This window comes from Cohnella cholangitidis (assembly GCF_014107495.1).
GTDB classification, from domain to species: domain Bacteria; phylum Bacillota; class Bacilli; order Paenibacillales; family Paenibacillaceae; genus Cohnella; species Cohnella cholangitidis.
The window spans coordinates 3,664,215-3,721,885 of sequence record NZ_CP041969.1; the positions used below are offsets into that span (position 1 = coordinate 3,664,215).

At 51.8% G+C, this 57,671-nt stretch carries 49 protein-coding genes, 8 tRNA genes and 1 pseudogene (1 of these 58 only partly in view); 49 read left to right on the forward strand and 9 right to left on the reverse strand.

Going from position 1 to position 57,671, the window contains the following annotated elements; genetic code table 11:
• Positions 1-259 precede the first annotated feature (259 nt).
• From FPL14_RS17030 to FPL14_RS17150, 26 genes and pseudogenes are all read left to right on the forward strand, one after another.
• Positions 260-2,080, forward strand: a complete 1,821-nt coding sequence (locus tag FPL14_RS17030; RefSeq protein ID WP_182298919.1) for a sensor histidine kinase — start codon at positions 260-262, stop codon at positions 2,078-2,080.
• The gene (locus tag FPL14_RS17035; RefSeq protein ID WP_182298920.1) at positions 2,061-3,212 is read left to right on the forward strand and encodes a response regulator; all 1,152 of its coding nucleotides are present in this window, start codon (positions 2,061-2,063) and stop codon (positions 3,210-3,212) included. The genes FPL14_RS17030 and FPL14_RS17035 overlap by 20 nt, the downstream gene beginning before the upstream one ends.
• Before the next feature lie 53 nt (positions 3,213-3,265).
• Positions 3,266-3,868, forward strand: a complete 603-nt coding sequence (gene msrA, locus FPL14_RS17040) for a peptide-methionine (S)-S-oxide reductase MsrA (protein ID WP_267875440.1) — start codon at positions 3,266-3,268, stop codon at positions 3,866-3,868.
• A 225-nt stretch (positions 3,869-4,093) separates the two neighbouring features.
• Positions 4,094-7,105 (forward strand): FG-GAP-like repeat-containing protein, encoded by a 3,012-nt coding sequence (locus tag FPL14_RS17045; protein WP_182298922.1) that lies wholly within the window; start codon positions 4,094-4,096, stop codon positions 7,103-7,105.
• A gap of 213 nt (positions 7,106-7,318) precedes the next feature.
• Positions 7,319-8,935, forward strand: coding sequence for an ABC transporter substrate-binding protein (locus FPL14_RS17050; RefSeq protein WP_182298923.1), 1,617 nt, complete (start codon positions 7,319-7,321; stop codon positions 8,933-8,935).
• A 107-nt stretch (positions 8,936-9,042) separates the two neighbouring features.
• Positions 9,043-9,992: pseudogene (locus FPL14_RS17055) on the forward strand (ABC transporter permease).
• A 14-nt stretch (positions 9,993-10,006) separates the two neighbouring features.
• A complete protein-coding gene (locus tag FPL14_RS17060) occupies positions 10,007-10,912 on the forward strand; it encodes an ABC transporter permease (protein ID WP_182298924.1) in 906 nt (301 codons plus the stop codon).
• A gap of 28 nt (positions 10,913-10,940) precedes the next feature.
• On the forward strand, positions 10,941-11,963 hold the full coding sequence (locus FPL14_RS17065; protein WP_182298925.1) for an ABC transporter ATP-binding protein: 1,023 nt from the start codon (positions 10,941-10,943) through the stop codon (positions 11,961-11,963).
• Positions 11,944-12,930 carry an ABC transporter ATP-binding protein gene (locus tag FPL14_RS17070; RefSeq protein WP_182298926.1) on the forward strand — a complete coding sequence of 329 codons (987 nt, stop codon included), beginning with the start codon at positions 11,944-11,946 and terminating at the stop codon, positions 12,928-12,930. Before FPL14_RS17065 ends, FPL14_RS17070 begins: the two co-directional genes overlap by 20 nt.
• A gap of 17 nt (positions 12,931-12,947) precedes the next feature.
• Positions 12,948-13,334 (forward strand): OsmC family protein, encoded by a 387-nt coding sequence (locus tag FPL14_RS17075; RefSeq protein WP_182298927.1) that lies wholly within the window; start codon positions 12,948-12,950, stop codon positions 13,332-13,334.
• A gap of 268 nt (positions 13,335-13,602) precedes the next feature.
• Positions 13,603-13,803, forward strand: coding sequence for a cold-shock protein (locus tag FPL14_RS17080; RefSeq protein ID WP_120978656.1), 201 nt, complete (start codon positions 13,603-13,605; stop codon positions 13,801-13,803).
• Positions 13,804-13,897: 94 nt separating this feature from the next.
• Positions 13,898-14,110 carry a cold-shock protein gene (locus FPL14_RS17085; RefSeq protein WP_182298928.1) on the forward strand — a complete coding sequence of 71 codons (213 nt, stop codon included), beginning with the start codon at positions 13,898-13,900 and terminating at the stop codon, positions 14,108-14,110.
• Between the two features lie 509 nt (positions 14,111-14,619).
• Positions 14,620-15,330 (forward strand): hypothetical protein, encoded by a 711-nt coding sequence (locus FPL14_RS17090; RefSeq protein ID WP_182298929.1) that lies wholly within the window; start codon positions 14,620-14,622, stop codon positions 15,328-15,330.
• A gap of 87 nt (positions 15,331-15,417) precedes the next feature.
• The gene (locus FPL14_RS30350) at positions 15,418-15,549 is read left to right on the forward strand and encodes a hypothetical protein (protein WP_267875378.1); all 132 of its coding nucleotides are present in this window, start codon (positions 15,418-15,420) and stop codon (positions 15,547-15,549) included.
• 246 nt (positions 15,550-15,795) lie between these two features.
• On the forward strand, positions 15,796-15,966 hold the full coding sequence (locus FPL14_RS17095) for a hypothetical protein (protein WP_182298930.1): 171 nt from the start codon (positions 15,796-15,798) through the stop codon (positions 15,964-15,966).
• A 434-nt stretch (positions 15,967-16,400) separates the two neighbouring features.
• Positions 16,401-16,475: transfer RNA gene (locus FPL14_RS17100), tRNA-His, on the forward strand.
• Between the two features lie 6 nt (positions 16,476-16,481).
• Positions 16,482-16,555 (forward strand) — tRNA-Gln (locus FPL14_RS17105).
• A gap of 85 nt (positions 16,556-16,640) precedes the next feature.
• Positions 16,641-16,718, forward strand: a tRNA-Pro gene (locus FPL14_RS17110).
• Positions 16,719-16,721: 3 nt separating this feature from the next.
• A tRNA-Asn gene (locus FPL14_RS17115) sits at positions 16,722-16,797 on the forward strand.
• A 4-nt stretch (positions 16,798-16,801) separates the two neighbouring features.
• Positions 16,802-16,878: transfer RNA gene (locus FPL14_RS17120), tRNA-Ile, on the forward strand.
• Positions 16,879-16,882: 4 nt separating this feature from the next.
• Positions 16,883-16,958 (forward strand) — tRNA-Asp (locus FPL14_RS17125).
• Positions 16,959-16,963: 5 nt separating this feature from the next.
• Positions 16,964-17,050 (forward strand) — tRNA-Tyr (locus tag FPL14_RS17130).
• A 6-nt stretch (positions 17,051-17,056) separates the two neighbouring features.
• Positions 17,057-17,134, forward strand: a tRNA-Glu gene (locus tag FPL14_RS17135).
• Between the two features lie 28 nt (positions 17,135-17,162).
• Positions 17,163-17,762: a ribonuclease H-like YkuK family protein gene (locus FPL14_RS17140; RefSeq protein ID WP_182298931.1), complete on the forward strand. Its 600-nt coding sequence runs from the start codon at positions 17,163-17,165 to the stop codon at positions 17,760-17,762.
• 478 nt (positions 17,763-18,240) lie between these two features.
• Positions 18,241-19,353: a slipin family protein gene (locus FPL14_RS17145; RefSeq protein WP_407644675.1), complete on the forward strand. Its 1,113-nt coding sequence runs from the start codon at positions 18,241-18,243 to the stop codon at positions 19,351-19,353.
• Positions 19,354-19,506: 153 nt separating this feature from the next.
• Positions 19,507-20,526, forward strand: a complete 1,020-nt coding sequence (locus FPL14_RS17150) for a DUF2804 domain-containing protein (protein WP_182298933.1) — start codon at positions 19,507-19,509, stop codon at positions 20,524-20,526.
• A gap of 60 nt (positions 20,527-20,586) precedes the next feature.
• On the opposite strand, the gene FPL14_RS17155 is transcribed toward FPL14_RS17150, so the two are convergent.
• The 4 genes from FPL14_RS17155 to FPL14_RS17170 form a co-directional block, all read right to left on the reverse strand.
• Positions 20,587-21,420 carry a carbohydrate ABC transporter permease gene (locus tag FPL14_RS17155; RefSeq protein WP_182298934.1) on the reverse strand — a complete coding sequence of 278 codons (834 nt, stop codon included), beginning with the start codon at positions 21,418-21,420 and terminating at the stop codon, positions 20,587-20,589.
• On the reverse strand, positions 21,413-22,300 hold the full coding sequence (locus FPL14_RS17160; protein ID WP_182298935.1) for a carbohydrate ABC transporter permease: 888 nt from the start codon (positions 22,298-22,300) through the stop codon (positions 21,413-21,415). Before FPL14_RS17160 ends, FPL14_RS17155 begins: the two co-directional genes overlap by 8 nt.
• Positions 22,301-22,399: 99 nt before the next feature.
• Positions 22,400-23,785, reverse strand: coding sequence for an ABC transporter substrate-binding protein (locus tag FPL14_RS17165; RefSeq protein ID WP_182298936.1), 1,386 nt, complete (start codon positions 23,783-23,785; stop codon positions 22,400-22,402).
• 84 nt (positions 23,786-23,869) lie between these two features.
• Positions 23,870-24,889 carry a substrate-binding domain-containing protein gene (locus FPL14_RS17170; protein ID WP_182298937.1) on the reverse strand — a complete coding sequence of 340 codons (1,020 nt, stop codon included), beginning with the start codon at positions 24,887-24,889 and terminating at the stop codon, positions 23,870-23,872.
• Positions 24,890-25,163: 274 nt separating this feature from the next.
• Here FPL14_RS17170 and ku point away from each other — a divergent pair, with 274 nt between their 5' ends.
• The 3 genes from ku to FPL14_RS17185 all read left to right on the forward strand — a co-directional run bounded on the left by ku (position 25,164) and on the right by FPL14_RS17185 (position 28,322).
• Positions 25,164-25,997 carry a non-homologous end joining protein Ku gene (gene ku / locus FPL14_RS17175; protein ID WP_182298938.1) on the forward strand — a complete coding sequence of 278 codons (834 nt, stop codon included), beginning with the start codon at positions 25,164-25,166 and terminating at the stop codon, positions 25,995-25,997.
• Between the two features lie 123 nt (positions 25,998-26,120).
• A complete protein-coding gene (locus FPL14_RS17180; RefSeq protein ID WP_182298939.1) occupies positions 26,121-26,636 on the forward strand; it encodes an acyl-CoA thioesterase in 516 nt (171 codons plus the stop codon).
• A gap of 144 nt (positions 26,637-26,780) precedes the next feature.
• Entirely contained in the window at positions 26,781-28,322 is a 1,542-nt protein-coding gene (locus tag FPL14_RS17185; RefSeq protein ID WP_182298940.1) for a copper amine oxidase N-terminal domain-containing protein, read from the forward strand.
• Between the two features lie 11 nt (positions 28,323-28,333).
• Here FPL14_RS17185 and FPL14_RS17190 read toward each other — a convergent pair whose 3' ends face one another.
• Positions 28,334-29,461 (reverse strand): transglutaminase domain-containing protein, encoded by a 1,128-nt coding sequence (locus FPL14_RS17190; protein ID WP_182298942.1) that lies wholly within the window; start codon positions 29,459-29,461, stop codon positions 28,334-28,336.
• A gap of 142 nt (positions 29,462-29,603) precedes the next feature.
• Positions 29,604-30,485 carry an AraC family transcriptional regulator gene (locus FPL14_RS17195; protein WP_182298943.1) on the reverse strand — a complete coding sequence of 294 codons (882 nt, stop codon included), beginning with the start codon at positions 30,483-30,485 and terminating at the stop codon, positions 29,604-29,606.
• Positions 30,486-30,602: 117 nt separating this feature from the next.
• On the opposite strand from FPL14_RS17195, the gene FPL14_RS17200 reads away from it, so the two are divergent.
• The 20 genes from FPL14_RS17200 to FPL14_RS17295 all read left to right on the forward strand — a co-directional run bounded on the left by FPL14_RS17200 (position 30,603) and on the right by FPL14_RS17295 (position 55,198).
• Positions 30,603-32,105: an L-fucose/L-arabinose isomerase family protein gene (locus tag FPL14_RS17200; protein WP_182298944.1), complete on the forward strand. Its 1,503-nt coding sequence runs from the start codon at positions 30,603-30,605 to the stop codon at positions 32,103-32,105.
• A gap of 171 nt (positions 32,106-32,276) precedes the next feature.
• Positions 32,277-33,326 (forward strand): autoinducer 2 ABC transporter substrate-binding protein, encoded by a 1,050-nt coding sequence (locus FPL14_RS17205; RefSeq protein WP_182298945.1) that lies wholly within the window; start codon positions 32,277-32,279, stop codon positions 33,324-33,326.
• A complete protein-coding gene (locus FPL14_RS17210) occupies positions 33,316-35,148 on the forward strand; it encodes a cache domain-containing sensor histidine kinase (protein ID WP_182298946.1) in 1,833 nt (610 codons plus the stop codon). The genes FPL14_RS17205 and FPL14_RS17210 overlap by 11 nt, the downstream gene beginning before the upstream one ends.
• Positions 35,135-36,796 carry a response regulator transcription factor gene (locus tag FPL14_RS17215; RefSeq protein ID WP_182298947.1) on the forward strand — a complete coding sequence of 554 codons (1,662 nt, stop codon included), beginning with the start codon at positions 35,135-35,137 and terminating at the stop codon, positions 36,794-36,796. Before FPL14_RS17210 ends, FPL14_RS17215 begins: the two co-directional genes overlap by 14 nt.
• Complete coding sequence (locus FPL14_RS17220; protein WP_182298948.1) at positions 36,780-37,106, forward strand: L-rhamnose mutarotase; 327 nt, start codon at positions 36,780-36,782, stop codon at positions 37,104-37,106. The genes FPL14_RS17215 and FPL14_RS17220 overlap by 17 nt, the downstream gene beginning before the upstream one ends.
• 170 nt (positions 37,107-37,276) lie before the next feature.
• A complete protein-coding gene (locus tag FPL14_RS17225; RefSeq protein ID WP_182298949.1) occupies positions 37,277-38,812 on the forward strand; it encodes a sugar ABC transporter ATP-binding protein in 1,536 nt (511 codons plus the stop codon).
• A complete protein-coding gene (locus FPL14_RS17230; RefSeq protein WP_182298950.1) occupies positions 38,809-39,858 on the forward strand; it encodes an ABC transporter permease in 1,050 nt (349 codons plus the stop codon). Before FPL14_RS17225 ends, FPL14_RS17230 begins: the two co-directional genes overlap by 4 nt.
• Positions 39,859-39,861: 3 nt before the next feature.
• The gene (locus FPL14_RS17235; RefSeq protein WP_182298951.1) at positions 39,862-40,851 is read left to right on the forward strand and encodes an ABC transporter permease; all 990 of its coding nucleotides are present in this window, start codon (positions 39,862-39,864) and stop codon (positions 40,849-40,851) included.
• Between the two features lie 79 nt (positions 40,852-40,930).
• Complete coding sequence (gene rhaS, locus FPL14_RS17240) at positions 40,931-42,019, forward strand: rhamnose ABC transporter substrate-binding protein (protein ID WP_407644621.1); 1,089 nt, start codon at positions 40,931-40,933, stop codon at positions 42,017-42,019.
• A 290-nt stretch (positions 42,020-42,309) separates the two neighbouring features.
• Positions 42,310-43,332: a zinc-dependent alcohol dehydrogenase family protein gene (locus tag FPL14_RS17245; RefSeq protein ID WP_182298953.1), complete on the forward strand. Its 1,023-nt coding sequence runs from the start codon at positions 42,310-42,312 to the stop codon at positions 43,330-43,332.
• A 173-nt stretch (positions 43,333-43,505) separates the two neighbouring features.
• Positions 43,506-45,077: an extracellular solute-binding protein gene (locus tag FPL14_RS17250; RefSeq protein ID WP_182298954.1), complete on the forward strand. Its 1,572-nt coding sequence runs from the start codon at positions 43,506-43,508 to the stop codon at positions 45,075-45,077.
• A 100-nt stretch (positions 45,078-45,177) separates the two neighbouring features.
• On the forward strand, positions 45,178-46,068 hold the full coding sequence (locus FPL14_RS17255) for a carbohydrate ABC transporter permease (protein ID WP_182298955.1): 891 nt from the start codon (positions 45,178-45,180) through the stop codon (positions 46,066-46,068).
• A 1-nt stretch (position 46,069) separates the two neighbouring features.
• Complete coding sequence (locus FPL14_RS17260) at positions 46,070-46,897, forward strand: carbohydrate ABC transporter permease (RefSeq protein WP_182298956.1); 828 nt, start codon at positions 46,070-46,072, stop codon at positions 46,895-46,897.
• Positions 46,898-46,919: 22 nt separating this feature from the next.
• On the forward strand, positions 46,920-47,963 hold the full coding sequence (locus tag FPL14_RS17265; protein WP_324617806.1) for an NAD(P)-dependent alcohol dehydrogenase: 1,044 nt from the start codon (positions 46,920-46,922) through the stop codon (positions 47,961-47,963).
• 132 nt (positions 47,964-48,095) lie between these two features.
• A complete protein-coding gene (locus FPL14_RS17270; RefSeq protein WP_182298957.1) occupies positions 48,096-49,571 on the forward strand; it encodes a PTS transporter subunit EIIC in 1,476 nt (491 codons plus the stop codon).
• Between the two features lie 17 nt (positions 49,572-49,588).
• The gene (locus FPL14_RS17275; protein WP_182298958.1) at positions 49,589-50,533 is read left to right on the forward strand and encodes a sugar phosphate isomerase/epimerase family protein; all 945 of its coding nucleotides are present in this window, start codon (positions 49,589-49,591) and stop codon (positions 50,531-50,533) included.
• A complete protein-coding gene (gene hxlB, locus FPL14_RS17280) occupies positions 50,533-51,099 on the forward strand; it encodes a 6-phospho-3-hexuloisomerase (RefSeq protein ID WP_182298959.1) in 567 nt (188 codons plus the stop codon). The genes FPL14_RS17275 and hxlB overlap by 1 nt, the downstream gene beginning before the upstream one ends.
• Positions 51,100-51,142: 43 nt before the next feature.
• Complete coding sequence (locus FPL14_RS17285) at positions 51,143-53,269, forward strand: BglG family transcription antiterminator (protein WP_229263551.1); 2,127 nt, start codon at positions 51,143-51,145, stop codon at positions 53,267-53,269.
• A gap of 27 nt (positions 53,270-53,296) precedes the next feature.
• Positions 53,297-54,298 carry a zinc-dependent alcohol dehydrogenase family protein gene (locus tag FPL14_RS17290; protein WP_182298960.1) on the forward strand — a complete coding sequence of 334 codons (1,002 nt, stop codon included), beginning with the start codon at positions 53,297-53,299 and terminating at the stop codon, positions 54,296-54,298.
• 12 nt (positions 54,299-54,310) lie between these two features.
• A complete protein-coding gene (locus FPL14_RS17295) occupies positions 54,311-55,198 on the forward strand; it encodes an ROK family protein (RefSeq protein WP_324617807.1) in 888 nt (295 codons plus the stop codon).
• 134 nt (positions 55,199-55,332) lie between these two features.
• Here the strand turns inward: FPL14_RS17295 and FPL14_RS17300 are convergent, their stop codons facing one another.
• The 3 genes in view from FPL14_RS17300 to FPL14_RS17310 are tightly spaced (at most 18 nt apart) and all read right to left on the reverse strand, a layout consistent with a single transcriptional unit that may run on beyond the window.
• Entirely contained in the window at positions 55,333-56,088 is a 756-nt protein-coding gene (locus FPL14_RS17300; protein WP_182298961.1) for a DeoR/GlpR family DNA-binding transcription regulator, read from the reverse strand.
• Between the two features lie 18 nt (positions 56,089-56,106).
• On the reverse strand, positions 56,107-57,300 hold the full coding sequence (locus FPL14_RS17305) for a carbohydrate kinase family protein (RefSeq protein WP_182298962.1): 1,194 nt from the start codon (positions 57,298-57,300) through the stop codon (positions 56,107-56,109).
• A 2-nt stretch (positions 57,301-57,302) separates the two neighbouring features.
• Positions 57,303-57,671, reverse strand: the 3' end of a protein-coding gene (locus FPL14_RS17310; RefSeq protein ID WP_182298963.1) for a Gfo/Idh/MocA family protein. 786 nt of this gene lie beyond the right edge of the window; 369 of the gene's 1,155 nt are visible here — the last part of the coding sequence; the start codon falls outside the window, past its right edge; the stop codon is at positions 57,303-57,305.

A 57,671-nucleotide genomic window follows, 5' to 3' on the forward strand; every position in this document is an offset into this window, starting at 1 on the left:
AATAACGGCACGGCGTGCCGCTAAAATGGAAGAATCGCACACATGTTGCCTTATAACGGCATGGCGTGCCGTTATCCCCGAAAACGCCCAATCGCCCAACCGCAAAATCGCCCAACCGCCGAAATCGAAATCTCGTCAACCGATATACCCCATTAAACTCCCATGGTTTCTATGCTTAATGTTATAATATCTTACGATAACCTTAATCCGATCCGGGAGGATCGGTTGCACGGAAATTCGAGCGCTGGAGGCCTTGATCGTGGACGCGAGACAATGGATGTCGATATTGCTTTTTGCCGCGACGGCGCTTATGTTGCTCGTTGCCGTGCTATCGTACAGGAAAAGGCAACTTCCCGTGGCGCGTACGATGATTCTGGTGATGCTGGCGGCGGCATTTTATGCGATTGGTTACGCGTTCGAGATTCTGAGCCCGAGCTTGCGGGGCGTGAAGCTGTCGCTTCAGCTGCAATATTTGGGTATCCCGTTCGTTACCGCGTTGTGGCTTCTTCTGATCGTTCAATTTACCGGCGTATCGGCGCGCTTGCGCAGTCGCCTTACTTTTTTCCTGTTCATCATCCCCGTCTTAACCTTCATTCTCCATCTCACGAACGATTGGCATCATCTCGTCTATTCGGACTACATTCAGAGTACGGACGCATCGGCTTCCGCGTATACGACCGTCAAGGGTCCTTGGTATATCGTGCATTCGATCTACAACTACTCCATTCTGGCATGCGGCATGTGGGCGATTATCCCGATGTACTGGAGGATGCTGCCCCAAGTACGGAAACAAGTCGTCGTGCTGATCCTGGGAGCGGCCGCTCCGGCATTGTTCAACATCGTCTATATTTTCGCGCAAAATATCGATTTCACTCCGTTCGGCTTCGCCGTATCGGGCGTTGTTTACTTATGGGGCATATTCCGGTTTAATTTGCTGCGGTTAACGCCGCTTGCGCTGGCCAAAGTGTTCGATACGATCCGGGACGGAGTCGTCTTGCTCGATCACGAGGACCAAATCGTAAGCTACAACGTCGCGGCGGGGGAAGTATTTCCGAAGTTGTCCGCCATTCGAAGCTACCCTGCCCCGGGCGGCGCTTTCTTGTCGGAAATCCCGGATTTGCCGGAACGGATCGCCTCCGCGGAAGGACGGGATGAGCGCTTCTCCCTTCAACTCTACCGAGAGGGCCGGACCAAGCATTACGTTTGCAGCTTTTCTTATGTTCATGATACGGGTAAAAACTCGATCGGCAAAATGCTGATGTTCAACGACATTACGGAGCTAATGGAGAACGAAGCGCGTTTGCGGGAAACCGCCCGGCAGTTGTCCGAGCTTAACGCGTTCAAGGACAAGCTCTTCACCGTCGTGGCTCACGATATCCGCGATCCGATCGCGCATCTCGTCAGCTTGACCGACCTGCTGGGCGAAGAACCTGCAGACTCCGATATCCTCCATGCGGAAGTGTTTCGGGAGATCCAAGGGCAAGTACGAAGCACGTTCCACCTCGTCGATAATTTGTTGGACTGGTACCGGAGCCAGAACGGGGAAGTTGCTTTTCGCCCGATGGCTTGGAACCTGCAGCAGGTTGTCCGGCAGGCGCTGTCCTTGGCCGGAGCCAGAGCAGGAATGAAAAAAATTCGGATGGAGGAGCAAGTCGATGAGACGTTAACGGTGATTGCCGATAAGGAAATGCTCGATTTGATCTTCCGTAACCTATTGTCGAACGCTATCAAATTCACCGGAATCGGCGGTCGAATCGATGTCGGAGCTTCTTTGGACGGAGACAGGGTTAAGGTTTGCGTGAGGGACAACGGAGCGGGCATCGACGAGGAGACCTCCAAGTTGCTGCGACAAGAAGAGCTGTTTTTCAAGGAGCCGGGGCTGGCTAACGAGGGAGGCGAGATGCGATTCGGTCTCGTGCTGACCCGCGAATTCCTTCGCATACATGGAGGCATTCTTCAGTTCGATAGCGTGCCGGGGACAGGAACGACGTTCGCGTTCACGTTACCCGGCTCCGAGAGTAGCGAGAGATTGATGAAACAGGAAGCGGCGGTGAGCGCGCATGAAAGTGATCTTGGTTGACGATGAACCCGTGATGCATCTGATCATGAGGAAAATGCTAGTCAAGTTTCCCGAGGTGCAGGTTGCGGGAGCCTTCACGGATACGCGCTCCGCAGCGGCGTTCCTGAGCGAGAACGCCGACGTCGGGCTGGCTTTCGTCGATATTTCCTTGTCGGGCGAGAGCGGACTCGCGTTCGCCGCCGAGTTGGAGGAGACGGGCTGCAAGGCGCAGATCGTATTCGTTACTTCGCACAAGCAATACGCTTTAGAAGCTTTTGAGCTGTCCGTGGTGGATTACTTGGTCAAGCCGGTGTCCCAAGAGCGATTGGAACGGACGGTGAATCGCGTGCTGGCAGGCAGAGACTCCTTGCACGGGCATCCGCGGAAGGACTCCGTTGCCACGGCTTCAAGCGAAATGGTCATTACGGCTCTAGGGGATTTCTCCATTCAGAACGAGTCGGGGCGGGTGAAATGGATCTCGAGCAAAAGCGCCGAGCTGTTCGCCTATCTGCTGCTGTATCGGGGCAAACGGGTTGCCCGTTCCCGCTTGATTACCGATATTTTCGGCGGGATGACCAAGGACAACGCGGAGAAATACTTGAACACGACCGTCTATCAATTACGGAAGTCGCTGGAACCGTTCGGTTTGCGGGAAGCCGTACGTTCCGAGAATTACGGATACGTCTTGGAGCTCAGCCGCGCCGCCATTGATTTCGAGACGTTCGAACGGCAAGCAGGCGAAGCAATCGGCATGGAAGCCGGAGATATAGAGAATCTGTTGCAAGTCGAAAGGTTGTACACGGGGGATCTGTTCGGCAGCAAAGCTTATGTGTGGGCGATACACGAGACGGAGCGATTGGCCGAGCTGTACGCTTCTTTCGTAACGAAGTTGGCCGAGGCGCTCGCAGCTCGGAACAACACGGCCGCCGCCCACAAGCTGCTCGTTAAGCTGCATGCCCGCAATCCGCTGGACGAATCGATCGTCCGTCTGCTGATGAAGATTCACGCGCAGGAAGGGAATAAAAAAGGCCTGACCGCGCAGTATACCGATTATGTTAAGCTGCTAAGCAGGGAACTTGGCATTCGTCCGTCGAAAGAGCTGCTTATGCTGTACGATTTTCTGGTGAGCGGCCTTCCCGACGTCAAAAAATAACTTCACCGTTAAGGGGGGCGCGCGAAATCAAGGATAATATCCGATCCGCAACGCTGGGGATGGGATGTTTCTGGAGTCCGGAAGCTTTGTTCGGCTCTCTGCCTGGCGTCATTAGAACCCGCACCGGGTATGCGGGAGGCACCACGGAACATCCTGCTTACCGCGAGATGGGCGATCATTCCGAGGCGGTCGAGATCGACTTCGACCCTGAACTCATTACCCACGACGCACTGGTCGAAGTGTTCTGGAACAACCATAACCCCGTTAATATTAATGGCTATAAAGGACGGCAATATCAATCCCTGTTGTTCTACCGCGATGCGGAGCAGGAAGAGACGATTCATCGGGTCAAGCAACGGATGGAGTCGGAGAAAGGGACGCTAGACACGGAAATCTTGCCCTTCAAGGAATTCCATATGGCTGAGCCTAGACATCAGAAGTATTATCTCAAGAGGTTCCCGAACGCGATCGAAAAGCTAAGCGCTCTATATCCATCCGAGGACGACCTAACGGATTCCACTTTGGCGGCCCGGCTGAACGGGTTGGCGAAAGGCTTCTCGAATTTGGAGCGCATTCGGCGAGAAATCTCTCAATGGCCTATCGGCGCTGGCGATCAAGAAGCGCTAATCGCGTTGATCAGGCAAATCCGGTGGTAACGTTTTCGGCGTAACGAATGCCCCTTTCACTCCGCAAGAAGGGGACGCGGTGCTGCAACGGAATTTGATTAAAATCAAGTGAGCAAGGGCGTCCCATTCGGGGCGCCCTTTTTGGTGCGGTCTGCAAGCGGACGATAATAATGCGGGAGGTCATGCAGGAAAACCGCGAATAACCTCGAAATTTTAGGGTAAAAGTTGTAGCTTCATGAGGAGAGGAAGAATGCGATGCTTCGAAAGAAATGGGTTCAAGCGTTAAGGGTACTGCCGATAGCCGCGGGAGTCTCTTTATTGGCGGCTCCGATGCAGAGTTTCGCGGCGACGCCGTTGTTTCAGAATGCGGTGTCCGTCCATAACGGGATTTTGTTTTTTGATGCCTTTAACGGGGACGTCAATGGAGACGGCAAAATGGATTTGATCGTAGCGGATATAGGAGCCAGTCAGATCACGGTTCTGTTGGGCAATGGGGATGGCACATTCCGGCCTGGGTTGAATACCGCCGTAGGGAGTAATCCCCGCGATATCGCTATCGGCGACTTTGACGGTGACGGGAAGGTCGATTTAGCGGTCGCCAATACTCGTGCCGCAACGGTCAGCATCCTGATTGGACAAGGTAACGGGACTTTCGAAGCCGATGATTCACCAGAATCGGTTGGCATCGAGCCTTATGGCATAGTGGCGGCGGATTTGAACGGGGATGGCCATGACGATGTTGCTGTATCCAATAACGGTTCGAATTCGTTATCAATACTGCTCGGCAACGGTGACGGGACGTTCGGTTCGGCGATATCTATCCCAGTCGGGATTAACCCTCGCAGTCTCGTGGCATCGGACTTCAACGGGGACGGCAAAGCGGATCTTGCAGTTGCCAATACTACCTCCAATACCGTAACTGTCCTGCTTGGCGATGGAAGCGGAACTCATTATAATCCGACCAATTACTTCACCGGCAGCTCGCCAATAGGTCTCCATGCCGTCGATCTGGACTTGGACGGCAAGATGGATTTGGCTTTGGCGGCGAATATGAGCGATGCCATGAACGTGCTGATCGGGGACGGTAACGGAACTTTCTCGGCGCCGGTAGTCTACTCGGCCGGAGCCGGATCGTACCCTCTTGACTTGACTGTAGGAGATTTCGATGGAGACGGGAACCCGGATCTCGTCGGAGGTTCTCAAATCGGCGATTTGACCTTGCTGTTAGGCAACGGCAACGGAACTTTTCAAGCGGCAATGAACTTTCCGAGTTACGGAAGATTCTTGACCTCGGGGGATTATAACGGCGACGGAAAGTCCGATCTCGTTATGATTAATGACAGGGGCGTCTATGTGATGAACAGCGCTGCGGAAGGGGCTCTATCTTTCCAATCGGCTCTCTACGGGGCGGATGAGAACGAGGGATCCGTGATCGTTGCGGTCTATCGGACCGGCGGCACTTACGGACAGGCGAAGGTCCGAATTCAGACCGCCGACGGAACCGCGACAGCGGGTACCGATTACGCGGCTGTCAACGATACGATCGTGTTCAATCAGGGAGAAACGAGTAAAACTTATTCCATTCCGATTATGAACAATGCAGGCTATCAGGGAGATAGGACATTCTCCGTCCATTTAAGCTCTCCGGCTAACGGGGCGATTCTCGGGACGACAGTTACGGCTGCCGTGACCATTCGCGAGGTCGATCCGGTATCGGATACGACGGCGCCCGTCGTAGATGCATCCAAGTTTAGCGCGATCGACCATTATTCCGGAACGCCGGATCAGCTATTCGGTGCGGCTGGCGCGGTAGGGGAGCCCGGTGCGATTGTTAGGGCCTTCCGGTGGACCGATTCCGACAGCGATGGCGTCGTTGACGCCGGGGAGCTTGGATCTGCTATCTCGCTTGGGACTAGCGCGGCCGACGGTTCGATCGCCGCCGCGAATATCGGCGATCTTGCACCGGGTACTTACGCGTTCGTCATCGCTGCCGAAGATGCCGCGAGCAACGAGTCCGCCCGCAGCGCAGCGACGGCGGTAAACGTAACATTGGCGAAAGGGGCCGCGCCGGATACGACGGCGCCTGCTTGGCCTGGAGGGGCGGGGGTTGTTTTCTCCGGCGTTTCGACAAGCGGGGTAAGCTTGGGGTGGCCGGAAGCAAGCGACAACGTCGGAATCCAGGCGTATGAGATTTATAAAGCCGGTCTTCTCGTGACGTCGGTGCCCGCGACCTCGAGAAGCTACGCGATTACCGGATTGTCGGCGGGGACGGCTTACGCCTTCTCCATTAAGGCCGTAGATGGCGCCGGCAATAAGAGTTCCGAGCTGGCGGGAACGGTCACGACAACCGCTTCTTCGACTAGTTCCGGATCAGGATCCGGCTCGTCTGCGCCTAGCTACTCTTCGGAGAAAAGGTTAAAAGAGCTAAGCCTATCGATCGGAGGCAAGCCGCTGGCGCTTACGCCGAGTTTTCGACCGGAGGTCAACGATTATTCCGCAACGACTACGGAGGAGCAAATCGCGCTTAGCTTTGGCGCGATGCACACTGCCGCCCGAGTCGAGATCAATGGACAATCCGTTACCGGAAGCTATACGAAGTCCTTGGACAAAGGGGATAATCTTTTCAACATCCTTATTCGCGCCGAAGACGGGACGACATTGTCTTATCGTCTGACGGTCAAGCGCGAATCGTCGGGCGATGAGACAGGCCCGGGTACGGAAGTTAAATCATCGTTTAACGATATTAAAGGGCATTGGGCGGAAGCCGACATTCAAGCCGCCTTCGCTCTCGGCATTGTCAAGGGTGATCAAGCGGGCGCTTTCAGACCGAACGCTGCTATTAATCGGGCGGAATTCATCGTCATGTTGAACAGAGTGCGGAAAGGAAGTTCCGACTCCTCTAACGTTTTCTCCGACGGACCCGCGATCTCCGCATGGGCTCGGGACGCGGTGAACGCCGCAGCCGCGCAGGGGATCATAACCGGCTATGGGGATGGAACGTTCCGGCCGGATCAATCGGTTACCCGCGCCGAAATGGCTGCTATGTTGGTAAGGGCCATGAAATGGCAGACCGAATCCGGCTCGGCCGCCACCGCTTTCGCGGACGATGCCGGCATTCCGGCATGGGCTAAGCGATACGTCCTTGCGGCGGCGAAGAACGGCATCCTGCAAGGGCAAGGGGACAATCGCTTTGCTCCTAACGAATCGCTCACGCGCGCCGAAGCAGCCGCTCTGCTCGTTCGATTGTCGAAGATATCATCAACGTAAATCCCATAGTCGGAATGATTAAGAGCAGCGAGGAGTTAGCCTGAGATCGAAGGGCGAACTCCTCGCTCTCTTTTTTTGCGTTCGGAAGCCCATTATTTAATTATGTTGACAATTCGCATCGGTATAGATTAATATTGCTTTAATTTATTAAACCGATCAATTAACTAGGTTTTATAAACGAAATCATGAATCATTTACAACAGGGGGATTACTATGAAGCTCAAGAAGATCAATGTTCTCGTATCCGCATTATTGCTCTCGATATTGCTAGTCGCATGCAGCAAGGACAATACGAACGAGAAGGGCGCGGGAGCAAGCGCCGATGCCGGCGCCAACCCGAGCGCCAGCGCTACTGCGTCCGCAGAACAGAAGGAATATAAGAACGAATTGCATATCGCGCTTACCGCGCAGCCGCCTACGTTGGATTCCGCAGTGACCGTGTCGGCCGTCGCGTTAGATACGGCAGGGAATATTTTCGAGCAGCTATACACGCTTAATGCCAATTACGAGCCGGTACCCGTGCTTGCGGAATCGGTACAAACAAGCGAAGACGGCTTAACGTATACGTTCGCGCTTCGTAAAGGCGTGAAGTTCCATAACGGCAAAGAGATGACGTCCGAAGACGTCGTGGCGTCGATGAATCGCTGGTTAGCGATCTCCTCCCGAGCGAAGGTCCTGCTGACGAACGCCAAGTTCGAAGCCGTGGATGGATATACGGTGAAGCTGACGGTAGAAAAACCATCCTCCGACGTCTTGATCTTGATTGCTTCCCAAGCGCAGTTCCCTTCGATCATGCCTAAGGAGATCGTAGAATCCGCGCCGGCGGATGGAGTTACCGAGTACATCGGAACAGGCCCTTATAAGTTCAAGGAATGGAAGCAAGATCAATATATCCATCTGGTAAGGAACGAAGACTATCAATCCTCGCAAGAAAAAGCCAGCGGATTCTACGGAAGAAAGGATGCGCCTACGGAAAATCTTTACTTCCATTTCGTAACGGATCACTCGACGCGGATCGCCGGGGTAAAAACCGGCAAGTACGACATTGCCGATAGTATCCCGATCGAGAATTACGACGAGCTTGCCGCCGACAAAAACCTGGAATTGCTCTCCTTCCCGGGAGGCGCGCTGACCGCATTCTTGAATACGAGCGAAGGCTTGCTGAAGGACGTAAAAATTCGTCAAGCCATCCTAGCCGCGCTCAATAACGAAGAAATCATGCTGGCGAGCTTCGCTAAGCCGGAATTATACTCCTTGGCGCCGGGTTACTTGGGAGCGAACCAAGTACAATGGGCTACGGATGCGGGAGCCGAGTATTACAATCAAGCCGATCCGGAGAAAGCGAAAAGCTTGCTTAAAGAAGCAGGGTACAACGGCGAAGAGATTACGTTGCTGACGACCAAGGACTATGCGGAGATGTACGCGGCAACATTGGTTATCCAAGAGCAGCTTCGTCAGATCGGCTTCAACGTCAAAGTCGATAACTACGACTTCCCTACTTTCCTGGAAACGAAGAACGATCGCAGCAAGTGGGATTTGTTCGTGGCGAGCACGGGTTATCAATTAACTCCGCCTCAGCTGTTGGCCGTCAATCCGGATTGGGCCGGCTTGGACGATGCCAAGGTAAAAGAAGCTCTGGCGGCAATCCGTGGAGCAGCGACTCCGGAAGATGCCAAGAAGGAATGGGAGAAACTGCAGGCTTACTTATACGAGATCGGTTCTTCCACCGTTATCGGACATTACAACGGAATTGTCGCCGTATCCAAATCGATCGAAGATTTCGAGCTCTTCGAGGCGCCGGTCGTCTGGAATGCCAAAGTAGCGAAATAATCCGAATAGAGGAGGGTGTTACAAGTTACCCGGGTAACTTCGCTAACGCCCTCCTTCTCTCTCTTTTCTCTTAGGGGGATTACAAAATAGTCAAATGAGGGGTTTTAGTGTTCGCATATCTTACGAAAAGACTCTTATCGCTAATACCTGTGTTGTTCGTCGTCACCATAGCCATTTTCTCCATTATTCACATTACTCCCGGCGAGCCGCGGCCGTCATTCTGGGAATCGAAGCTTCGCAAGAGGAGATGCAAACGATCAACGAGGAGCTCGGCTTTAACCGCCCGATAATCGAACAATATTTCGCGTGGGTTTCCAATGTATTGAAGGGAGATTTAGGGGATTCCCTCTACATGCACCAGTCCGTAGGAGAAGCGATCGCAGAGCATATCGGGCCGACTCTATCTCTGGCTATTCTGGCGCAGATCATCGCGTTAATTCTAGCTATTCCATTCGGGATTATCGCCGCTTATAAGAGAGGCTCCGCGGTTGATTATTCCCTAATGGGAGTTTCCTTGTTCGGAATGGCGGTGCCAAGCTTCCTGCTAGGTTTATTCCTTATGCTCCTTATAGGCGTAAAGCTTCAATGGTTGCCCGTGGCCGGTTACGAGCCGCTGAGCAACGGGCTGTGGGCGCATATTCAATATTTGATTCTCCCGGGAATATCCTTAGGGACGATCCAAGCTGCCCTAATTACGCGGATGACCCGTTCGTCCATGCTGGAAGTGATGAACTTGAATTATATTAAAACGGCGCGTTCCAGAGGTTTAAACGAGATAAGGGTGCTGCTTAAACACGCGTTTCGCAATGCGTTCTTACCCGTGCTTACGGTCATAGGCCAGACGTTCGGCGTGCTTGTCACGGGAGCGGTCGTCGTGGAGTCGATTTTTAACATTCCGGGATTAGGGCAGTTAATTTTGAACTCGATTGCCAGAAGAGACTTCGCGGTTATACAAGGCGTCGTTCTTATCGTTACGGTCATCTATGTAGCATTGAATTTAATCATCGATCTCTTATACGGTTTCGTCGATCCGCGCGTTCGTCTGGACCGCAAATAGAGAGGGGGTTCAACATGAGTGCGCTTCAGGGGAAAGAAAATTTAGCTCGACTGAGCGAGCGGTTAAAAAAAGAGCAGCGAGTCGTGCGGTATCATCGTCTGAAATCCAACTACGGACTGTTAATCGGCGCGATCGTTATGATTTTGTTGATCGTCATCGCGATTGCGGGGCCGTTATTCACGCCGTACGGTCCTTACGCAATGAAGGTGGTCGATCGGCTGTTGCCGCCTAGCGCGGAGCATTGGCTAGGAACGGACGAATTCGGCCGGGATCTGTTCACCAGAATCGTATACGGCGCGAGAGTGTCCATGAGCGTAGGTCTCATCGTCGCATTGTTGTCCTCGGTTCTCGGTTTAGTTATCGGGCTATATGCGACTTATTATAAAATATTGGACCATATTCTGATGCGCTTATGCGACGGGTTGATCGCGATTCCCGGAATCTTGCTCGCCATTGCCTTAATGGCCGCGCTTGGAGCCTCCGCATTAAACGTTATCATCGCTTTAACGATCGTATTCACGCCGAACATCGCGCGAATCGTTCGTTCGACGGCGCTCGTCGTTCGCGAACAGACGTATATCGAAGCCATGCACGCTCAGGGCGCGAGCAACTCGCGTATTATCTGGCTGCACATCGCGCCCAATACGTTATCGCCTTTGCTCGTGCAAGCTACCTTCGTATTCGCCGAGGCGATTATTTCGGAAGCCGCGCTTAGCTTCCTCGGAGCCGGCATTCCCGCTCCGGAGGCGAGCTGGGGCAATATTTTGCAAGCCGGCAAGCTGGTTATTTATAAAGCTTGGTGGATGGTCGTGTTTCCGGGCGTGACGATTATTTTATCCGTTCTCGGTTTGAATCTATTCGGCGACGGTTTACGGGATTTCTTAGACCCTCGCGTGAAGCATAAGCAGAAGAAGACATGAGGATAGGGATCAAGTCGGAGGTGTTACCATGAGCTCAGAGCCTCTATTGGAAGTAAAAAACTTAAAGACGCATTTTCATACGGAGCGGGGCAGAGTAACGGCGGTAAACGGGGTAAGCTTCTCGGTCGACAAAGGCGAAATTATCGGAATCGTAGGGGAATCGGGTTGCGGGAAGAGCGTGATGTCTCAGTCCATTATTAGATTGCTGGAACACACGGATTCCATCGAGTACGAAGGCGAAGTCGCGTTCGATCATCGGGATTTGCTTGCTTTGCCGTTATCCGAGTTGCGAGCGGTACGCGGCAACGAGATCGCGATGGTTTTCCAGGACCCGCTGTCTTCGCTTAACCCGGTGTACACGATCGGCAATCAAATCGAAGAAGGATTACGTCTTCACCGGAAAATGTCCAAGAAAGAAGCGCGCAACAAAGCAATCGAAATGCTGAGGTCGACGGGCATTCCTTCGCCGGAAGCGCGGGTGAACGACTATCCCCATCAATTGTCGGGAGGCATGCAGCAACGGGCGATGATCGCCATGGCTCTCTCTTGCGAGCCGAAGCTCTTGATCGCGGACGAGCCGACGACCGCGCTCGACGTTACGATTCAAGCGCAAATTCTAGAGTTGATCGTTGAACTCAATCGAACGTTAGGGATGAGCGTGCTGTTTATTACCCATGATCTTGGGGTTGTCTCCGAAATCTGCACTAGCGTGAAAGTGATGTATTTGGGGCAGATCGTGGAAGACTCGAAGACGGATAGGTTGTTCGAATCTCCGCTTCACCCCTATACGCAAGGGTTGATCAAGTCTATTCCCAGAATGGAAGGGAATCGCCAAGACAAGCTTCACGTGATCGAAGGGACGGTTCCCTCTCTATCCGATATTCCGCGAGGCTGCAGCTTCTCGACAAGATGCCCCTATGCCGACGAGCGATGCTTCAACGAGGAACCCTTGATGGAAAAAGTGAATGAGGAGCATAGCGTGAAGTGTTGGCATTATGCGGCGATCAACGGTTTAGAGGGGAGGACGACAGATGGCGAGCGAACAAGCTAATTCGCCGATCCTAGAAGTGATCTCCTTGCGGAAAAGGTTCCCGGTGAATGGCGCATTCGGCAAATTATTCGGGACTAAATCCTATGTGAACGCGGTAGCGGACGTCTCTTTCCGCTTGTATGAAGGGGAAACGTACGGACTGGTCGGGGAATCGGGATCGGGTAAAAGCACGACGGGCCGTACGATATTAGGATTAACGCCAGCGAGCTCGGGACAAGTGCTCTATCAAAATCAAGACCTGGCGAAGCTGTCGGGCAAGGAATGGCGTAAGTTTCGTAAGGATATCCAGTTTGTTTTTCAAGACCCCTTCTCGTCCTTGAACCCAAGGAAGAGGATCGGACGAATTTTAGAGGAACCGCTTCTTATTCATAACATGGGGGATAGGACGGAGCGCCAAGAGCAAGTGTTTCGCATTCTGGAGATCGTCGGACTGCAGCCGGAACATTATTTCCGCTATCCGCATGAATTTTCCGGCGGTCAACGGCAACGGGTAGGCTTGGCTCGGGCTCTGATCATGAATCCGAAAATCATCATATGCGACGAGCCCGTCTCGGCTTTGGACGTGTCCATTCAGTCGCAGATTCTCAATATCCTCAAGCAATTGCAGAAGGAACTGAAGTTAACGCTCTTATTCATTACGCATGACATTAGCGTAGTTCGCTATATCTCCGATCGTATCGGCATCATGTATTTAGGCAAGATCGTCGAAGAAGCGCCGACGGACGATTTATTCAAGGAACCGCTGCACCCGTACACGAAGGCGCTCTTCTCGGCGGTACCCGACTTTACTCGCAGCCGTCTGCAAGAGCGGATCATTCTGAAAGGCGAAATTCCATCCCCGTTGTCTCCGCCGGCGGGCTGCGTGTTTCATACGCGTTGTCCGTTCGTGACGGAAATATGCAAAGAGGCAGTGCCCGAGTTAAAGGAAATCGAGCCCCGTCACCGCGTGGCTTGCCATCTCGTCTAATAAAAGGAGTTAATATTATGACAACCATCAAACTAATAGAAGGCAACAATGAAATTTATAACGAAGCGGGTTTGCAGATCATCGGCAGCACCGCGCCCAACCAGAGCGGCTTGTCCCCGAGAGAATTGCTGGAAGCGTCTCTGGGCCTGTGCGTATCGATCTCTCTCCAGAAGATAATGGATTACGATAAAGTAGAATTCGATAAATCTTCGATCAGCGTTGACGTGTCAGCCGTGAAGGCGGCAGACGGGACGAATAAATTCGAGAAATTCACCGTGCGCGTGAAGCTGCCTCCAACGCTGGATCCGACTTACAAGAAGAAGCTAATGTCCGTCGTGGAGCGCGCTTGTACGATCGGCAATACGCTCAAGAGCGAAGCGATCGTTGATACGGTTGAAATTTAACGTTGCGAAGGAACGGGTTGATCGAATCGGCCCTCATCTATGCAATAAACCCGATCTCTTTCGGTCGGGTTTATTGCGCAGATTTGCAACGATTAGGAATTGCTTCTTGAGGACAGAGGTGGTATGATTAGTTTATTAAAGCGGTGACCTAATTCACATAACGTAGAGGGTTATTCTTTTGAGATTAATAACCTTGTACGCTATGTGAATTTTTTATTTTTCTAAAGAATAAGAAGGTCATGTAAATAACAATAAGGTGGTTATCAGTATGGAAACAGGTACAGTGAAATGGTTTAACGCGGACAAAGGCTTTGGATTTATCGAGGTTGAAGGCGGCAACGATGTATTCGTACACTTCAGCGCAATCGTCGGCGACGGCTACAAATCTTTGGACGAGGGCCAACGCGTCGAATTCAATATCGTACAAGGCAATCGCGGTCCACAAGCCGAGAACGTCGTAAAACTGTAAATCATGCGCTTCGCATGCTGCCCCGAACATTTCGTTTGGGGCATTTTTTAGTCGCTGAATCGATCGTGGAATCCAGGGAGAAAGAGGGATGCGCATGTATTATTCTCGGAAAAAACCGCCTGAAGACGTGCCGAGTGAATTAACGGCAATATGGTCTTGCTCGGACGAGAACTGCAAGGGATGGATGAGGGATAATTTCGCGTTTTCGATGGCGCCTGTATGTCCCCTGTGTCAATCCCCTATGGTCAGAAGCGAAAGAATGCTGGCGGCGGTAGTGAACACAAGCCCTAACCAGCTCAAGAAATAAACGGAATCAAACCTATGATGGAGCATCCGCCGCGGTGCTCTTTTTTATTTCTACGAATTCGCGATAGAGATCATGGCGTCAACGGATTCGGGGCGGTTCGAGCCGCCTTCCTCTCTCCGCGCCGATGCCAATAAAGTGATCCCAAGGCGTTATCGGAAAGGAATTGGACGGGGACGGTGAAATAAAGCGATGGCATAAAGCTATTTCTTTCTAATGACGCAAATGGAGCACATAAGCTGCCAATAAGGTGATCCCGAGGCGTTATTTGGAGGGCGGCAGAGCGGATAGGGTGAAATAAGGCGATGGCGTGACGTTATTTGTTGAGGTGACTCAAGAACTGCTGTCCTAGGTCGCAGGCTGCCGCTGCCGCATCAGTGGATTTAGGTTGAAATCTGCCGAACTCCTATGATATATTTTCCCTATATTACTCACACACGGAAGCACCGTGCTTGCAGGGGTTCTTTTATCTGCATGCACGGTGCTTATTTGTGTTCAAGGAGGCCGTGAATATGTACGAAATAGTGAAATCGCCTGGTAAAAAAGTAACGCAGAAATGGTTGGATAAAGCCTTTGCTCCGCTGAGCGATTATTTGGGGCGCGAATATCCGGAAGAGAAGGACAAAATCATGAGTTATCTCATGTTCATGGGAAACGAAGAGGGCAAGTTTCATTACAAGAACAGCGTGACAAGGGCTTATATTGTGTTCGACCAAGGAGGACGGGTGGTATCCCGCTGCGACGAGGCTTTACAGTATCAATTCGACGAGTGGTTCGGACCTAGGGGGGAATATAAATCTTTGCAGGATTACCGCCTGCATCCTAATGTGACTCGATGGATAGAGCGGAACTTAAGTAAAGCGGCATTCGCCAAGTATGGATTAGAGGTCGGGGTTTTCTTGCAAGAGCTATGGGGACCGATGGTGAATTACGATTTCAGCGATCTGAAGGTCGGCTATCCTCTACGAGGCCCCCGTCTCCCTTATTGCTTATATTTATACCCGGCGGAGTATCGCTCATTGGTAGCATTTCAATTCATCGGGGATGAGATTGTAGAAAGAAAATGCACTATACAGCAATATTATGATTTCCTCAATTGCGAACGCGAAATAACGTTTGCGGGTTGGCAGAGGGTTGATATCATTCACGAAATGCTGGAGCATATTTCTCCGCTAAGGAGAGACTTGCCTCTCGTGATTCGGCATGCTTGTCATCGAATGTGAACGAGCGGATTACCAAAAAAGAGATTGACACATTTTTCTAGATGAATTATGATTGAGCACATTACTTGAGAGAGGAGACGGATGAATATGAAGAAGGCTGGATTGTATGCAAGCATCAAGTTTAATCGCCAGTGGAATCCCGAGACGGATTACCGCCTAATTCCGCATGCGGCTGAACAACTTCAATCCGTCGGCAAACCTTTCTCTAAGGAATGTTAAGCCCCTTTTTATAAGGGTCATAATGTTTGTTTTAGAGCAACGGGCTGCTGGCATAGCGGCCTTTTTTTGTTGAGTCTGGGCGATGTCCCGATCTCCGACGGAAGAAGGCGACTTGCAGGCAGCCTTTATTATTCGAATAATATAAGAGATAAATTTCCATAAATAAAAAATAATGGTTGACAGGTTAAAAATGGCGATGATATGATAAGCCTCGTAAACCAAATCGAAGCCAAGAGGTGAAGGAAAATGAATCGATTCCTCGAGACGATCGCAAGTGACGAGTTGCAGCAGGATAAGCATCTATCGATCGGTTATACGCGGCAGGAGCCTCATTTTACCGACATCGAATTTCATAATCAACAGCTTTACGGACGCAATAGACGAACGGTTCTCCATAGGGTGAATTCTACGCCCTGATCGGATGCCGATAACTCTACATAAGCGTATCTCGTAAAGACTGCTTGATGCCAAGCGGTCTTTTTCTATGGTCGAAATGCCGTAGGGAAAGGTCGAATGGGCGGAAGTGGTCTTTTTTCAACTCCATTCATGGAAAGGCAGGCAATCACGATGAGAAACAGCAAACAACCGATTAATCAACCGGTCGAGCATGAGAGCTATCGGGATTATCATCTGGATCTCTTTGGTTTCCTATTGCCTAATAACCCCCTAGGTAGTCGATATACGAAACAACGAAGCGAGTCGCGGCGTGTGCGGCGAAGCTTATCTTCGTTGACCGGGTGATGTTATCCCCTATTCTCGTATCGAGCTACCTGAGATCCGGACGATCCGTTCTCTGCCAATAGGCAGCGGCGGTTAAGCCGGAGAAGAGGTAGCTTTTTTTATACACCATGGAGGCCATGGCGAAAAGGCGAACGCGACGGATTGTGACTCCGTTAGTACCAGTTCGAGTCTGGTTGGTCTCCCCAATATATTGCCCGATAGCCAAGCGGCAAGGCAGATGGCTTTGAATCATCGAGCGCAGGTTCGATTCCTGCTCGGGCAACCAATAACATCATGGATAGGCGTCATCAAATAGGCTGCCGTTGCGGCGGTCGACAGATCAGCGGGGGTTACCCGCTACTATCCTCCATCGGGATGTAGCTCAGCTTGGCTAGAGCGCTTGCCTTGGAAGCAAGAGGCCGCAGGTTCGAGTCCTGCCGTTCCGACCATATAGGGATATAGCCAATTCGGTAAGGCAGACGGCTGTTAACCGTCCACATACAGGTTCGAGTCCTGTTATCCCTGCCAATCCGCTGTACTAGCTCATTTGGTTAGAGCACTCCGCTGATACCGGAGAGGCGCCTTGTTCGAATCAAGGGTACAGCACCAATAAGGTTCCTTAGCTCAATCGGGAGAGCGTTGGCCTGTCAAGCCAAAGGCAGCGGGATCGAAACCCGTAGGAACCGCCATATATGGGAGCATAGAGCGTAATGGTAGCGTCTTCGGCTGTAAACCGAATGTGAGGTTCACCTTGGAGGTTCGAGTCCTTCTGCTCCCACCATCCCATGACTCCGTTGACAAAATGGCTTAAGTCACCAGACTTTCAATCTGGTCAGTGCGGGTTCGAGTCCCGTCGGAGTCGCCAAATCAATTTCAAAGCATTGGTGAAAATCATGAAAAGACGAAAGTACGCGCATATTCACGAAACTCATTTCCGCAACGTATCGGAAAATCATATGACCATGGACGACGTGTTTGACCGGATCCGCAGCTTCATGAGAGGCAATCCTCGGGCGCGGTATCAGTTGATCATCGGGACGGACGCCCAAGTTCATTCCGGTCATACGAAGTTCATCACCTCCGTCGTCATCTATCGCCCCGGACACGGAGCGTGGTTCTGCTACAGGCAGGTCGTGATCCCTCGGGAAATTCTGTCTCTTCAAGAGAAGCTGACCCTGGAGACGACCTTCAGCCAAGAAATCGCGATGGGGATCGACAACGGCCGACGGGCATCCCTTGAGGACATCATTCTTCCTTATGTGTATCAGGGAGCCGAGCTGCAGCTGTTCATCGATATCGATGCGGGAGCCGACGCCAAGCGGAACAAGACGTCCTTATTCGTAGCCGATATGGTCGGTAGAGTCGAGGCGATGGGGTTGTCGGCGAGGATTAAACCCGAGGCGATCGGGGCATCCGCCGTTTCGAACCGCTATACGAAGACGCCTTATCGCGGTTTTTCGGCTGTGACCGGAACAGGAACTTCGTCCTATTAATGATTCGCCTAGTCAATAAATGGGGCTTACGAACGGCGCCGTCCTGCGATTGCAGGGATTTCGGATTAATCCCGCAGTGCCGAAGCGCTCGCTTCCGGTATGCTGCAGTGATGGGCGGCGTAAGCCTCTCCAATATGGAGGTTCGAATCCTTCTCACATTGAAGATGTGAAGCCATGGCAGGCACTCGACTTTTAATCGAGCGTAACACAACTAGGAACGCCGGAAGCGGAATTCTCCGCGGTTGCCCTCGGGCAACCGCACCCATCCTAGGCTTTGCGGTCCGCAGTTAAGACGGGCAAGCCATGATACCGAAGCCTGTACCCGAAAATGGCTAGCATCCGATAAGCAAAGGGATCGGTTGCTCCCGTTGAACGACAGCGCGCGGAACATTCTCTTCTCCCGCCTTAAGCGAGACTTCCGCCGAAGCATGGGGAGGATTCCGGGGAAGGCACCCGCATTTTAATTCGAAAAGAGGTCATCTCAATGAAAGCGATCATACGCGCCGACGAACGGGGACTCCTGTTCAAGGACGGCAATTATATGAAATTTTTGAAGCCCGGTACTTACCGTTTCTGGCCGTTGTCCGACTATCAAGTCATAACGGTGAACGTGAACAAACCGTTTGCCGTCCCGGATCGGGATTTGCAGCTGTTCTTGCAGGATGAGCAGCTGTTGGGCGAGCTGGCCGTCGTAGACGTCCAAGATTACGAATACGTGCTTCACTTCGAAGATGGCAAAATCGCGCGTCTCCTGCCTACGGGCAAATACGCGTTCTGGAAAGCGTGGAAGCGTCATGAGTTCATTCGGGTCGATGCCCGTAATCCGGAAATGCCGGCCGAGGTGGACGTGTCCGTCTTGGCTAGGCTGAATACCGCATACCTGCAAACTTATGAAGTGGCAAGCCACGAGAGAGGGCTGCTGTTCATAGACAGCACGTATCGGAAAACGCTGACGCCGGGCAAATATTACTTCTGGAAGGGACCCGTATCGGCGTTGGTGAAAACGGTGGATATGAGGCAGCTGCAGCTCGATATGACCGGACAGGAAATGATGACGGAGGACAAAGTCACGTTGCGCTTGAACTTCGTTTGCCAGTACCGCATCACGGATCCGCTGAGAGCGATGGAGATCAAATCGTTCGAAGATCAGATCTACGTTCTGTTGCAGCTAGTCCTTCGCGAATACGTGGGCACGATGAAGCTGGATGAACTCCTTCGGACGAAACAAGAGATCGGAACCTACGTGCTCGCCAAGCTAAACGGCAAAGGCGGGGAACTTGGCGTAAGCTTCCAGTCCGCAGGGGTGAAAGACATCATTCTGCCCGGCGACGTAAAGGAAATCTTGAACACGGTTCTGATCGCGGAAAAGCAAGCGCAGGCTAATCTGATCACCCGCCGCGAAGAGACGGCATCCACCCGCAGCCTGCTCAATACGGCGAAGCTGCTCGACGAGAACGAGACGCTGTATCGCCTGAAGGAGCTGGAATTCATGGAGAGGATATGCGATAAGATCGGCAGCATCTCTCTATCTAACGGAGGCAACATGCTGGAACAATTGAATGCCCTTATCTCGACAAAAGGAAAAACTTAGCTGCAATGGAGTTCATTAAAGACCACCCCGATTCGACGTCCCCGGCGTCCGTCGGGGTGTTTGTCATTGCCGCATGCGCTACTTAGAAGTAAACTTTACATAGAAGAGAAAGAGAGAGGAACAACTGAGATCCGGTATGATGGAGGCCGATTCATGCAAAATCAGATCATTAACCCCGGAGATGTGCTAGGGGCAGACGGGGCGCTTCTGCAGAAAGGTTACTCGACGCGCGCCGTATTGCGATTTAATCGCAAAGCGATCAAAGCGAGGCCATGGCGAATTAAGGAATGGGATTTCTACCAAGTATCGAATGACGATTATTGCTTACAGCTGACGATCGGCCATGCTTCGTATGTGGGAGAAATATCGTTTAAGCTGTTCGAGTTCAAAACCGGTGTCATGCATCAATTCTCGCATCTGCTCTTCCTGCCCTTCAATCGGCTAAAGCTGCCGGAATCGGCGGATCAGGGGGATATTGCCTTCAAGGCGAAAAATTTGTTTATGCAGTTTCAAGTTTATAACGGCGGACGCAGGCTAATGTGCCGAACCGGCGGAGGCAAATTTCCGACAGTGGACATAGACGTTCGGCTGTCCCAACCCGATCCGACGTCCCTCGTCATCGCAACGCCATTCGACGAGAGCGAGAAATGCTTCTACTATAATCACAAAATTAACTGCATGCCGGCAAAAGGCGTTGTTAAGATAGAGGATAAAGTTTATCGTTTCGAGCCGGAATCCGCTTTCGGATTATTGGATTGGGGAAGAGGCGTATGGCCGTTCCATAACGAATGGTATTGGGGGAGCGGCAGCGGCTGGGTCGAGGGCAAACGCTTCGGCTTCAATATCGGATACGGGTTCGGCAATACTTCCGCGGCCACGGAAAACATGCTGTTCTACGACGGCGTTGCCCATAAAATAAGCCATGTTCATTTCGATTTGGCCGGGAGCGGCGGTTATATGGCGAAGAAACGGTTTACGAGCGACGACGGCCGGTTCGAGATGGAGTTTACCCCGATCTACGACCGCTATACCGAGGCGAAGGCATTGTTCTTGGATAACCGGTGCCATCAACTATTCGGGACGTTTAACGGCAAAGCCGTCTTAGACGACGGGCAAGTCATAGAAGTCAAAGATTTGGTCGCTTTCGCGGAGCATGCGGTTAACAATTGGTAATTGCCTCATATCGATAATAGACAAGGCCGCCCCTCTTAGGGACGGCCTTTGAACTAGCGTCTACTTTACGGCGCCTTGCGTAAAACCATTATAAATATATTTTTGCAGAGACAAGAATGCAATGAGAGTAGGGATAATGATGAGCATGACCGCCGCGCAGATCGTTTCCCAGTGCGACCCGAACGGCCCCTTGAAGGCGAACAACGAGGTCGATATCGTTCTTAGATCGGGGTCGGGCATGTATAAGAACGGAATATAGAAGTCGTTATAGATTCCGATCCCCCTGATGATCAACATCGTCACGATCGCCGGAGCGAGCAATGGGAAAATGATCTTGCGGAATATCGTGAAATAGGATGCTCCGTCCAGCATCGCCGATTCGTCGAGTTGCGTCGAGATATTGTCCATGAACTGGATGAAAATATAAATCCCGATAATATCCGTGCCCATGTACAGAATGATCGCGGATCCCATCGTATTGAATAAGCCGATGGCATGGACGATTTTAAATAGAATAACCTGAGTCGTGACGCCCGGAATCAATGCGGCGAACAGGAACGCGGCCATGATGGCGCCGCGGGCCTTGAACGTAAACCGTTGCAGCACGTAGGCGATCATCGTGCCGATAAGCATATTGCCGATCAGAGACGCCGTCATGATGATCGCCGTGTTCTTGAACCCCGTCAACATGTTGCCCTTCACGAAGGCCGTTCGGTAGTTCTCGAAGTTAAACCAGTCCTTGGGCGGAGTCAATGCGCCCGAGTTCAAGTATTCTTGAGAATCTTTGAAGGATGCGAACAGAACGACGACGAGGGGCGCAAGCGCGCAAAACGCGCCCAATAACAAGGTGAGATACTTGAACGTAGTCGCCGAAGCGTATTTCAGGTTATACATTCTTTTTCTCCTCCTTGATAAAGCTCTTCTGGATAACGGTAACGAGAATTACGATCAGGAAGAGAACGACCGCCATAGCCGAGCCCATGCCGTACTTGTTGTATCTGAACGTGGTCGTAACCGTCTGAATGACGAACGTATTGCTTCCGTTGGATCCGCCCGTCATGACGTACGGAATTTCGAACGGAGCAACCGACCCGCTGATGGACAAGATCAAGGTAATCGCGACGATACGCCGTATGCTCGGCAAAATAATATACTTAAATTGGTGCCAACGATTGGCGCCGTCGATTTCCGCCGCTTCGTACAGATCGGAGGGGACCGACGAGATAGCTCCTAACAGCAGAATGAAATTAAACCCTAAATAACGCCAGATCGAGGCTCCGACCAAGGAGACGTTAATGATGTCCGGATTAAGCAACCATTTCGGCGGGTTCGTGATGCCGACGAAACCGAGTATCGTATCGAGCGTCCCTTCCGGCCGGAAGAAGAATAGGAAGATGAGACCGACGGCTACGCTGTTGATCATGCTCGGGAAGAAGAGAACTCCTTTCAAGAAGTTTCTCCCGCGAACCGCAAAGCTTAGAATAGTCGCAAAGTACAATGCGATAGCCAGTTGAACGAAGCTGCCTAAGAAATAGTAGATGCTGTTCACGAAGCCTTCGTAATATTTCTCGTCCGTGAAGATCGTCTTGAAGTTATCGAAGCCTACCCAGTTATAGTTAGGGGAAAGTCCGTTCCAATCCGTAAAGGCATACCGGAACATGCCCAATACGGGCAAATATCCGAACGTAATCAAGAGCAAGAGCGGAATGAACGAGAAGGAAACGATGATGACGATTCTTTGTGCCTTATAGCTTAGATTCGATAAGCTAAACATCTCCGTACCCCCACTGCAATGAATGTGAAATCTAGAAAGGCTTAGGGGAAAGCACTTATGCACTTTCCCCTAAGCGTACTTTACTTAACCTGACCGGGACTACTTCTTATATTGCGCGGGAATCAATTTCTCCCAAGACTTGTTCCATCTCTTGTCCAGATCGGCCATGATGTCTTCGAACGATTCGTCTCTGTTGCCGATCGCGGCTTCGATTAGACGTTTCTTAAAGTCCGGATTGTGGATACCGACTTCGGAATCGTTGTCGATCTGCGTAAGGACGCCGTTCAAATCGTCCGGTCCAGGCGTAGAGAGCTCCATCGTAACGCCAAGATCTTGGAAGCCTTTCAAGAGCTCAGGGATTTGCAAGTTGCCTCCGTCGTCGAATTTCGCGCTGAATCCGCCTTGATATTTGGAAGCGTAGTCGGATTCGTCGACCACCCAATGAATGAAAGCATTAGCGGCTTCTTTGTTTTTACTGTGCACGTTAATGGACCAGTTATAGTCCGCGGACAATGGAGCGGACAATTTAGCCGCGTTCGTAGGGAACGGCATGTATCCGATATCGTCCGGGTTAGGACCTGCGCCCTGCATTTGCGTAATCGCCCAAGAACCGAGAACCATCGTGCCGATCTCGCCGCGGTTAATCATGCCTTTGGAAGATTCCCAGTCCGTCGTGGTCGGATCTTCTTCGATCAAGCCGCGCTTCGCGACTTCGTACATCAATTTGAAGATGTCGTTATAAGGTTTGCCTGCTGCCCACGGATTCGGATCTTGCAGCACGCCGATATTCGGATAGTTAGGGTCGCCGGCAGCCGGTTGCAGATAATCCGCCCATTGGCTTAGCGTCCAATCGTCTTTATAGTTCGTGTAGAGCGGGATGGCGTCGGTGGTGTCCTTGATTTTTTGCATCGCCGCCAGGAACTCGTCCGGAGTTTTCGGCACTGTAGTAACGCCGGCGTCATTGAATACTTTTTTGTTATAGACGATACCGAGCGTGTTGATGGCCATCGGTATGCCGTAATATTTTCCTTCGAAACGGTGAGCATCGATTTGGGAGTATTTGGTCTTATCGGCTTCGTAGTCTCCGAGCGGCTCGAAGAAGGTCGGGAAATCTTTCGGCTCGACGTTATTCGGAATAAGCAGAACGTCTCCGTAATCTTCCGTGTTCATCCGGATTTTAATGTTGTTCTCGTAGTCTTGAACCGCTTCCCATTTCACTCTGATGTCCGGGTAAGCTTTGTTGAATTCCGCGGTAAATTCTTTTTGCAGGGTGTCTACGATGTCCGTGCGTTGCGTAAGTACCGTGATGGATCCGCTTGGCTTGGCGTCGGTGGAACCGCTTTCGCTAGCGGCCGCGCTTGATTCGCTGGCGACCGGCGAAGACGAAGCCGATGGGCTGCTATTATTGTTGTTGCCGCCGCAACCTGCCAGTAGCCCGGTTAGAAGAACGAGAACCGATGATACCGATAAAACTGATTTCTTCACTTTAGATCTCCCCCTGATTTAGCTTATCGATTAGGTTACAAGGCGAGTATATGATGTCAGCGCTTACAAGTCAATCGATTTTTTTTAATTCATCGATTGAATCAGGCTCTTCACGGAACCGCGATAGACGATTTTTCCCTTGATCGATACCCGTCCGTGGCTGACATTCGGATGCTTGACCTTCCTGACGATCATCGACACGGCGGCTTTGGACATTTCCGGCATATTCACTTCTACGGTCGTTAGATTCGGCTGGGTCAGCGTAGCGAAAATATCGTTATCGAATCCGACGACGGAGCAGTCTTCGGGTACGCGAAATCCCTTTCTTTGCAACATGGAAACCAGGTGATAGGCAATTTGATCGCCGTTGCATACGAAGGCTGTCGGCATAGGGCTTGGCAGAGCTATCTCGATATATTGGCCCTTGTCGTCCCTATCGTTGATTAGATAATCGTCGGGCATTCTGATCCCATGCTCCAGGATCGATTTGTAATATCCCAGATAGCGGTCCAGAATGCTGCTGGTCGCTTGGATATTGCCGACGAAAGCGATGTCCCGGTGGCCTAGCTTGATCAGGTGGTTCGTCAGGTCGTAAACCCCGTAGAAGTTATCGGTGATAACGCTGTCGACATCCGGTTGATCGGTATAGAAGTCAAGGAATACGAGCGGCGTCCCCGTTCGCAAGAACATATCCGTGTAATCGCGGTTCAATTGGCCGAGGATAATGAAGCCGTCGACTTTCTTCTCCAGATACACGCGCGGAAGCGCGAGCTGCTCCTCGTCGTCCATGCTCAGAATCTGCATGATTCCGGAATAGCCGTACTCATCCATGCTTTTGGTCAAGGCTTGGTAGAACTGCATGTAAAAGGCTTGCGTAACGCCGGTGAAGCGTTCGGGAATAATAACGCCGATGTTATAGGACAAGCCGTCTTTCATCGATTTGGCTGCCGCGTTCATCCGGTAGCCCATATCGGATGCCGCCTCTTTGATTTTCCTTCGCAAATCGTCGCCTACGCCATCCTTGTCGTTGATGGCTTTGGAAACCGTGACGGTGCTGACTCCGAGTTTATCGGCGATATCGCGCATCGTAATATTCTGTTTCATGGGTTGTTTACCTCCGGTTCCCAACAAACGATGGATAATAATAAAATGCGATCCTATTCCAGAGAATGTGACGAATAATTCCTAACAAAAACATAAAAATTAGGTTATCGATTAAGTGAATACTCCTTCACATTACTTGCGTTATCGATATTTTGTCAATTGCATTAGGCTTGTCCGTTCATAGCTCATGGCAATGCAACCCGCGAACGGTATCCTTTTCTATGAACTAGGCAATACAAATAATAGATTGTATATGCGAAAGGATGGATAAGAGATGCACGCGATGTGGAAAGGCACCATTCAGATCGCCAAGTTTCAAATTCCGATCAAGCTGTACGCAGCGACCGAGGATAAGGAGATCTCTTTGAAGCAAACTCATACGGTTTGCGGAGGCTCGATATCCCATTTGAAGTTCTGTCAGGCATGCGATACGGGAGTAGGGATGGAAGAGATCCGGAAAGGTTACGATCTCGGCGGCGGCAACCTGGTGGAGTTGTCGGAGGAGGAGTTGAAAGGAATAACGCCGCCCGCCTCCAAGACTTTTCTCGTCGAACAGTTCGCCGACGAAGAGGACATCAATCGGATCCGATTGAAGAAGCATTATTATATAGGCGCGGAAGAGGTCGGGGAGGAAGCGTTCCGGTTGTTTCAAGCAAGTCTTCGCCAATCGAACAAAATCGGGATCGGCTACATTACGCTCAGATCCGTTCAGAGCCTTGCGGCCGTCTGGCCTCTGGGCGATGGACTCGTACTGTCGACGATGCTGTATGAAGACGAGATCCGCCCGATGGAACGCATCGCTGCCCCCGCCAATCGCGCCGCTTCCCGCGTAAGCGAAGCTCATTTGTTCGTTTTTAATCAACTGATTCATGCGATGTCCGCCGCTTTCGCAGGATCGAAATACGTCAACCGATACGACATCGCGTTGAGGTCCCTGATCGACAATAAAATCGCGAAGCTAACGCCTATGGAACGGATCAAGGATGAGCCCGAACTGCAGCGTAACGCCAATCTAGAAGATTTGTTAACCTCGTTGAATACGAGCCTCGATTTCGTGAAAAACGAGAGCGACGTATTTACGCAATCGGATTTCAATCAGACGCATTGAGCATCATTAGACACTGGCGCCGCTGAATCCGGGGCGAAGTGAAGCGACGGCGTTCCGGCGAATAGTCAAAAAACGGTATGGATAAAATATCCCGAGCAAAGTAGCCGGAAAGAAGCGTGAAGCATGCACGAGCTTAAATTCACTAAGGAAACCCGTTGCTTCAAAGTATCCAGGGTGTTCCCTACCGACGTGAATAACCACGATACGTTATTCGGCGGCAAACTGATGTCTTACATCGACGACATTGCCTCTATCTCCGCGTCTAAGCTTTGCCGGGTCACGGCGGTGACGGCCTCTACGGATTCGGTCGATTTTCTCTATCCGATCAGGCCGACCGATTCCGTATCGTTAGAATCCTTCGTCACATGGACGGGCAAGAGCTCCATGGAAGTCTTCGTCAAGGTTATTCGGGAAGATCTCAGAAGCGGAGAACGGAAGATCGCGGCGACCTCTTTTCTTACTTTCGTTGCTCTCGGAGAAGACAATAAGAAGATCCCCGTGCCGCAGATCGTCCCGGAGACGGAGGAGGAGCAGAAGCTGTTCGAGACTGCCGAGCACAGGACGGAAATGCGGAAGCACCGACGGGAAGAAAGCAAAAAATTCGCCGATTACTTGGTGACCAAATATCCTTGGGAGTAAGAAAAACACCCTCATTTTCACGCGTTAAGCGTGGGTTGAGGGTGTTTTTACGCGTTTTTTATAGGATTAGTTGGAGGATAATGGATTTAAGGGAAGAAATATTTTACAGAGTTAATTATAAGGAAAGAGTCGAGGGGATCTATCTTGGGTAAAATAGCATTTAAAGCTCTATTAGGATTCGGAATATTAATAGGCACAATAAGCTCGGCGACAGTCCATGCGGAAGAAGCGGCACCGGGGGCGACAAAAGAGGAAATTATTGTAAAAGTAAACGATCCGAACGCATGGATCAACGGGAAGAAAGTGACTTTGCAAGCTCCTCCGACGACGATAAATCATCAGACTGTGGTGCCTATGAGGTTCATCAGCGATTCGATCGGAGCCAAGCTGAAGTGGGAGAAGATCGGCCAGAAGATCACGATAAGCTATGGGGACAAAGTGATCGAGCTTACCGTCGGCCAGAAGCAGGCGAAGGTGAACGGCGCTGCCGTCCAACTCAATCAACCGGCCGTTATCCTCAACGGTACGACGATGGTTCCTATGCGTTTCATTCTTCAAAGCTTGCAGTTGGATTTCCAATATGACAAAGCGACGCAAGAAATTCGCATTTTCCCGAAAGGCGGCCAGAAGGTCGAGGAGGAAGCCGCGGGAGCGGAGAAGGAGTCTCCGGTACAAGAGGAAGTCAAGGAGACGCCCGAAAAGCAGCCGCTAGAGAAGCCGACGGTTGATTTTTTGTCTTTTCCGCCTAGTACCGCTATGTCGCACCTCGATAAAATGAAAGTTCATGCAACCAGCAGCATAGCTGCCGCGAACAACGGTCAAGTCTATATTCTTGAGAAGGATCCGAATAAAGGGTATCAGGTGAAGAAATACGATCCTAACGCCGCCGGCAAGTTTACGGTGATTGCGTCGATCGATCAACGGTTTAATTTCGAATATACGTTGAAGAATAATAACAAAGGCAGTTTCGTATATTCGGAGTTTGTTCCTAGAAGGCTTTTCTATAACGAGGCAACGGATTCTTTGTATCTGCTCGGGGAGAGCGCGGAGTCCAAGTCTCCCGTTAGAATGCGGACGGTCGCGTACTCTATTTTTCCGGAAGTCAAAATGGTCGCTTACCAGATTAATACCCAAGGTTACTACAATCTAGAAGATAATTTCTTCGCGTCCTTAGATGACGAAACCTTCTACTATGGGGACCCGCATTCTCAGATGATCTATTCTTCCGCTAAGGGGCAGGCTTTGGGGGTGGCGGATTCCTCCCGAACGGCGGATAAAACCCGGTTGTTCTCGACCGTTCGGGACGGAGCGATCTATTTCTATGACACCAAGGGCGGCAAGATCTTCAAGTGGAACGGAAAAGCGGTGGAAAAGGTTGCCGAAGTCGCTTTAGACGTCGAATCCATTCAGAATGTAACGGCATCCAACGGTTATTTCTATGTGCTGGATAATAAGAAGACCGTACATCGGGTAAATCTGAACGGCGAGTCCTCGCTCTATTCCAATCTTGGAGACGTAACTTATCATCCGGGGATTCATGGTCTGCCGGATACGTCCAACTGGCCGGTAACCTCGGAGGAGCAATTAAAGCTTGATCCCTACAAGCTGCTAATGTCCATCGGCGACGACGGGAATCTTATCGTATACGATTTCGGAATTTTGAAGCGGATTAATATTTACCCTTAAGCTGGTTCGCCTTATGAATAATTAAACACGATGCGAAGTAGCTTGTCGTTCGTCGTCGTCCGCGTGTAGTCTTCGAAAGTATAGCTGTAGCTGGATAGTCCCTTCTGGGCGGAGAAAGCCTTTTTCATATCCGACTTGAACGTAACGCCCCTCGTATAACGAATAACTAATTGTTTCTGGCGTTTGCCGACCGCGGTTTGGATGCGGCTAGTCAACTCTTGCAGGCTGGTCGCCGTGTTGGATTCGGCAAGGTAGGCGAGACCGAGCTGATCGTAGAGCTTCTTGTAAAACTCCGCTTTGGCCGCTCCGTTGCCGGACAATGAGGCCAACGTCTGATCGAACGAAGTAACGGCTGTCGGATATAGCGCGGAAGGTTTCCATTTGTGGTCGATTCTAATCTGCGAATCCGTCAGGTTGTAATAGTTGTAAGCGATGCGTCCGGCTTCGTCCGGCACGGGGTCGTCCCAAGTCGTGTCGATATGATACCACTTGCCTCCAAGCTGGACTAGGTTCCAGGTGTGGGCGATTCCGCGCGAAGTGCCTTCCACGATCTTCACCGGAATGCCGGCCTGCCTCATCATCTCGTAGGTGAGAAGGGCATAGCCTTGGCATACCGTCTGACCGTTCACGATCCCGTCATAAGCGGAGTAGGAAACAAGGCGCGTATCATAGGAGACGTTGGTCACGATCCAATCATGGATTGCCTTCTCTTTTTGAAAGTCGTTCATGCCGGGAGTGAGAATGCGCTTAAGAGTATGGGTTACGCGTTTCTTCACTTCATTGGACTGGGCCAGCGTTTCCCAATAGGTGAATTTGAAAGAAATCGTAGCGGTATTTCCCTTGATCGTAGCATTGTAGCCATACGTCTTGACGATATAATGCAAATAGTCGTCCGCGTAGAGGGCATTATTCAGAATCTCTTTAATTTCTTTTTTCAAAGTGGACTCTTTGCCGGAATAAGTGACTTTAAGCGAGCCGAGACGCTGGCTCCAAGCGCGGTTCAGCTCTTGGTGAAGCTGCGCTTGAGACAAAGGGCGCTCCGCCGCAAGCACGGACGCGAAGGGATCGCATCCTGCCGTAAGCGGTAAAGTCCCCAAGAAGAGCGAGGAAGCAAGAAGCCATTTCATTTTTGCGCGCATATTTCGACCGCTCCTCTCTCCGGGTAATTTCCGGATGGAATACTATGAATATAGCACATCGGGCGAATAGATTCGCGGTCATTTAGGAATCGAAAAGATAAAGGCACATGGACTAGCGCCATGTGCCTTTAGTTTGTCCGTTCTACGATGGAGACGGCTGCCAATGCTTGCGGTACACGAGCGGCGTGAGGGCTTCGCGGCTTCGGAACAAATTAATGAAGTGGCTGACATTGTCGATGCCGACGGCCGAGGCGATCTCCGCGATGGGCATGTCCGTGAAGCGAATCAGCTCCTTCGCGCGGGTAATCCTCGTGTTGATCAGATAATCGTTCGGGGAGAAGCCGGTATATCGTTTGAATTCTTTGGACAAATGGTACTTATCGATCGAGAAGAGGGCGGCTATTTCGTCAAGAGACAGCCGTGCGGAATAATGACGATCGTAATGATTCATAACGTTCCGAATGGTCGCGGGGATACCCGGATCGGAGGATTCGGGAAGATACTGCCCGGTCAGCAGCACTTCGGTCAGGAGATCGACGATTACCCGGGAGCCCGACAATTCCGTTTGAATCGTCTTATGCTGGTGCAGTCCGACGATCTCCCGTAATAATTCCGGTATTCTAGACTCGCCTGGGAGAGTGATGACCGGACTCCCCGTGGAGGCGAAACGATCATAATAAGCGGGCGCGGAGCTCCCGTTAAAATGGATCCACAGCATCTCCCACAGATCGGACGAATCCGTTCGATAATACTGGTATTTTCGACAGTCGATATACACGAGTTGATTAGGCGTTATCGTGTACGTCTTGTTGCCGTACGTCAAATATCCGGTACCGCCGGTCGTGTAGAGGATCAAGTAAGAGTCGAGATTTTCTCGTTCGGTATAGTAAGACGGCATCGTACGGAACTGCCCGGCTTCTTGCACGTAGTACAAGGCGGCTTTGGCGAACGCGGAAGGCGTAGCGATCAATCGCACCGAATCTTCCGTCCAGTCGTGCGATGCTTGTTCCCGGTAACCGGTCATGCGGATCAACTCCAAGATACTATTATTTTTAACCAAGATCGTTGGATGTAAACCGTAGTGTAAGCCTTTACAATAGGGTGCATAACGATTATTCCATAGGATCTTGAGGTGGTAAAGATGTCTTTGTTCAATCCAATCAAACCGGTTCGCAAGGCGCGCATCGGCCTATATAGCGTTGGACTGCGGGCGTATTGGGAGCAGTTTCCCGGGCTGCGCGACCGGTTAGTCGAATACGGCAAGTTTATCGAAGACCGCATGTCTCAATGGGGCGAAGTGTACAATTACGGTTTAGTCGATACGGAAACGGAGGGGCGCAAAGCCGGGGAATGGCTAAACGGCCACAACGTCGATCTCGTTTTCTGCCATGCGGCGACGTATTCCACAAGCGCTACAGTGTTGCCCGTTCATCAATCGTGCCAAGCTCCCGTAGTATTTCTTAACTTGCAACCGACGGAACGAATCAATTACGACCAATCGACTACGGGAGAATGGCTGGCCCATTGCGGCGCTTGCCCGGTACCGGAATTCGCCAACGCGTTCAACCGGGCGGGAATTGCGTTCCGGGTCGTGAATGGTATACTTGGTCTTGATTATACGCCGGACATATCCTTGACGAACGAGACTACCCATGGCAGGGCGGAAGCCATTCGCGCATGGAGGGACATCGAAGAATGGATTAGAGCGGCTTCGGTTCCGCGTACGTTGAAGCACAGCAGATTCGGTTTCCTTGGCAACACGTACAGCGGAATGCTGGATATGTATAGCGATTTTACGATGATTCAGGCCCAGACCGGCCTTCACGTCGAAGTATTGGAAATGTGCGATCTCGATCGTATGCTAAGGGACGTTACTCCGCAGGACGTGAAGAGCAAGCTGGAGGCCGTTCATGAGATGTTCCGGATTAGCGGGGATTCTCCTTCCGACCCGATCGCAAGGACACCTAGCGATGAACAACTGGAATGGTCTTGCCGGGTAGCGGCGGCGCAAGAGATGCTAGTGCGGGAATTCGATCTGGATGCTCTCAGCTATTATTATCATGGCGCGCCGGGAGGCGAATACGAGAAGCTTCAGGGCGGCTTTATCGTCGGCCATTCTTTGCTTACGGCGCGCGGCATTCCCTGTGCCGGAGAAGGCGATCTCAAAACCGCCGTCGCGATGAAAATCTGCGATATCGTAGGTACGGGAGGCAGCTTCTCCGAGATCGTCGTCGTGGATTACGTGGATGGAACGATTCTGCTCGGTCATGACGGACCTTTCCATATCGCCATATCGGAGGGCAAACCGATCTTAAGGGGAATGGGGCTGTACCACGGGAAGCAAGGCACGGGGGTATCGGTGGAGGCGAAGGTCAAAACCGGACCGATAACGACGCTGAACGTGACCCAGACCGAGTACGGTAAGCTGAAGATGATCATTAGCGAAGCGGAGTCGACGAATGGTCCGATTATGAGAATCGGCAACACCCAAACTCCGGTTAAATTCAACATGCACCCGGATGATTACATGACCCGTTGGTTCGCGGAAGCGCCTACCCACCATTGCGCGATGTCTATCGGCCATAATGGCTCCTTGTTTGCCAAGGTGGGAGAGTTAATGAAATTAAAGAGCGTTACCCTATAAGAGATAGCTCAATTAGGTCATTGCAAGGGAATGAAGGCACTTTTTTGGCCTTCGTGCTCCAAGCGAGGCTGTTAGGCTCAATGAAGGCACTATTTTTTGTAAGTGAATGTTGTTTGTATGCTATGAACACCTAAGTAGTAACGAAATCCTGGTATAAAGGTGGAGAGTCTTTTGTACCGAACAATCGCGACGTTACTCATTATCGCCCTATTCCTCGCCTCCTGCCAATCCGGGTCAAGCACGCGATATGAACTGGTTTATTCGATGGAATCCGGAACCGCTGCCGGTCAACAGCCGGTTCAGTCGAAAGCTCCCGGCAAGCGGTACAAGATCGGCTTCGTACCGAAGGGGAGCGAGATCGATTATTTTCAGTATGCGGCATTAGGAGCCCGGGAAGCGGGAAACAGTCTCGGGATCGACGTCATCCTCAGCGGTCCGGCAACCGCCGACGCCGACCGCCAGATCCAAGTCGTGGAGCAATTGATCGACCGGAAGGTCGATCTTATTGCCATTTCCGCCAACGATCCTGTCAAGCTGGTGCCCGTTCTGCAGAAAGCGCGAAAGAACGGAATCAAGGTGATCACTTGGGATGCGGATACCGAGCCCCAATGCAGGGAGTTCTTCGTGAACATGGTCGAACCGGAGGTGCTGGGAAGGCATCTTCTCGATACTCTGGCCCTGTCGATGGGCGAGAAAGGCAATTTCGCCATCATGACGGGCTCATTCGCGGCGGCGAACCTGAACGAATGGCTGAAATGGATCAACGTCCAGCAAAGCGAATATTACCCGGATATGAATCTCGTGGCTACCGTAGCCACCGACGACGATCAGGACAAGGCATACGAGGTCGCGAAGAAGCTGCTCTCCGATTATCCCGATCTGGACGGCATCATCGGCAATTCGTCCGTCGGTCCGCCCGCCGCGGCGCAAGCGGTGAAGGAAGCCGGGAAGTCCGGCTCCGTGAAGGTAGTCGGGTTGTCGAGCCCGAATCTGATGGGGCCTTATCTCCGGGATGGCTCAGCCCAAGTCGCTACGCTGTGGAGTCCGAAGAAGCTCGGCTACCTGACGATCGTGCTGGCGTACAACTATTTGAACGGCCAAATGCCGATCGACGGTCAGGAGATCGAAGGAGTCGGGAACATTCGCTTGAACGGAGATATGGTCATCATGGGGGAACCGCTCGATTTTACGGCGGAGAATGTGAGCCAATATGATTTTTAATAAAATGCGCGGATTCCAATTTCGGAACTATCCTATCGGGTATAAGCTGATCGTCACGTACATTCTCCTGACCGCTTTTCCGATGATGCTGCTGGTTTATTTCTCCTACATCCAGTACGCGAGGTCGGTCGAAGAACAGATCGGAGAATACATGCCTAAGTTTCTCTATCAGGCGAACGCGGATATCGAGAAGCAAATCGACGAACTGACTACGCTTCCGGAAATTTTATTCAATTCGGAAAGCATTCTTGGCATTCTTAGACGAACGACGTATGCCAAGCGATCCGACTTGAACAAGGACCAATACAATATGAATAGCTACTTGGCCAGAACCTACACGAACGGAAGAAATGCCGACGTGCTAGGCGTATTCGTCATTTCGAACAATCGGATGTTCTATAGCTCCAAGGTGGGCTTCAAAGAAAGCAATTGGAGCGCGGCCATCAGCGATTACGTTCAGAATGTCGAGCCGGACGGCAAGGCGAAGATTATTCTGCCCGGGGAGATGAATCTCGAATTCGGAAGCGCGGCTCCCTACGTCTTCATACTGAAGCAAATTCACGATGACGATAACCGCAAAAATCTGGGTACGATGCTCATTGCGGTAGACCTCGGCTTCATCGATAACATCGTGCGCAATTTCGAGAAAAACGAGAGAGCGGATCTATGGGTGATGAACCCGACGGGTAAAATCATCTATCATACGAACCGTTCTCTCATTGGAACCGTCGACGAGGACAAGGCGCGTTATCCGGTTCTGAACGGAAGCTTCCGTTCCAACGTCACGGGGGAACAGAAGCTCGTCAGCGTGAATCAAACGTCCGATCGGGGCTGGATCCTCGTTCATAGCATTCCGCTTCGCGATTTGACGAAGAGCGCCGACCAGGTGCGGAACGTAACCGTGTTCGTGATTATCGGAATTATGCTTCTTACTTCCGTCATCGGCGTTTTTATCTCGTATAACATGACTCGTCCGTTGAAGAAGCTGACGGGGTTAATGAAGACGGTCGAGATGGGAGACTTCCAGGTCGATCTCAAGGTTCAGAGCGGGGACGAGGTAGGAATGCTGGCGCGCAGCTTCAACTCGATGATCTCGACGATCCGCGAGTTGATTCAGAAAAACTATCAGATCGAAATTCGCCAGAAGGAAGCCGAACTCTATGCGCTGCAATCGCAAATCAACCCTCATTTTATGTACAATACGCTAGAGACGATCGGAATGGCCGTAGAGGAAGGAGAGACCGAGCAGGTCGTGGATATGGTGACGCTGCTTGGCCGTATGCTTCGGTTCTCCGTATCGAACCAATCGAAATCCGTCACGATAGCGGAAGAAGTTCAGCACGTGAAAGACTACCTGACGATTCAGAAGTTCCGGTTCGAGGACCGGGTGTATTTCGATATCGTTCAGGTGATGGACGATCAGGATTTCCACGCTCTCTATACTCCGAAGTTTATTCTTCAGCCGATCGTGGAGAATGCCATCAAGTACGGACTGGAGACCCGCAAAGCGCTGGAAATCCATATCGCGGTCAGCCAGGAATTCGGAGCCCGTTCCGGGAAGCGGGACATCGTCATTCGCATTCGCGACAACGGCCCCGGGATCCCTAGCGATCGCTTGAACGAATTAGAGCAATCGCTCAAAAAAATCGGCTTCGAAGGGCGCGGCTCGCACTTCGGATTAATTAACGTAAACGCTAGAATCGTGATGATGCACGGTACGGACTACGGCTTGCAGCTCCATAGCATTGTCGACAAGGGGACCGAAGTCATTATCCGGATTCCGATGATCCATGGGGGGACGATCGCGAATGCAGAAGATTAGAACGCTAATTGTCGATGACGAAGCCCGTATCCGCCGCGGCATCGAACGGCTGGTCCACTCTTGCGGGGATGACTGGGAAGTCGTGGCTACCGCGAGCGACGGGAGGGAAGCTCTCGACTGCTTTCATCGGCTGCAAGGAGCCGTCGATTTATTGATCACCGACGTGAAGATGCCGGAGATGGACGGGTTGACCTTGATCAAGGAAGCGAAGAAGCAGTATTCGTTCTATCCGTTGCTAATCAGCGGTTATGATGACTTCTCTTACCTGCAGACGGCGCTGCGGGAAGGCGCGCTGGATTATCTTCTCAAGCCGGTCGACCGCGAACAGTTCCGTTCGCGGATGGCGGAGATCCGAACGATCGTTACCGACGGGCGCTATCAAAGCCTTAAGCAAGGAGAGATGGTTCGGGAATCGGAGCAATTGAAGAAAACAAGGCAAATTCAAACGTTAAGCTATATTACTTCCATGGGAATCGACATGACGACGCTAGGGTATTGGGTTGACGAGTTTCCCAAGGGATCTTACGTGCTCCTGTCCATTCGGATGGACACGCTGCCCGTTAAGACGAGAAGCTATAAGCCGAACGACTGGAAAGCCTATTACTACGCGCTCGAGAATATTATGGGAGAGGTGTTGGACAATCAATTCCGGCAGACGGACGAGCTCGGATGGAGCTGGCGGGGAGCGGAATCGGATTTCTGGATGCTGCTGTACAGTCCCGAGCCCGAGTTCGATTGGGATAACGCGGCTTACGATCTGGCGGTCAAAATCCGTTCCGCTATTCAGACCTATACGCCCTTCTCGGTATCCGTCGCCTACGGAGACGCCATATCGGATTTGTACGTGCTGCCCGAAGCCAAGCGCCAAGCCGCGGCTCTGATGAACTATCGTTTTCTCCATGGGGGCAACCAGGTGTTCCGGCCGCTGAGCGGGAATGGAGAAGGAAAAGCATCGAGTCAGAACGACAAGGATCTGACCCTGTCGGCCCAGAAGCTCAAGCGCAGCGTAGAACAAGGCCATTCGCAAGAGGCAGCCGATTATGCCAAGCTTTACTTCGATCAATTGGATCGTCTGGATTCTCCGGCTAACTTGCGTAAGGCGGTTCAGAACGCGATGATTCTGATTCATTCGGCGGGCTTGGAGAACCGCGGCGGGATCGAAGGCTCGGCGTCCCTCGAGGACGAGCTTCACAAAGTGGAGAGGGCAAGCAATTTGCACGAGTTGAAAATGTGCGTGAAGCAGCTGGTGGATCGAGTGATCGGCGATATTCGCCAAGCGCGCGAGAGCAGCAACATGAAGCCCGTGGAACAAGCGAAAGGCTGGATTGACGACCACTTGGACCAGGACATTACGATCAAGAAGATCGCCGATCAAGTGTACATGAACCCGACCTATTTCAGCGAAGTATTCAAAATGCAAACCGGGGATACCGTGCTCGACTATTTGACCAGGAAACGGATCGATAGAGCAAAGGACCTGTTGGCCGACCATCGTTTGAAGCTGCAGGACGTGTGCGCGCGGATCGGGTACCAGGACGTCAAGTATTTCAGTCGTCTATTCAAGATTTGGACGGGGCAAACTCCGTCTAAATTCAGAGAACAGCATGTCTTCCAAGGAGGAGATGGACAAAATGAACCGGAGCAATAAGTTTGCATGGACATGGAAGATCAAAGAGGAGTGCTTGGAGGAATACGTGGAGATGCACTTGTCCCCATGGCCGGACATCATGGCCGAGCATTCCCGCGCGGGAATTCGGAATTATTCCATTTTCCAGAACGGCAATCGGTTTTTCTATTGCTTCGAGTGCGACGACGTGGAGGCGGCGTTCGGGATCATCGCGGAGAGCGAGGCGTGCAATCGCTGGAACGCGATCACCTCGAAGATGGTCGAAGGCTCCTTCGACTTTAAGGAAGCCGAGCCCATTCGGCCGATGCGCGAAGTGTTTTATTTGAAATGAGATAACCCCATGATATGAACCGGATGCCGAATGTCGGCGTTCGGTTTTTTTGCGTTACCCGTGTTTTATCCCCCCAACCTGAATAATGTCACCTATGGTGAAAGCGTTATCGCCTGTATCTTTAGTTTACGAGAAAGAGAGGCACCTAGAGAGAAGGAGGAGAAGCGGGCATGGCCAATTCGGAATACGTGCTGGAGCTTAAAGGCATCACCAAAATATTCCCGGGGGTTAAAGCTCTGGATGACGTTTACTTCAAGTTGAAGCCGGGAGAAATCCACGCGTTGATGGGCGAGAACGGAGCGGGCAAATCGACCTTCATCAAAGTGATTACAGGCGTTCATTCTCCCGAAGAAGGCGAGATGTACCTGAACGGCCGGAAGGTGGAGTTCCACCATCCCACGGACGCCCAGAAAGCGGGAATCGCGGCTATTTATCAGCATGTGACCTGCTATCCCGATCTTAGCGTGACGGAAAACATCTTCATGGGCCATGAGAAAATCCAGCGGGGGACAAGGCGCATTCGCTGGAGCGAAATGCATGAAGAAGCAGGGAAACTGCTGAAGGAATTGGGCGCGAGCTTCAGTCCGAAGACGCTGATGGGCGCGCTGAGCGTCGCCGAGCAGCAGATCGTCGAGATCGCCAAAGCGCTGTCTGTGGACGCCAAGATCATCATCATGGACGAACCGACGGCGGCGCTGACGAAGAACGAGAGCGAAGAATTGTATCGGATCGCGGAACGGTTGAGGGATAACGGAGCTTCTATCATTTTCATCTCCCACCGGTTTGAAGATATGTATCGATTGGCCAGCAAGGTAACGGTGTTCCGGGATTCCCGCTATATCGGGACTTGGAACGTGGACGAAATTTCGAATTCGGATTTGATCATCGCCATGGTCGGACGCGAAATCTCGCAATTGTTCCCCAAGAAAGAAGCGGACATCGGCGAAGAGTTGCTCAGATTGGAAGGGTTGGGGAAAACGGGTTACTTCGCGGACGTGTCCTTCTCTTTGCGGAGAGGAGAAATCTTGGGACTGACCGGGCTAGTCGGCGCCGGACGGACCGAGGTATGCCAAACGCTGTTCGGAGTGGAGCGCTTCGACAAGGGGAAAGTTTTCTTCAAGGGCAAGGAGCTCAAGGTCAGAAATCCCCGGGACGCCATGGAGCAGGGAATAGGCTACTTGCCCGAGGATCGGCAGAAGCAAGGACTGGTGCTGCAATGGGGCATCGGCCGGAACATTACGCTTCCGACGCTGAGCAGATTCGCGAGCAAAGGAATGGTCAATTCCCGCAAGGAGCTGGATATCGCGAAACGGCTGGCGGAGAAAGTGAGCGTCAAAGCGAAGAGCGTGTTCGATCTCGCCAGTTCCCTCTCGGGAGGCAATCAGCAGAAGGTCGTATTCGCCAAGCTGCTCACGGCCGAGCTCGACGTGCTCATCTTGGATGAGCCGACCAAAGGCGTGGACGTCGGAGCGAAATCCGCGATCTACGAAATGATAAGCGATCTGGCGTGCGCCGGATACGGCATCATCCTCGTGTCTTCCGAAATGCCGGAAATCATCGGGATGTGCGATAGAGTGGCGGTCATGCGCGAAGGCCGGGTAACGGCGATGCTGGATCGGAAAGGCCTGACGCAGGAGGCGATTCTGGAAGCGTCGATGGACGACACGGCGCCAAATACAGACGGTAAAAGGTGGGCGGGAGCATGAAACAGACAGCAACGGAGTCCGCCGGATTGCAAGGAACGCAGGCAGGACAAGTAACGCAGCAGCGTTCGATCAGCGCCATGATCGCGAAGTTCCGGGAGCTGGGGCTGCTCGCCTTCATTCTCTTGTTATCGGTTGGCGTACAGCTTCGCAATCCGAGCTTCCTCACTTGGGAGAATATAAGCGATATTGCTACGAATACGGCGATCCTCAGCATTCTGGCGGTCGGAATGATGCTAGTCATCATTACGAGAGGAATCGATCTATCGATAGGCGCGACGTTAGCTTTGTCCGGAATGACCGCCGCGTTGACGGTAAGCCATTACCCGGAGTTGCATCCGCTGCTTGCGGTTGCGTTGGGAGTCGGAATCGGATTGGCGTGCGGGATGGTGCTGGGCTTCCTGGTATCTTGGGTTAATATCCTGCCGATCATCGCTACCTTGGGGATGATGAACGTGTTCCGGGGATTAACTTTCGAGACGAGCGGCGGGAAATGGGTCAGCGCGCATCAGATGCCGGCCAGCTTCAAAGCCATCGCTACGGGATCGGTGTTCGGGATCAACAATCTGATCCTGATCGCCATTCTGATCTATATCGTTGCTTATTATTTCGTAAGTCACACCCGCACGGGAAGACGGATCTACGCGGTCGGGAGCAACCCGGATTCCGCGGAGATCAGCGGGATTCGCACGGGAAGAATTTTGTGGCTCGTGTACACGATCATGGGCGGTCTATCCGGGCTTGCGGGCGTGCTGTGGGTATCCAAATTCGCCTCGGCTCAAGGAGATACCGCATCCGGTTACGAGCTTAGCGTTATCGCGGCCTGCGTGCTCGGCGGCGTCAGCATCGCCGGCGGCGTAGGGAAAATATCCGGAATCGTGCTCGGCTCGATTTTGCTCGGAATATTGAACAATGCCCTTCCGATGATCAACGTTTCGCCGTTCTGGCAGATGTTCATCCAAGGGACGATTATCCTCATAGCCGTGCTGGTCAATGCTCTGGTCAAGCGGGGAATCGACCGCAATCATCTGATGAGGAGGAAAATATAAGCCATGGAACCGAGATTGCTTGCGAACAAGAAGGATTTTACGCTTAAGGGCTTTTTCCTCCAATGGGAGTGGCTGCTGGTCGTTCTGATTATGGCCGTGTTCGTCATGAACGCGAATTTGTCCGAGTATTTCATGGACTACGACAACCTGAGGGACGCGACGATGGGGTTCTTGGATAAAGCTTTCATCGTGCTGCCTATGGTATTCATCATCCTGATGGGAGACATCGATATTTCCGTCGGTTCGATCGTCGCTTTGTCCTCCGTCATCATGGCCGATCTGTACAATCACGGAATGCCGATGGAAATGGCCATGATCATTTGTTTGGCGGTGGGCACGTTATGCGGTTGGATTAACGGGATGCTGATCGTCAGGTTCAAGGAGCTGTCCGCGGTAATCGTGACGTTGGCGACGATGATCATCTACCGGGGGATCGCTTATATTCTGCTGGAAGATCAAGCTTCGGGCAAATTTCCGAAATGGTTCAAATTTCTGGCATGGGACTACGTCGGCAACATTCCGTTCATCCTTATCGCCTTCGTGGCAGTCGCCGTCGCGTTCTGGATTTTGCTCCACAAGACGACTTTCGGAAGAAGGGTATACGCGATCGGCAACAACGCTACGGCGAGCCGTTATTCCGGTGTGCAAGTGGATAAAATCAAGATCGTCGTCTTCACGCTCGCCGGGTTGATGGCTGCCGTAACGGCAATCTTCCTGACCTCGCGGATGGGGAGCACGCGTCCGAACATCGCGACGGGGTACGAGCTCGAAGTCATTGCGATGGTCGTGCTCGGCGGGATTAGCACGGCGGGAGGCAAGGGCAGGATGATCGGGGCGATTCTTGCGGTATTCCTGATCGGCTTCCTGCGCTACGGGCTAGGACTCGTGAACGTATCCGCCCAAATGCTGCTGATCATCCTAGGTTTGTTGCTCATTTTCTCGGTGGCGATCCCTCAGCTCAAGCAGAAGTTCGCGGTGGGACGCAAGAAGTGACTCGCGCTACATTACGGTCCGAAGACTGTTATGTATAGATGAAATGATGAAATTACAGACGAAAAGGGAGGAAATGAAAGTGAAAAAGTTTTTGGGAATCTGTCTGACGGCTGTGATGTTGATGGTACTCGTATCGGCATGCGGAAGCAATAATTCCGACAACGGCAACAAGGAAGCATCGAGCAGTCCGCAAGCCAGCTCCTCGGAGAGCGCAGCGCCGTCCGGCGATGCAGGCGGCAAGAAGAAATTCGCCATCATCTTCAAAAATACCGGCAACCCGTACGGCGAGAAGGAAATGGAAGGCTATAAGAAAGCGATCGAAGAGCTGGGTTACGAAGCGATTCTGAAAGCGCCCGACCAGCCGACCGCGGAAGCTCAAATCACGATGATCGACGAGTTGATCTCCCAGAAGGTCGATGCTTTGGCTATCGTCGGCAATGACCCGGACGCTCTTCAACCGGCTTTGGAAAAAGCGATGAATGCCGGAATCAAAGTGTTGTCCCTCGATTCCGCCGTTAACGCGGACAGCCGCATGGTACACGTGAACCAAGCGGATCCCGAGCTTATCGGACGTACGCTGATCCAAGGCGTGGTCGAGATGATCGGCGGATCCGGCGAAATCGCGATTCTTAGCGCGACATCCCAAGCAACGAACCAAAATGCTTGGATCGAGTGGATGAAAAAAGAACTGGAAGATCCTAAGTACGCGGACGTTAAATTGGTTAAAGTCGCATACGGCGACGATCTTCGCGACAAGAGCGTATCCGAGACGGAAGCTCTGCTGAAATCGTACCCGAACCTCAAAGGGATTATCGCTCCGACTACGGTAGGGATCGCCGCCGCGGGCAAAGTACTGACGGACAAAGGCCTCAAAGGCAAAGTGCAATTGACCGGCCTTGGACTGCCAAGCGAGATGGCGGAATACATCGAAAGCGGCGTATGCCCTTGGATGTACCTGTGGAATCCGCTTGACGTAGGATACCTGTCCGGTTATGCGGCCGATGCTCTCGTTAAAGGAACGATCACCGGCAAAGTAGGAGACAAATTGACGGCCGGTACGCTGGGCGAGAAAGAAGTTATCGCGGACGGCGAAGGCACGCAAATCATGCTTGGCGCCCCGTTCAAATTCGATGCTTCCAACATCGCGGAGTGGAAAGCGGTTTACTAAGAAGCGGAGAGACGCAACGGATATACGATGATGAGGCCGGCCACGATGGTCGTAGCCCCGGCAAATAGACAGTAAATAAAGCCTAGTTTATGCAGCGATCTTTTCTCGGTATTCTACCGGGGAGAGGTCGCTTAACTTTTTTTTTGGAATCGGCCTGCTTGTCTTCGCAGATACTTCTTTAATTTTGTCACCCCTTGTCCGCGCCAATGTCACTTGATGTTTGAATACAACATGTCATTCATTCGTTCTATGATGGGGGGGTGAAGCCAAAGATGGAAAGGAGAAAGACCATGAAAGCTGTATACTACATGAAAGCTGAGCGATTTTCCGTCGATGAGATCCCCGAACCGATGATCAAAGATCATCAGGTTCTATTGAAAGTAAAATCTTGCGGGGTTTGTCGGACGGACATCCACCTGCATCATGGGGAGTTCATGGCTAAGTATCCGCTGGTTCCCGGACACGAATTCGTAGGCGAGATCGCGGCGGTAGGGAAAGGTGTCATAGATTTCCAAGTCGGAGACCGGGTATGCGCGGACAACACGGAGCTTTGCGGCCATTGCTACTACTGCAGGCGCAATCAACCGCTGTATTGCGAGAATTTCTATTCCCTGGGCGTGAATGGCCCCGGCGGATTTGCCGAGTACGTGGTCGTTAACCATGATAAGGTGTTCGCGCTCGGGGATCTTCATTACGATCAAGGAGTTATGGTAGAACCTACGGCATGTGCCGTTCACGGGCTTGACGTCATCGACGTTCGGCCGGGCGACGACGTGCTGATGTTCGGCACGGGCCCGACTGGCCTTATTCTGGCTCAGCTGCTTAAGCATGCGGGAGCTGCGAATCTAGTGGTGGTAGCTTCGGATGAACGCAAACTCGAACTTGCAAAGGAGTTGGGCGCGGACAGAACCGTCAAGCTGGATCGCCGCGACTATTCCCTGCACGAGGAAGAGCTTCATTCACTTTTTCCTAAGGGGTTCGATATCGTCATTGATGCAACCGGAGCCAAGGATGTTATCCAGCATATGCCCGCATTTGCCAAGAAGGGCGCGAAAATCGTTATTTATGGCGTAGCGTCCCATGACGACGAAATCACGATTAGCCCCTACGAAGTGTTTCAAAAAGAGTTGAAGATCATCGGCTCCTTCGCGCAGACTCACTGCTTCGATAGAGCGATCAGCTTCATTCGTAACGGTATCGTGAAGACCGAGCAATTGATTACCCATCGCTTCCCATTGGAGGAATTCGGCAAGGCTATCGACCAGGTTGAATCGGGCAAAGGACATATCAAGGTTGTCATCGATATTTTATGATGAATTAACCGCTTTCAATTTTGTCGCATGACTGACGTGCCAGAATTGGTAGATGTTAGAATAGAACATTTTAGATGTTCTATTCTATAATCGTTTCAAGGAGAGAGCCGGCCGGTTTCATTCTCTCTATCATTCATCAACCAATGAGTTTAAAAACAGTTAGGGGGATTCATTTGAAAAGATCATTGTCAGCTAGTCTTCTTGCCCTAGTCATGGCGAGCGTACTTATACTGAGCGCATGCTCTTCCGACAAAGACAACGCCAGCAGCCCAAGCGCAAGTTCGAGTCAACCTTCTGAAAGCGCAAACAATCCGAGTTCCTCTGAATCTGCCGCTCCGGCTGATGGAGATCCTTTCGGCGGTTGGGTAGAGGGCTTGCCGAAAATCGAAGCTCCTGCCGGATTCAATTGGAAACAATTCGAAGGCACGACATTGAACGTAATCACCGAGAATACGCCGCCTTCCTCGGGGTTGGCTGCTAACATTGCGATATTCGAGAAAGCAACTGGTATCAAGGTGAATATCGAGCAGAGCAATCTGGATGTAGTCATAGAGAAAGCAGGCCTTGATTTTAACGCCCGCAACGATAATTTTCACATCATCTATGCGGATCCGTATCAAATTCTGTCCAAGCAATCCAAGCACTTCCTGGACTTGAATACGCTTATCAAAGATTCTTCGTTACCTCAAATTCCGGGCGGCATTGATGATTTCATCGAAGCTCAGCTTACGGCTAACGGTTATATGGGAGACAAGGAGCACCTTTACACGCTGCCTTATGATAACCCGACGATGATCTTGGCCTACCGCAAGGATGTATTTGAGAAATATAAAGACCAGTTTATGGCAGACAAGGGCTACGACTGGACGCCGGGTCCCGATATGACTTGGGATCAATATTATGAAGTCGCTGCTTGGATCAACCAACAGGTTAAAGCAGGCGTGATTACGGAAGTCAAATACGGAACCGGTCATCAAGCGAAGCAACATGACTCCCTGATGAACGATTTTAGTAACGTGCTGGTTTCTTTCGGTGGGGAATACTTCCAAGCTGAAAATATCGGCAGCATCGGTACGACGACTCCTGGAAAATCTTTGCTGACTTCTCCTGAGGCGCTTGAAGCGGCCGAATTCTACAACAAGCTTCTGAAAGAAGCTGCTCCCGGAAGCAAATCATGGGATTGGTCGGGACTCGCTGAAGCGTTCGCCGCAGGCGAGATCGCAATGGCGCCGGAATGGCATGAATTCTCCGCCACATTCGAAGATCCGAATTCTTCCACGGTTGTAGGCAAAGTGGATTGGACGATTCTGCCTAAAGGACCAAAAGCTCGCGGAAACATGTATGGCGGTACGGGTGTAGGAATCAATAAGTACGTTTCAGAGAAAGAACAGAAGGCGGCTTGGTTGTTCCTGATCTGGGCGACATCTCCTCAAGTCCAATACCAAATTCTTGATGTCGGTTTCACCCCGACTCGCCATTCGGTTTACAATCTTCCGGATATCCAGAAGGCATTGAACGACCTTACTTCCGAGGAAGCGAAGAAGCTGCCTCTCGCTTCATCCTTGAGCGCAGTTCAAGAAGCTTGGAAAGAGGGCAACGTATATATGAGACCGAAAATTCCGATGTGGCCGCAAGTCGATACGATTGTGTACACGGAGCTTTCGAAGATGCTTGCAGGCAGACAAAGCCCTGCGGATGCGATGAAAGAGATTTCCAAGCAGAGCAATAAACTGACCGGAAACTAACGAATTAGGGAAAGCGGGTTGCCGCACTTACGGCCTACCCGCTTTTTTTCCTCCATTTATTATGGATAAGATTGATGGGATAGGAAAGGAGATTGCTTCCATGCCACAGGGAACAGAGAAACGAAAAGGAAGAGTTAAACGCAACCGTACGGAATTTTGGATGCTTCTTCCTTCCATGATCGTGTTGGCCGCAATCAGCATTTTTCCGTTTGGCTTCATGATTTATGCCAGTTTCATGGATTACACTTTAGATATGGATAAGCCGAAGTTTGCCGGACTCGATAATTGGGCTCGTATTTTCACCACCCCAACGTTCTGGGAATCTTGGGGGCGAACTGGGGTTTATGCCGGTGGCGGATTGATCGTGCAAATGTTGCTCGGAATCGCAATAGCGCTGCTGCTCTATCATATCCCTAAGGCGAGAAACTTCTTCGCGACGATGTGGATGCTGCCGTTGTTCGTCGCGCCGATCGTTGCCGGGCTTCTGTGGAGATTTCTTCTTGATCCCACTTACGGATTGTATAATTGGCTGTTGCAGACTGTCGGGCTCGACGTCCAGATTCTCGGCGATGCCGCTTATGCCATGCCGGCTATTATCTTGATGGATGTTTGGGAGTGGACCCCCCTTATTACTATTATTGTTCTTGCAGGCTTGCAGACCGTTCCGCAAGAACCTCTAGAAGCAGCGGAAGTAGATGGAGCCAGCGGTTTTCAGAAAATTCGATACATTCTACTGCCCATGGTGCGACGAATGATCGTCGTGGCGTTGTTGATCCGTTCGATGGACATTTTACGTTACGTGGATACGATTACGATTGCGACGGAAGGCGGCCCGGCGGACTCTACCAAGATCATCGGTTATTATCTCATGCAAGTCGCATTCAGGTTCCAAGATATCGGCACCGCGGCCGCATTGGGCTTAACGATGCTCTTCGTAACCATTATTATAGGTAAATTTTTTCTCAAAGTCATGAGAAGTGAGGAGGCATAAGATGGCCGCTAACCGCAGAATGTTGTACGCCGTTCTTTATATCCTGTTATTCGCGGCTCTCGTTTGGGCATTAATTCCAATTCTCTATATGGCCATGTCCTCCGTCAAAACGCAGGTGAATATGTTTTCGATGCCCCCAAAACTTATTTTCGAACCTACCTTTGACGTTTACAAAGACATGTTTTCGCCAAGAGTAAATTTTGCCGAGTTCCTGACTAACAGCATTGTGGTCAGCGTCGTAACCACGGGGGTATCCCTCCTGCTAGCTATAATGGGAGGATTTGCTTTGGCGCGCGGAAACTTCAAGCGTGAAAAAGATATTTCCTTCTGGATCATCAGTACGCGGATGGCCCCCATTCCAGCTGTTATCTTGCCGCTATATTTGATTTTCGCCAAATTAGGTTTGATCGGAAGTACGGTGGGGCTTATATTTGCTTATACGACATTTAACCTGCCATTCGCGCTATGGTTAATGACAACTTTCTTTAAAGATGTGCCTGTTGATTTAGAAGAAGCGGCCACGATCGATGGATGCACGAAATTCGAAGCATTCTGGCGGGTGGCAGTTCCGACGGCGGCACCTGGTATCGTCGCTACGGGCGTGTTATGTTTAATGTTCTCTTGGAATGACTATGCTTTTGCCTCCATCTTCACCGGCAAAGGCACGCAGACGGTTCCGATTGCGGTGTCTCTGTTGGTCTCCCAGCAAGGGATCAAGTGGGGCCAAGCGATGGCAACCGGAACGGTCATCATCATGCCTATGCTTATCTGCGGATTGCTAGTGCGGAAATACATGGTCCGCGGTCTCTCGATGGGCGCGGTTAAATAAGACGATAGCGGGGGGAATAGCTGTGAAAGGGACAATGAAAGCTGCCGTTCTGACTAAGCTCGGCACGATTGAAATGAAAGAATTAGATATTCCTTCATACGGTCCGGATGAAGCGCTCGTTCGAATCAAGGCGGTCGGATTGTGCGGCTCCGATGTGCATTATTACGAGCATGGCAAGATCGGCCCATATGTCGTGGACTATCCCATCATCCTCGGTCATGAAGCAGCCGGGGAAGTCGTGGCGATAGGCAACGAGGTCCGTAATGTGGAGGTGGGTCACCGCGTTACTATCGAACCGGGCGTGACGTGCGGACGCTGCGCCCATTGTAAATCGGGGCATTACAACCTGTGTCCCGACGTTGTCTTCTTGGCTACGCCGCCTTACGATGGAGCATTCTGCGAGTATATCGCCATTCGCGCAGACATGCTGTATCCGATTCCCGATACGATGTCTTATGAGAAAGCCGCGCTTATCGAACCTTTTTCGGTGGGGCTTCATGCGGTCCGAAGAGGCAATCTGCTGCCAGGCGAGACAGTCGTCATCATGGGAATGGGTCCGATCGGCATTCTAGCCCTAATGGCCGCCAGATCGGCGGGAGCGAGACGAATTATTGGTGTCGATATGGAATCGTTCAGGCTGGAAAGAGCGCTTCAAATGGGTGCGACGGATGTCGTTAATCTAAGAGAAGAAGATGTCCAATCCGCCATTATGCGGATAACGGAAGGGCATAAGGCAGATCTGGCAATCGAAACCGCCGGCAATGGACGCGCCGCCCAATCCGCATTGCAAGCCGTGCGTCGCGGAGGGCGGGTCGTGCTCGTCGGGCTGCCGCAGGAGAACGAAACTCCGCTAAGCATTCCTTATATCGTAGATAACGAGATCGATATAAGAGGTGTCTTCCGTTATCACAACACTTACCCTACGGGCGTAGCCATCATGTCCGGAGATCACATCGATCTGGAGCCCGTCATCACTGATTATATGTCCTTAGAGGAAACTTCAAGAGCTTTCGAGAAAGCGATCAACGAGAAAAACAGCACCTTAAAAATCGTCATTCGGCCATAGCTTCCAAAGACTATTTTCCCTTTAATTACATGGACGAAACCTGCCAACTTTGATACTTTCGAGACAAGCATTATAGTCAAGGCTGCGGCTTCCTTCTCGGTCGACTCAATTCAAAAGTCGGTGAAAACCTTCATGTATAAGTTCGGTAGACTTCTAAGCACGATCGTTTCACAAAACATAGCCATTATCATCTCGATCGGATTAGTTCGTGCGATCTTCGGCGTATATGGCTGGTTCCCTAACGACAACGTCAACTTATTGACCGGCCCGCTCCTCAACTGGCTAGTCCCCGTCATGTTCGGTTATACCGGCGGGCACCTAATGGGTGGCAAGCGGGGAGGGGCGGTTGCCGCCATCGTGATCTTCTCGCTGGCGCTGGCGAGTACGGTGCCTATGATATTCATGGCTTTCCTTCTGGGGCCTTTGCTCGGCTGGGTCGTGAGCCGGATTGAACGGCTACTCGAGAATAAGCTTCCATCCGGTTTTGAGCTCCTTATGGCCAACTTCATTTCGGCGATTTTGGCCGGAGCGTTGGCTGTTTTTTGCTTTACCTACGGAGGGCAAGCCATCTCCAGCATAATCGAGCAATTGAACGACCATATCGTGCAGATTGCTTACTCCGGTTGGCTTCCGATCTCAGCCGCGATCATTGAACCGGCTAAGGTGCTGTTCTTGAACAACGTGATGAGCTACGGAATTTTGGGGCCTCTTGGAATTTCTCAAATCAAGGCTCTAAGCAAGTCGGTTTTCTTCCTGCTAGAAGCCAATCCCGGCCCTGCGATGGGCATCCTTCTGGCTTATATGATACGGACCCGAGGGAAATCAAGGAAAAACGCGGCCTCCATGCTGGCGATTCATACCTTGGGGGGGATTCAAGAGGTTTACTTTTCCTACGTTCTAATGCGCCCCCAACTGTTGGTGCCCTTGATTGCCGGCAACATGGCCGGTATATACGTATTTCAATATTTCAATACGGGACTCGTTTCCCTTGCCTCCCCGGCCAGCATATTTTTGATTATTGGGCTTTCACCGCCCGACGATACCCTGTATGTCCTGTTCGGGATCGCGGTTTCTATCGCAGTGTCCTTGTCCCTTTCCATGTTGGTCATCAAGTCGACGCCGGAAATGCCGGACAATGCGGCGGGGAACAGGGAACACGACGTCGTTAAACGGTTGGTGCATGTGCAGCAATGGAATGAGGTCAAACGCGTTCTGCGTCCGGCCTCTAAATTGAAGCCTAGCGAAGTAGATACGGTCGATGCGAAAGGAGCAGGACTTGATCTCGCGGCTAATCACGCAGCGAGCATCGAAGGAGACTATACGGTTTGCTTCGCATGCGATGCGGGGATGGGATCAAGCGCCATGGGGGCCGCGATATTGCGCAAGAAGCTTCGGACGTCGGAACTCGGAGAAGCCGTGACGGTCGTACATTCCTCGCTTGATCAGATTCCGTCGAACGCCTGCATGATCGTCACCCATCATTACTTATTGAATCGTGCGATGCATAGCGCTCCCGGGCGTGAATATATGTCTTTGGAAAACTATACGGACCAGTCGGCTTACGAAACGATAATAGATAAATTACGGTCTTTGGTCACAAAGCGCTGATTTCGGAGGGTTAGGCCATGAAATGGAAACTGGGAATTTCTACGAATTTCGCAATCAAGCGATGGCCGGATCCGGAAGATTGGATACGGATCGTCAAACAGGAACTAGGCATGGACGTCGTGCAATTTTCATTCGACCAATTCGATCCCCGTGGTTATCCGGAGAGCGTAGCTGCCTATATCTCCCGAGTGCGCAACGCTTGCGCCAAACATGGAGTCGGCATTCATTCCACATTCACGGGCTTGTCCGTCTATCCCCATAACCTGCTGATGCACCCCTTACCGGAGGGTAGGCGAGACGGGGTGGATTGGTTTGAAAAGGCATTCTCGATGACGCAGGCTTTGGGCGTTAAGGCCATCGGCGGTCCTTACGGAGGGATGGATATACCGACTTTCGAATCCGCTTCGCGCAGGGCAGAAATCGTCCGCATGGCGGAGGATGCCTTCATCAATTTATTGGAACAGGCCCCCCGTTACGGGATTGACGCATTCTATTGGGAGCAGACGCCTATTGTCCGGGAGGGGCCCATAGACATGGCAGGAACGCTCAGCCATCTGGAACGCATCAACGCGATTAAGGCGCCGGGAAGCGCACAATTCGTTTTGTGTTTGGACGTTGGACATGCGATTTCGCCGAATGCCGGGGAATCGGACAAAGATCCTTATCAATGGTTAGAGAAGTTGGCTCCGCATGCGCCGATCATCCATCTTCAACAGACGGATGGCCGTTACGATCGGCATTGGCCGTTTACGGAAGAACATAACGCGATAGGGATCATTGACGGCGATCGCGTGCTAGGGGCTATTCGTAAGTCGGGCGTGGATGAAGCTTTGTTATTGATAGAGGTCGGCCATGCTTTCGAGGAAGATGACGCGAAGGTACTGAAGGATATGAAGGATAGCGTAGCATACTGGGAAGCTGCCCTTTCTCGTGACAATGAGCTGCATGGAGGTGTGAGATAATGGGAGTTGAAACGATTAACGATATCCGTCCGCAAATGCTTGCTGAGCTGACAAGAAGCTTTACGAATGTCCGTCAGCAGGACGTTCAGGATTTAATACGCGAGATCGTTCAAGCGAAACGGGTTTTCATCTATGGTTTGGGGCGCGAACGGCTCATGCTGCAAGCATTCGGCATGAGGCTCATGCACCTTGGCATCCACGTTCACATCGTGGGTGACGTGACGACTCCGGCTATCCAAGCAGGCGATCTGTGGATCACCAGCTCCGGTACGGGCCGACTCGCTACCGTGGAAGCGCTTATGAACATCGTGAAGGATTCCGCTGCGCGGGTTGCGTTCTTCACGGCATTCCCCGAGGCTTCGCTGCCTCGAAGAGCAGATCTCATTATTCCTATTCCCGCCCAAACGATGCGGGAAGGCGTCGATGGCTTGAAATCGATTCAACCGATGGGCTCGTTGTTCGAACAAACCCAGTTGCTGTTGTTCGACTGGATCGTAGTTCTGCTAGCCGAGCGTTTGCGGCAGACCGAGGCAAGCATGGCCGGAAGGCACACCAATCTAGAGTAAGGCTCCGAAATCCGGAACCAACACCAAGGCTGTTCCCAAGGATGTGATCGATATAGAGAAAAAAATAAAGATCAAGCTGAATGCCCGTCAACAGCAAATTTTGTTGTACTTTCTTGAATCGAACGATCATGCGCCTTTGAACGCGTTGGCGGACCGGTTGAACGTCAGTTTACGCACGCTGCAACGGGAAGTGTCCGAGCTTGAATTTTATATTGCGCAGCAAGGCCTCCGGTTTGACAAGAAGATCGGAGCAGGGCTGAAGCTGCAGGGCGACAAGGAAAAAATGGAGGATCTGGCGAGGCTTTTATCCCAGAACGATGCCATGCAGCCGACTTATTCGGTAGAAGAACGGCAGTCCAATATCAAGCAGATCTTGCTCTCCTGCAAGGAGCCGAAAAAGCTGTATGCGCTGAGCAAGGAGCTGAACGTGGCCGAGTCTACGATCAGTAACGACCTTCAGAAAGTCGAACCCTGGTTAGAGAAATACGGTATCCGGCTTTATCGCAAGCCTGGGATCGGCGTGTATATCCATGGCTCGGAGAAAAGCATTCGCGCGGCAATGGCGGATCTGTTGTATGAGAACGTGACGCATGAGCAGTTGATGGAGTTTATGTACGTGCAGTCCAACGGACAGAGAGAGAATCTTCACTCTTCGATCCGTCTCCGGCTGCTTAATTTCATAGATCCTCAATGGTTATTCAAGATCGAGCAGGTCATTCAGGAGTTCGAACAAAATCGGGGCTACCGGATGGCGGATAATGCCTATGTTGGTTTCGTCGTACACTTGGCGCTTGCCGTTCAACGGTTAAAAACGAACGAGGCAATTACCATAGAAGAAGAGATTTTGAATCGCTTGAAATCGACGAAGGAATTCGAATTGGCCCGCGAGCTGGCATCCATGTTCAGCCAGCGGTTGGAGCTTGCGTTTCCGGAGAGCGAGATCGGATATATTACGATGCATCTTCTAGGCGCGCGGTCGAACCATGTCATGGGCAGCGACTTCGATTACAGCGTGATTCTGGAGTACGTGCGAAGCATGATATCGATCATAGAACGGGAGCTTAAGCTGGAGCTAGAAAGCGACGATTTGCTCGCCCACAACCTGACGACCCATTTGACTTCGGCAATCAAACGTATCGAGCTGGACATGGCTGTACGCAATCCATTGCTACAGCATGTAAAGGAAGAGTACCCGGAGATTTTCGAAGCGACCCGCAAGGCATCTCAGTATTTGGAGCAGCAGGTCGGAAAGCCCGTGCCCGAGGAAGAAATCGGCTATCTGGCCATGCATTTCGGCACGGCCATTTTAAACAAGCAGGAGTCGGAGTCGGTGAAGTATCGGGTCCTGCTCGTATGCTCCAGCGGCATCGGGACATCCCGGTTGCTTCAAGCGCAGATTAAGAAGAAGCTGCCTCAGCTTCAGGTCGTGGATACGATCTCGCTGTTTCATTTGGAAGAGTGGTTGGACAATCATCACCAGGTCGACTTGGTTCTGTCCACGTTGCCGGTCGATCTAGATAAGATGAATGTATTCGTCGTGAATCCGTTCCTGACCGATGACGACATCGCGGGTCTCAAGGACCAGCTTCCGCTATTGACCAGATCCGATCGTACGGGAACGGAGGACCGTTCCAGCATTGAACAGGCCGTAGACAAGGTGGATCGCTACGGGAGGGCGCTTGCTTGGTTGCTCGATCATATTGAAGTAGCGGATAATTTCGAGGCGATATCCAAGCAGGAACTGATCCGTAATGCGTTGGCGTTCGTCGCCACTCGTTTCGATGTGAACGACATAAAGCTGCTTCGCAGGGATTTGGAAAGAAGGGAAGAGCTCGGCCCGCTGCTTCTCGAAGAAGATCATTTAGCGATGCTGCATTGCAGAAGCGAAGGAATCAAGGAAATGTCCGTCTCCGTCTTTCGATTGAAGCAAGCGGTTTATTGGCAGATCGGCGACCGCCAAGTTCCCGTCCGGACGGTGCTCACGCTACTTGGGCCGGTCGATGCTCACAAGGAGAACTTCGAGCTTATCAGCGAGATTAGCATGTCTCTTATCGAAGAAGAATCATTCATTCAGACACTGACCTCTGGGACCATTCAAGAGGTGAACGATAGCATCCAGTTTGTTTTGAAAAAAGGTTACATCAAATTAGCCGGGCAGTTGCTCAGATAAAAATCATAATGGAGAGGTTGATGAACGATGAAAGCATTGGTTATCGAGAAGCCGCACCACGCAGTAGTCAAAGATATTCCTTATCCGGTTCCGGGGGTGGGAGAGGTCACAATCAAGGTGGAGAACGTCGGGATATGCGGCACGGACTTTCATATTTTCGAAGGGGAGTACATTTCTCCTTATCCGATCGTTCCCGGTCACGAGTTCTCCGGAGTCATACATGAAGTCGGCGAGGGAGTGACGTCATACAAGCCGGGCGATCGAGTGACGGCAGACCCTTGCATCTTCTGCGGAGAGTGCGAGTATTGCCTGACCGATAGAGGCAACCACTGCGTGAATTGGAAAGCGCTCGGCAATACGATGAACGGAAGCATGGCGGAATACGTCAGGGTACCGGCGAAGAACGCGGTGAAAATTCCGGACGGCATGAGCTTCGCGGAGGCTGCGTTTATCGAGCCTATGGCTTGCGTGGTGCATGGCATGAACAGGCTCGACTTGAAGGTGGGCGATCGCGTCATTCTATTCGGTGCGGGAGCCATGGGGCAGCAACTGGTACAGTCCATCGCGAGAGCAGGCGCTTCGGAATTGGTCGTCGTGGACGTGTCGCGCGAGAAGCTGGACATGGCCTTGAAATTGGGAGCCACGAAGGGCGTCTTGAGCGGCGAGTTGAAAAAAGAGGATTACCCGAACGGCTTCGATGTAGTCGTCGACGTAACCGGGATTCCGGCCGTCATCGAGAAGGAATTCGATTTCATGGGACCGACGGGAAAATATCTCCAATTCGGCGTCACTCCGCAGAATGCCAGCATTCAGATCAACCCGTTTAAGCTGTATCAGAAGGATTGGACGCTTCTCGGTTCGATGGCCATCAACCATACTTTTCTGCCGGCTTTCCATTGGGTGAAGGAAGGAAGAATACTACTCGAGCCCCTGATCTCCAAGACGATCAGCTTGGAGGAGACGGCGGAATTTCTAGCCCAACCTAAAGATCCGGGACTTTTCAAAGTTCAAATTAAAATAGAAGGATAGAGAGGGACTTGCGTGATTCTGTTAGGGGCGATTGAAGGCGGAGGCACCAAGTTCGTGTGCGGCGTGGGGACGCCGGACGGAGAAGTCTTACATCGGATAACGATCCCCACGACTACGCCGGAAGAAACGTTGAATCAAGCCGTGGATTTCTTTGCCGGGCATGGCGTCCAAGCGATCGGGATCGGTACATTCGGCCCGCTCGATGTCGATCCGAACAGCCGGTCTTACGGGTCTGTCTGCGCAACGCCGAAACCGCATTGGAGCGGCTATCGCGTGGTCGAACATATCATGCGAAGCTACAACGTGCCGATCGGGTTCGATACGGACGTTAACGCGGCGGCTTTGGGCGAGGCGACATGGGGCGCGGCGGCGGGTCTGGATAGCTGCTTGTATATCACGGTCGGGACGGGAATCGGCGCGGGAGCGATATCGGAAGGAAATCTGGTTCACGGATTAACCCATCCGGAAATGGGGCATATCCCGATGCGCCGCCATCCCGACGATACCTACGAGGGGCATTGTCCCTTTCATCGGGATTGTCTTGAAGGACTGGCTTCGGGCTCCGCCATCGAGGCGCGTTGGCAGAAGAAAGGCATTGAATTGGGCGAGGAGCATCCGGCTTGGCGAATCGAGGCGCATTATTTGGCGCAAGCGCTCGTCAGCTACTTGCTCATTCTTTCGCCGAAAAAAATCATTATGGGCGGGGGCGTCATGAAACAGAAGCTCCTGTTCCCGCTCATACGCAGCCGACTGAAGGAGATGCTTAACGGTTACGTACAGCATCCGTTCTTGGCGGTCGACAATGAAGATTACATTGTCCCGCCGGGCCTTGGAGATCAAGCCGGCATCTGCGGAGCGCTGGCGCTAGCAAGCCGCGCATGGAATCAGCGGAATTCGTGATAACCGGCGTAACACCGTATAGTGGGTAAATAGACAGTCACATGAAATGTTGTCAATAAAACCGAGGCCGTCCCCTAAGCAGTATACTTTCGGGACGGCCTCTTCTTGTTTTTGAATTTCGGGACATTAGCTATTTAATCAACGAGAAATCGAATGCCGGCTTCTTCGCAACCCAAACGCAATTCGTCATCAGGCAATTGATCGGATATAATACGGCTCGCTTCAGAGAGCTCTGCGAAAGAGAAGAGGACTTGATTGCCGAACTTCGAATGGTCCATGACAATATTGGTCTCTTTCGCTTGCTTCATTGCGAGCTTTTTGATCTCGGCTTCATGTATATTTGAGTTGCTGAAGCCGTGCGACAGGTTGACTCCAGTCGCACCCAAGAACACGCGGTCGAAGGCCATGGATGATAGCATCTTATCCGTATACGGTCCTGACAAGGCAGCAGTCGCTTCGATCAACATGCCTCCCGTTACGACGGTCTGGATCTGCTTTCCCATGAGTTCGGAGGCAATCGTTACGGCATTGGTGACGACGGTGACGGGAAGACCTGCGGGTAAATATCTGGCTACCTGAAGCGTGGTCGTTCCGGCATCGATGAAGATAGATTCGCCGGGCTGCACAAGTGCTGCTGCCGCTTTGCCGATCCTGCTCTTAGCTTCCGACATGATGCCGAACCGCTCTTGGAGGGCGATATCCCTTCCGACAAGAATGGCACCGCCGAAAGTTCGGCGAATGTTCCCCGCAGTCTCGAGCTTCTCCAGATCTCTGCGAAGCGTCATCTCGGTCACGGAGAACATCTCTTTCAATTCGGCGATTTTCACTTCGTGCTCGGCGTTCAAGCGCTCCAATATTTGTCGTTGTCTTTCGTTTAGTCCGTCAGCCATCGCTTTATACCTGCCTTTTTATTTGCTCCATACTTTAAGTCGTTCATTATAATGCCATCCGGTCAAATCCAACCGGTTCTCGAGCTGGGGCCATCCTGAGGAGATCCGCTCGGTTAGAGCGGTCCATGAGGGGATTCCGCTCACGGCGTCCGCTTGTTCAACGCTGAAAGCTCCCGTGCCAACAGCGCTGAGCAAGGAATCCTCTACGGGCATTCCCTTCAGCAGGGCAGCCAGGAATCCCGCGATCGTGGCGTCGCCCGCGCCGGTAGTGCCTACGGGGGAGACTTTATAGCAAGGAGCCAGAAGCTCCCGATCCAACCAATTGTCCGCCATATCCGATGTAGGCGAACATGCTCCCATGGATTGCAATCGTGCAGGATCCGCTGTCGTTCGAAGATAGAGGCCATGCTCGCCAAGCTTGAAGGCGACAGCGGCCGCGCCCATGTCCAGAAGCTCCCCCGCCAGCGAGGAGAGCAAGGTTCCGCTGGCGTAGGGCAGTAAATCTTCCGTCTCGCATTCCAGCGATAGCTGCTTGTAAGATTCGGGCCGCAGCATATAGAGAAGCTCTTCGAAGCTGGGTAGGAATATATCTACGTGAGGGATCGCCCTAGTAAGAATAGTCCGCCAATCCGCTAGTCCGGCAGGGGATTCGGGATCGGGCTTGGCCATGTCGAGCGATACGGTCATGCCCCTTGCTTTGGCGGTTGCCAATAAACGTTCGAGCTCTTTGCCGTCTTCCTCATACATTCGCCGCATCAGCGGCGGGTATCCGAAATGAAACAGGCGCGCTCCTTCTAGTAATTGTTGCTGGATATCATCAACTGTAAATGTATCATTGGCACCCGTGCAATGCAAAAAGATTCGATCCACATTAGGAGGATTGATCACAAGCGTATAAGACGTATCTTCTTCCGGGGATACGATCATTCCCTCGGTCAGTTCGTCGCCATACCGGCCAAGCGCATGAAGAATCTCGCTGCCGAAGAGGTCGCGGCCGATCTTGCCCATGAGCCTGGTTTTTAGGCCGAGAAGATGCAGCGCCAATCCTGTATTCGGGACCGTGCCGCCGGTTGACGCCCGCGCCGGGCCGACCTCGATCAATTTACCCGGAACAAGAAAAGTGCCCAAGCCGTTTTTCTTTTCCTGAATGCCAGGAATAATATCCAGGCAAATATGCCCGGCTACGACCGCTTCAGCTGCCTGTTGCGTCAATGCTATTCCCTCCAGTCAATGACTGCCGTTTCTCCCGTCCGCTGAGACTCTAGTGCCGCCGTGAACACTCTATGGCTGCCCTCGGCTTCTTCCGGCGTCGCACAGCCGAATGCCAGGCCGGATTTTCCGTGAACGATCTCGTCACAGAACGCCGCCCACATTTGCAGAATAGAATCGGAGAAGCCGAATTCGAATATGCCTCCGGTAATCGTATCATAAGCCGATTTATAGGGCACGTCGTATACGTGCCAAGCTTGGACCCCTCCTTGTTCATAAGGGAGGGAGGACACTTGCTTAGGATTTTTGGTCGAATATTCCGCCGAGAACTTCGTGCCTTGAATTCGGATAAACCAACTATTGGCATGGCCCGG

Excerpts from the sequence above, each read along its gene's own strand:
- FPL14_RS17170 (WP_182298937.1), bottom strand. The coding sequence starts at position 24,889 with ATGAAACAGAATATTACGATGCGCGATATCGCCGATAAACTCGGAGTC.
- FPL14_RS17035 (WP_182298920.1), top strand. The coding sequence starts at position 2,061 with ATGAAAGTGATCTTGGTTGACGATGAACCCGTGATGCATCTGATCATG.
- FPL14_RS17180 (WP_182298939.1), top strand. The coding sequence starts at position 26,121 with ATGCACGAGCTTAAATTCACTAAGGAAACCCGTTGCTTCAAAGTATCC.
- FPL14_RS17195 (WP_182298943.1), bottom strand. The coding sequence starts at position 30,485 with ATGACCGGTTACCGGGAACAAGCATCGCACGACTGGACGGAAGATTCG.
- ku (WP_182298938.1), top strand. The coding sequence starts at position 25,164 with ATGCACGCGATGTGGAAAGGCACCATTCAGATCGCCAAGTTTCAAATT.
- FPL14_RS17095 (WP_182298930.1), top strand. The coding sequence starts at position 15,796 with ATGAATCGATTCCTCGAGACGATCGCAAGTGACGAGTTGCAGCAGGAT.
- FPL14_RS17190 (WP_182298942.1), bottom strand. The coding sequence starts at position 29,461 with ATGCGCGCAAAAATGAAATGGCTTCTTGCTTCCTCGCTCTTCTTGGGG.
- FPL14_RS17150 (WP_182298933.1), top strand. The coding sequence starts at position 19,507 with ATGCAAAATCAGATCATTAACCCCGGAGATGTGCTAGGGGCAGACGGG.
- FPL14_RS17200 (WP_182298944.1), top strand. The coding sequence starts at position 30,603 with ATGTCTTTGTTCAATCCAATCAAACCGGTTCGCAAGGCGCGCATCGGC.
- FPL14_RS17225 (WP_182298949.1), top strand. The coding sequence starts at position 37,277 with ATGGCCAATTCGGAATACGTGCTGGAGCTTAAAGGCATCACCAAAATA.
- FPL14_RS17045 (WP_182298922.1), top strand. The coding sequence starts at position 4,094 with ATGCTTCGAAAGAAATGGGTTCAAGCGTTAAGGGTACTGCCGATAGCC.
- FPL14_RS17050 (WP_182298923.1), top strand. The coding sequence starts at position 7,319 with ATGAAGCTCAAGAAGATCAATGTTCTCGTATCCGCATTATTGCTCTCG.
- FPL14_RS30350 (WP_267875378.1), top strand. The coding sequence starts at position 15,418 with ATGAAGAAGGCTGGATTGTATGCAAGCATCAAGTTTAATCGCCAGTGG.
- FPL14_RS17155 (WP_182298934.1), bottom strand. The coding sequence starts at position 21,420 with ATGTATAACCTGAAATACGCTTCGGCGACTACGTTCAAGTATCTCACC.
- FPL14_RS17070 (WP_182298926.1), top strand. The coding sequence starts at position 11,944 with ATGGCGAGCGAACAAGCTAATTCGCCGATCCTAGAAGTGATCTCCTTG.
- FPL14_RS17065 (WP_182298925.1), top strand. The coding sequence starts at position 10,941 with ATGAGCTCAGAGCCTCTATTGGAAGTAAAAAACTTAAAGACGCATTTT.
- FPL14_RS17260 (WP_182298956.1), top strand. The coding sequence starts at position 46,070 with ATGGCCGCTAACCGCAGAATGTTGTACGCCGTTCTTTATATCCTGTTA.
- FPL14_RS17075 (WP_182298927.1), top strand. The coding sequence starts at position 12,948 with ATGACAACCATCAAACTAATAGAAGGCAACAATGAAATTTATAACGAA.
- FPL14_RS17275 (WP_182298958.1), top strand. The coding sequence starts at position 49,589 with ATGAAATGGAAACTGGGAATTTCTACGAATTTCGCAATCAAGCGATGG.
- FPL14_RS17270 (WP_182298957.1), top strand. The coding sequence starts at position 48,096 with ATGTATAAGTTCGGTAGACTTCTAAGCACGATCGTTTCACAAAACATA.
- FPL14_RS17215 (WP_182298947.1), top strand. The coding sequence starts at position 35,135 with ATGCAGAAGATTAGAACGCTAATTGTCGATGACGAAGCCCGTATCCGC.
- FPL14_RS17230 (WP_182298950.1), top strand. The coding sequence starts at position 38,809 with ATGAAACAGACAGCAACGGAGTCCGCCGGATTGCAAGGAACGCAGGCA.
- FPL14_RS17140 (WP_182298931.1), top strand. The coding sequence starts at position 17,163 with ATGAAAAGACGAAAGTACGCGCATATTCACGAAACTCATTTCCGCAAC.
- FPL14_RS17235 (WP_182298951.1), top strand. The coding sequence starts at position 39,862 with ATGGAACCGAGATTGCTTGCGAACAAGAAGGATTTTACGCTTAAGGGC.
- FPL14_RS17060 (WP_182298924.1), top strand. The coding sequence starts at position 10,007 with ATGAGTGCGCTTCAGGGGAAAGAAAATTTAGCTCGACTGAGCGAGCGG.
- FPL14_RS17210 (WP_182298946.1), top strand. The coding sequence starts at position 33,316 with ATGATTTTTAATAAAATGCGCGGATTCCAATTTCGGAACTATCCTATC.
- FPL14_RS17085 (WP_182298928.1), top strand. The coding sequence starts at position 13,898 with ATGTATTATTCTCGGAAAAAACCGCCTGAAGACGTGCCGAGTGAATTA.
- FPL14_RS17290 (WP_182298960.1), top strand. The coding sequence starts at position 53,297 with ATGAAAGCATTGGTTATCGAGAAGCCGCACCACGCAGTAGTCAAAGAT.
- FPL14_RS17220 (WP_182298948.1), top strand. The coding sequence starts at position 36,780 with ATGAACCGGAGCAATAAGTTTGCATGGACATGGAAGATCAAAGAGGAG.
- FPL14_RS17255 (WP_182298955.1), top strand. The coding sequence starts at position 45,178 with ATGCCACAGGGAACAGAGAAACGAAAAGGAAGAGTTAAACGCAACCGT.
- FPL14_RS17245 (WP_182298953.1), top strand. The coding sequence starts at position 42,310 with ATGAAAGCTGTATACTACATGAAAGCTGAGCGATTTTCCGTCGATGAG.
- FPL14_RS17080 (WP_120978656.1), top strand. The coding sequence starts at position 13,603 with ATGGAAACAGGTACAGTGAAATGGTTTAACGCGGACAAAGGCTTTGGA.
- FPL14_RS17160 (WP_182298935.1), bottom strand. The coding sequence starts at position 22,300 with ATGTTTAGCTTATCGAATCTAAGCTATAAGGCACAAAGAATCGTCATC.
- FPL14_RS17090 (WP_182298929.1), top strand. The coding sequence starts at position 14,620 with ATGTACGAAATAGTGAAATCGCCTGGTAAAAAAGTAACGCAGAAATGG.
- hxlB (WP_182298959.1), top strand. The coding sequence starts at position 50,533 with ATGGGAGTTGAAACGATTAACGATATCCGTCCGCAAATGCTTGCTGAG.
- FPL14_RS17300 (WP_182298961.1), bottom strand. The coding sequence starts at position 56,088 with ATGGCTGACGGACTAAACGAAAGACAACGACAAATATTGGAGCGCTTG.